Here is a 57671-nt window from a genome sequence, read left to right as displayed (position 1 = left end):
ATTTTTACTAGCAAAGGTAAAATATTTTTACTAGCAGGGTAAAAACTTTTAACTAGTAAAGATTTTTTACTAGTAAAATTAATTAACCACCCATCCTTAAAATCACGTGGGATATTGGTAGCAAAATTAGTACGATTTTTAGGCAAATCCTTAGAGTTTTTAACCTGTTTTTTACCATTTAATGGGTAGTTAAAATTTTTAACTAGCAGTATCTGTAAGTCTTTATTTACAGGGTGAAAATTACGAACTAGTAAAGATTTTTTACTAGCAAAGCTTATTCTTTCACCAATGTTGTAATTTTCTGTCAATGAATAAACATTGCCATACACTGACGGCGGATGCTTCTTGACTAGCCCTACTTTGACAAGCTCATTCAGACACTTAACAACTGTAGGTCTACTCTTCCCTGATAAGCTTTCTAATTGTGATAGAGACAACGAATCGAAGTCTTTACCCCAGCCACGTGTTTTGCGCACTATCAGCAAATAGATTTTAACTGACGCATCACTAATCTTATCCATTGCTTCATCAACAAATGCATTCGTGATCTGGAATGAATTAGGCGTAAATTTGCTCATACACCCCCTCCTTGTATTATCTTGAACTCAACAACCCAAACCCAAGGGTTTCTACTCCAAGATCCACCACCATTAATTGATTCCCATAACTGCATAAATTTAGGCTTTTTGCAGTCACGCAATATTGGTGATCCAACACCTTCCTTTAGACAATCTGATTCAGAAATATCATTTAATCGTTCCACTCGAATATTTGTTATTTCAAGCTGAATTCGCGATGCCCAGCGTGGCATGTGGATTGAGGGTTTAAATTTCACTTCTGAAATATCTGGAATTGTGTCGTAACGCTTATCAACACAATTTGGATAGTCGGCTCTATAAATTAGGTTATGAAGTTGACATGGAAGTGTTGCTGGATCACCAATGATTTGCCATGTTTCACGAACCCAAAGCTGATCGCCAACATTAAACTCATGAAATGGTGTTTTATATCTCGCATCAGCAGACCAACCACTAGCACACTTTTTAAATCCATTTGGATTGTTGTAACAGCGCAAAATTGCATATTTTGCATTGGTATCAGTGGTTTCCTCACCACACTTGAAATACTCAACCGCATCAGGCTGACGACGCATAATACGTCGAGTCTGTGTTTTACAACCTTCTAAGATTGCTTTAACCATCTCAGTGCTAAATAATATCGGACGTTCCTTCATACTTCACCAACCAATGGCATACGCACATCAATAAAATTCTTATTTACCAATCCAACGTATGGACACCATTTTTTAAAATTCTCGTTCCAGTGCGACCACACATTTTTTTCACACTTCCAGAACGTGCCGTCATTTTCTAAATGCGTTGTACCTGCTGGGAAATTCGTCATGAAACCTCCCGTTGTGCATTCATTGCACGGTTATAAAAAATGCTTTCGTCATTTGAGACAATTTTGCAGTTTGGTGAAATATGATTTTCGATGTATTGATCATCACCCATGATTAAACAATGTGGGCATGGCTCTTCTTTGAAATTGCTGCACTTGTTACTGCATGGGTGTTTTGATATATTGGTCATGTTCGTTGGTATCCTTAATGAATGAACACTTAAAGCCTGATGTCAGATATCAGGCTTTTTTAATGTCTTGAGTTTCTGTGCGTTCGCATAAATCTACTTGTAGCTCAGCGTTCTTATCGTTCTCTGTTAAACCGAATATCTTTTGCTTAATCTTTGTCTCAGCTTTCAATTTGAGGAGATGAGGTTTGATTAAGTTCTCATACACGTATTCACTTGCACCCTGCCCAGCTCTCAACATTTCAGCCAAAGACGACAATTGCTCTTTGTGGTCTGCTGGCATGTGGATGGTGATAGATGCATCTTTCTTTGGTTTTCGTTTTGTCATGATAGTTAGATCCAAAATTAAAAATGGAAAATTATGTGGTAGATGCTTTTTTGATCACATGTGGGATGTCAGGATTAAGAATCAAAAGCCCACGAGCCGAAACCTCAGGAACGCACTCCCCCCATTGACTAATTGCTGCCCTAGACACCCCAAGACATCGAGCGAGATTTGCAGCATCCGCGTAAAATGCTATGGCATCTGCCGTCTTGATAATAACTTCCATAAGAAATCCAATAGTGGGAAAATGTTAAGTACAGTTAATCACAATTTATTTCCATTATCAAGCACACTTAATTTAATCATTGTTAAGCTAGCTTTACTTTGTAAGGTGGAAAGACGATGAGCACACTTCAAGAGAGATTCGGATTAGCTATAAAGCACTACGAACAAACAACTGGAAAGCGGTTTGTTAAGGCTCATTTGGCAGATTTTTGTAGTGTAAGCAGACCTGCTGTATCTGATTGGATTGATAAAAACGTACAAACACTTGAACAAAGCAATGCTGAAAAAGCCGCTAAATTTTTAGGCGTAAACCACAGGTGGTTGAATGGCCTAGACTCTCAAATGCTGGATGAAGTTGATTCGGAAAACAAAAACAACTCAACTTACAGACCAGTTATGGCTTGGGAAGCACCAGATGATTTAGATCCAGACTCTTTTATGATAATTCCACACGTAGATGTTAAATTTTCCGCAGGAAATGGTCGGTTGGTAGAGTTTGAACCTACACCCAACATGACCGGGTGTGCGCAACGCTTAGAGTGGTTTCATAAGAAAAAAGTTTCACCTAAAAATCTTGTAGAAGTTGATGTTGATGGTGACAGTATGGAACCAAGAATACCGAATGGTAGTGTTGTGATTATCGACAAGTCCATCAATAATCTAGAGCAAGTTCAGAACAGAAAGGTATACGCGATCAGATATGGTGATGAACTAAAAATTAAAAGATTATCTCGTAGATATGATGGTAGTTTGATCATAGATAGCGACAACCCAAGCTACGAAAGAGAAATCGTAGAGCCGCAAGATCTAGAGCACATCGGTATTATTGGAAAATATGTTTCCCACTCATACGATGGTGAAATTTAAAATTGTTAATGTGTTCCAAAAAATATAAATACGAGATTAATCAAGATACTTAATATGAAGTAAACCTTTAAATAAGGAATATGTGATGATCGCAACACTCAACAAATCCAAAACCAATTTATCCATTAACAAGCAAGAATTTAAGGCTGCATTATCTAAAATAGGTGATGGTATCGATAAGCAAATAGCATCACTTAAAAAGGCTAAGCAAAGCTATGACGCTGAGGAAATGGCGCGAGAGGTCATTAATGAGGCAAATATCTTTGAGGCTATAATCGAAGGGTTTAATGAAGCTGAAGGTACTGGTTTAAAACTGTCAGATATAAGCAATTTGGATCAAACACAAGGCTGGATTAATGAATTTTTAGAAAAGTATAGCGCTTAAAGGAATCAAGTTTAATAAATATAAAATCAAAAAACTGCAAACCAGACCAACTTTAGTTAAACCAAACATATTAATTAAACCCATCTAACCGCCACCATGGCGGTTTTTTTGTCTCTCAAGCTAAAATTAAGTTTAATTTACAAATTATTTGTTAACCTCACTTTACATAATTATTTTTGTTAAGTATGCTTTAAGCATCAAGACAGCAAAAAGCCCCGACACTTTCCACGGCGATCAGGGCTTTCCACTCACATGAGGTAAATTATGGAACAAACTCCAATTATAAGCAATCCAGCTTTCCGTTTCACTGTTGGTGCAGTGTGCGTATGGTTTGCAGCAACAATAGCAATCGTATTTGCTCTGGTTGTTTACAACAATAAGGCCACAGCAAATCCAGCACCTATCCCAACAAACGATTTCGTTTTTGCCAGCGAATTTGAAGTTGTTGGCGCACACATCTTACCCACTTCTAGTAATGCCCTTCTCAAGCTTGGCGGTTTCTATATACCCGTTAAATTCTCATTTGATACGGATCCAGATGTGTCGATCTCAAGCTTGGAGATTGGTGAAATCACAGATGTGAATGGTAAAAGCTACAACGACTTTACAAATCGCCAAGATCACCAGGCAATCAACTCAGCCCTAGTTGCATATATCAAAGAAGGACAATAAAAATGCATACATTACTTTCGGTACAAGAAGCCTTTGCAGCAAAACAAGCTGGTAAAAATGTTGTATGTCGTCATGCAGAGTCAGAGTTCTTTGAAGATCTTGGCAATGTATCGGCTGAAACTTGGTTCGATCCTCATTATGTTTTTGCTATTCAGATCGACACTATAACGCTCGGTGATTTTGAATTTGCAAAACCATTCACCCTAGAAGAGCTTTCACCAGGACAAGACATTTTTTATATCGGTGCAAGTGGGACAATTTTAAAAGGGACATTTAATCCTGCAAATGAAATGTTGATTTCAGGTGTCAACAACGGATCTGTTCAACGTGATGAAGAAAACGCCGTTATTCAGATTAAAGCGTTTAGATCTTTGTTGGGTATTACTTCAGATGAGCCAACCGTGGTGGACTACGATTTTTTCGTGGTTGATGGCGAATCACCAAAACCTGAAACCAAAAAACGTGGTGGACGTAAGAAAAAAGATACTGAGACCACAGTTGTTGAATCCGAACAACAAGTACCCGAACATGAACCACTGGATAAGCAACAAACCTTGGAAAATACAACAGCCATAGTCCAAGATTATATTTCTCAGCTTGATAAATGTATGACTGTAGATGATGTAATGCAGGTTCGCTATACATTAAGTGCAGATAATCGCTTGGATCGTGAGCAAGTCCAGTCTTTGAATGAGCGCGGTGAACAACGTTTAGAATCGATTTATAGCAACAGCGAAACTAAAGATACAAATGCTCAGCCTAAGTTTAAAAAAGCCCCACTTACATCTGAGTTCTTAGAACAGATTTTAGCTGCTAAGACCGTGGATGAATTAACTGTTATCTCAGAAGAAATTAAGCAAACCCAAACTGAATATCCTGCTTCCGCTGGAGCTTATGATTTCTTGATAGTAGAGATTGAAGCCCAAAAAGAAGAGCTAAACCAGTTAGATCTTATTGACTGCAATCAAAATTCATCGATCAATATTGTGGATCGAATTGATTTAACAAACACCCTAATAGATTTAGATGTTCTAGAAGAAACCCTCACGCTTGAACAAAAAGATCAATATCAATTTTCACTCCAAAATAAGCGTCAAGCTTTAGTGAAATTATCATCAATACCAACGTCTGATGAAATGAAAAGTTTATCCATTGATACGCATAATCGGTATAGAACTAGAATTGCAGAGGCAAATAGCCTTGTAACTATCGCAGGTATAGATAGGGATATTGGTGATGATCGTCATTTGAATTCTACTCAGAAGGCGGAATTATTAAGCGAACTTGGTGCCAAAAGGTCTGAACTTCATTTTAATTTTTTGTATGAGAAAAAACTCACCAACCTTATTGGCATTGTTCAGCAAGCTCAATCCGTTGATGAAGCTAATGAACCTGCATCACAAACACTAGATTGGACAGTAGAACAACGATTGCCATTGATCACCGCGATTAGTAAACGGCTGGTGGAGTTGGGAAAGCCTCTGGTAACACAAATCAGGGAAGCTTCGGATCTAAATACTCTTGATGCATATCTTGCACAGATCAAAGAGATGGTTGCAGTTGACGGCACATTAGCCCACCAACTTATGATTACTCATGTTGCTAAAAAAGCCGAACTTGAGAAGCAGGTGGCCACATGAGAAAAGCATCGCGTCCACCAACAAACGTACAAATAGCATTTCGTGAATGGTTAAAGAAAAATGGCTACATGCCCAAGCGAAATGCACTAACAGTTGAGTTCATTAAACCTAAATCAGCCCGATTAGAACTGAACTACAAAGGTCAGATGAACAAAGCAATGCAGCATCAATATTTATCATTTTTAAACCAATGGTTAAAGAATGGCAAAGAATTTATTAGCGGATTAATCGCCGCTCAAGGAGTACCTAATGTCTGAATCGATTGGTGATGTAGTTCTTCCGGGAATGAAAGTTGAAGGTACAACAGAAGAAGTGGCTGTAAAAATATTTGAAAAAATTATCAGCCCCAATACAGAGATGCTTTTAAAAAAAGATCCGCAAGCAGCAGCAACATTTGCTTTGCATATTATGGGTCTGGGTATTTCTCAATTTGCATCTTGTGTAAGTACAAAACAGTTCAAACAACAACTTGAGATAATCACCCATAATATGGTGCTGAGCCTTAAGAAAGAACGTGGCGAATTAGGTAGCTGAGGAATTTGAAAATGAATATTCAGTCTAAGGCTATCAATGATGTTGTTGCTGAGCGTCAACGACAAATTCAAAAAAAAGGTTATACACCTGATCACGACGATTTGTATGAGCAAAATGAACTAGTCCGCGCAGCATCAGAATACACCAATCAAGTAATTGGTCGTGGGTGGTTTTTTGAAAGACATCCTGCTCTGTATCAATCAGAAGTCGCATCAGATTTCTGGCCTTGGGACAAGTCTTATTGGAAACCAAAAAGCCCAAGAGAAGATTTGGTTAGAGCTACAGCTATGTTAATTGCGGAAATTGAACGGTTGGATCGTAAATCTGAAAAAACCGATAGCGAGGTACAACAGCATGAATGAAGAACTTTTTGACCTACTTGTTCGTCTTGGCCTTGTTCCAATTGATTGGGTAAGTGCCTGTCAGTTTTCAGCACTTACTGGCATTGATGAAGAGAAGCTAACTCACCGCCGTAAACGATGGCAAGAAGATCTTGTTTGGACTAAACAGGATGGAAATATTTATTATTCGATTAAAGGTTTCAATCAATGGCTGACTCAAAAAGCACAAAGTCGATGCCAACAGGCGTTCGGATCAGAAACGGCGCAATCCAAATCTACTTCGAGCGAAGAAAGAAACAATACAACATCACGCTACCGCACCCCCCAAGTGCAGAGGGTATCACGGCAGCCGCTAAAATTAGAAATCAGTTAGCGACTAAAGCTGAATGGGGTATTTTAACTGATAGTGATATTGCAGAAGCTCGCGGCCAATTCGTTGATGATGACTCAGTCATTGTCAACGAAGGGATTCTTTTTCAGGAAGTAGCCCAGAAATACCTTAAATTTTGTGAAAGTAATGCGGACACCAAAAAAGGTTATTTAAATATTCTTGAATATCACTGGATGCGCTATTTTGCTTTAGAGCCAATCAACTCAATTACAACAGAGGACATAAAAGAAGCAATTATTGATCGTGACTTTCAAACTGCGAAAACCCTAAATAATTGCCTCATTCCATTACGTGGTGTTTTTGATTCTGCAATGGAGAATAAATACATTTCTGAAAATCCACTGGAAAGTATTAGGAATAAGAAAGTACAAGTTGATATTCCAGATCCATTCAGCAGAAAAGAAATGAATGCCCTCCTCGACTGGTTAAAAGTGAATTTAAAAGGAGATGAGATTTTATATTACTGGTACTACGAACTTGCTTTTTGGAGTGGCTGCCGCCCTTCAGAGCTGATTGCATTAAAAGAATCGGATTTTGATTTTTTTAGCGGTATGTTCAAAGTCAATAAAAGTCGAGTACGCGGTGTTGAGAAGAACGTGACAAAAACTCATACGGCGCGTGATGTATATTTGAATACACGATCTGAGAAAGCTGCAAATGAATTAATCAAATATAAAATTGATAGAAATATTCGAAGTAAATATTTGATGATTTGCCCTGAAACTGGCGAACCATTTTTTAATGAGAAGCCACCACGTAATAGACTTGTGGCTGCAATGAGAGGTTGCGGTATTCGTCATCGCCCTGCTTACAATGCTCGACACACGTATGCGACTATGATGCTTATGGATGGAATTAACCCAGTGTTTGTTTCTAACCAGATGGGCCATAGTCTGCAAATGATGATGAAACGCTATGCGAAGTGGATGCACGGCGATAAAAACAAAATAGAGATGGGGAAACTAAAGACAGACTAAACCTGTCAAAAACCTGTCAATAAAAAAGCCACTTATGATAAGTGGCTTTTTTATATAGAGAATTTTGGTGGAGATGGCGGGAGTTGAACCCGCGTCCGCCAGCACTACACTCGAGAATACTACATGCTTAGATATCGTCTACTATTTTAACTCTTTGTGACCCGACGAACAGGGTACAAATCGCGATCCTCTTAGTTTGGTATAAAGCCCCGAGGCTTGGCTCTATACGGACTTGTGTGCGTGCGCTACAGTCGGGTTCACTAACCACAAGTATTCAGTGAAGCGGACAAGCTGCCCTTAGGCAGCTAGAGCGTAAGTTTCGTCGTTTGCGACTAAAAAATGCAAATTTGATTTACGAGAGAAAATGCGCTCTCGGCATGCATCTATAAGTTTCATCACCAGCGTCGAAGCCAGAAACATCCCCATAGTTGAACGCACATCATAGCATAACTAAAATAAAATACTGCGCATTTTATCAACAGTCCGCCATTGATGGGCATATTTATATAATTGAGTAGCTTTTGTTTTTTTCAAGGCCTGCATAAAAAAAGCTGCCAAAAATGACAGCTTTTTAAGTTTAGTCTACAAAGCGCCATTGCCTAAAATAATGCCTTCACGGCGTGGATCTGCCCCACCAGCATATTTGCTTTGCTTATCAATTTTGACTTTCATAATCGTTGAAATACCACTCGTTTGCGCAGTATTAGCAACACTATGCCCTTTTGCTTTTAAACCTTCGACCAGTTCAATCAAAGAGAGCTGGTCATTAGAGCTGTCAATATTGGTATTTGGGCTATTGGTTGCACCAAAGTTCAGCAAAGAAGTTGCTTGCTGAGCATTTAAGTTCCAGTCCAGCGCAGCAACCAAAGTTTTAACCACATATTGAATGATGGTTCCGCCCCCAGGTGAGCCCGTTGCCATATAAAACTCATCTGGCGTGGTACCCTTAAAGACTAGAGTAGGTGCCATCGTACTACGAGGACGTTTACCACCTTCCACACGATTGGCAACCAGTGCCCCTGTACTGTCATAAGGATTAGCACTAAAGTCAGTCAACTGATTCGACAGTAAGAAACCATCCACCATGTGAAAAGACCCCATACTCGATTCAACAGTCGATGTCATTGAAACCACATTGCCATAAGCATCTACGATAGTGAACTGAGTTGTACCATGCTCAACAGTGTTATCGACACCAAAAGCTGAATTGAAATCACCTGCCTGTGCCACTCCCATACTCTGGCTTGGATTGATCAATGCGGCACGTTGTTTTAAGTAGTTTTTATCAAGCAAACTTGCAATACCACGTGCAGGTAAAGGCACAAAGTCAGTGTCTGCTACATATTTGTCACGGTCGGCATAAGCCAAACGCTCTGCCTCAGACACCAAATGTACGCCCATTACATCTGGTATTCCACCTTCATTTTCTGGGTTTTTAGGTGGGTATTGGGACATATCAAAGCTTTCTAAAATACCCAGCGTTTGGGCAACAGCTATACCACCCGAAGATGGAGGTGGCATCGTACAAATGTAGTAACGGTCACGATAGGTCGTACAAACGGGATTGCGTTTTTTAACTTGATAATCGGATAAATCCTGCAAAGTCATCAAGCTTGGTGTCATTGGTGTACGCGCTGGATCATCTCCCACCATCTGCCCAGCCTTTTCAACAATATTTCTAGCAATCGGACCACTATACATTGCCCCAGCCCCTTGCTTTGCAAGTGCTTCTAGCGTTTTTGCATAGTCCTGATTGGTCATGCTTTCACCTACTTTTCTAGGTGTACCATCAGGATAAAAATAGGTCTTCATCGCATTTGCATCTAGCGCTAAATTGCTGGCATTACTTTCAATAGCACTGGCCAAACGCCCCGGAATACGAAAGCCATGGTCAGCCAAATGAATCGCTTCATCAAAAAGTTGGTTCCATTTAAGTTTGCCATGTTCTTGCTGAGCCTGCTCCAACAAACGCATGACGCCCGGCACGCCTATAGAGCGTCCACTACGACGAGCACTTGGTACAGGTGCAGGTGAGTTTGGATCATCTATATTTTGGCGAATTAAATAATATTCATTGGCTGCGGCAGGTGCTGCTTCCCGACCATCATAGGCAGTTACGGTTTTAGTCTTGGCATCGTAGTACATCATAAAACCACTACCAGCAATGGTACTTGATTGTGGCTCAACTAAACCCAGTACAGCTTGTACGGCAACAGCAGCATCAACTGCACTGCCACCAGCTTTTAAAATATCACAGCCTGCTTTTACCGCGAGTGGGGTATTTGCCACCACCATATATTTATCTGCATATTTTACGGTATGACCTAACTTATAACCCGATGCAGCTTCAGGAGCTGATGGATCACCATTTTGATTAGATCCGACCACGACACTTGAACCATCTTGCGCCAATTTGCTACAACTGGTCGGGTCATTATCTACAATTAAATTCGACTGCGGTGGCTGACCAATATTTGAATCATCTTTGGACTGATCTGATGAGGAATCACTTCCACACCCTTGTAATAAACCGACTGCTAATAAGCTAATGAAAAGAAATGTATATCTTTTATTCACGTGATCACTCCACTATTTATGCCTACCTATCCATGCAATTGCTATGCAAGCTTCTTTATTCTCAGGTATTGAGATTTTTTAATATTTGATAAAATTAAAGTTTTAATAATATTGAATGAGTTAGGTTTATTCCCAGTACCTAATAATATTCCTCCTTGTTTTCTCTAGCTTAATTTTTAACTGATCTGCCCGATTCTAGCATGCCGTATTTTGATAAATACAAACATAATCTGCCATTTCCAAACTCAACCAGTACTTAAAAAACAAGCCGAAAACCATCATCTAAAAGTGTTTTTTATGATTAGTGAGAAGGCATACCACCCACGCTACCTTTCGGTTTAGGGCTCATCCAAATCAGGATACTGGCAAATACAAACACCATCGCCATAATCATAAAGACATGATTGGCAGAAATCGTAATGGCTTCTTTGTCCACTAAATTCGCGATCAAACCTAAGGTCGCATCCGAAGAAAATCCATTTTGGATTAACGCATTCTGTACTTCTTGTGGGTGTAAGCCATTGACCATTTCACTCCGTGCCACTTTGGCGTGATCATCCCAAATCGTGACCGCAATAGAGGCACCTATTGCTCCAGCCATCGTTCTCAAGAAATTCATTAACCCTGCGGCAGACGCCATTTCTTGTGGCAATACTGAACCCATCGCAATATTGGACAGTGGAATAAAGAAGAAAGGGACTGCAAAACCTTGCAAAATTTGTGGCCAAGCCAATGCCATAAAATCAGCATCCGTGACCCAAAATGCCCGCATCATCGTCACCACGCCAAGTAAAGCCAAACCAAAACTGGCTAATGCTCGCGGGTCGTATTTAGTGGAAAGTTTTGCCACAATCGGTGACATGGTCAAACTACCAAAACCCATGGTTGCCGTGAGATACCCAGCCCATGTTGCGGTATAACCCAAGTTGATTTGCAGCCATTGCGGGATTAAAACAATACTGCCAAAGAATGATCCGAAACCAAAAGCCAAAGCAAGTACTGAAACGCTAAAACCACGATGTCGGAACACGTATAAATTCACCACAGGATACTTTTCCGTAAGCTCCCAAATCATAAATACAATAAAGCCGATGATAGCGACCAAAGCGAGCATAATTATACTGCTGCTATTAAACCAATCTCTTTCGTGACCCAAATCGAGCATCAATTGTAGCGCACCAATCCATAGCACCAGCAAACCAAGACCAATCGCATCTATACGCAATTTTTCAGTTTTGGTTTCAGCCACAGATAACAACCGCACCGCAGCTAAAGCACAAAAAATTCCCACGGGAATATTGATAAAGAAAATCCAGTGCCACGACAAATTATCACTAATCAAACCACCCAAAATGGGTCCAAGGATCGGTCCAATGACAGTGGTCATTGCCCATAGTCCCATGGCTTGTGCGTGTTTTTCAGGTGGGAAAATGCGCATTAATAAGGTTTGGCTCAATGGCATGAGTGGTCCACCACACAATCCTTGACCAATACGAAAAAACACCAGCATTTCCAATGAAGTCGCTAAACCACACAGGAATGAAAAAATCGTAAAACCAATCAGCCCAAACACAAACACTCGAACTGTTCCAAAACGTCCAGCCAGCCAACCTGTGAGTGGTACACAAATCGCTTCAGCAACGGCGTAGGAGGTAATAACCCATGTGCCTTGTGAACTGGAAACGGCTAAGTTCCCCGTAATATGTGGCACTGAAACATTGGCAATGGTGGTATCGAGCACCACCATAAAATTTGAGAGTGCGATGACAAAAGCAGCAAGCAGTAATCGCCCACCACTCAGTTCAGCGAAAGGATTCTGAGTTTTCATAGCAATTACTTCGATGCGAGATCAATATTCACTTGCATCGACAGCCCAACCCGCAATGGATGCTCTGCAAGTTCTTTAGGATCAAGCGTAATTCGCACAGGTAAACGCTGTACGACCTTGATCCAATTCCCTGTCGCATTTTGTGCGGGAATCAAAGCAAATGCTGAACCTGTACCTCCAGAGAAACCTTGTACTACACCGTGATAAACTACGTCATCACCATATAGATCAGCGCTTAAAGTGACTTTTTGCCCTGTTTTTACTTTAGCGAGTTGGCTTTCTTTAAAATTGGCGTCGACATATAACGCAGAAATTGGAACAACCGACATCATCACTGTGCCTGGTGCAACACGTTGTCCAATTTGAATATTACGGCGCGCCACCACACCATCAACAGGTGCACGAATCACGGTACGCTCCAAATCCAGTATTGCTTGATCGAGGTGTGCTTTAGCCACTAAAACGTCAGGCGTTGAAGCTTCGTTGACACCCTGAATCAATGCTTCATTGGCCGCGAGCGTACTTTCAGCAGCTTTACGGCTTGAGGTTGCTTGAGCTAAACCCGCCTGAGCTAAATCCAAACTGGCTTTAGCCGTCGAAACTGCACTTTGTGCTTTGCTGAGTTCTTCTTTGGATATCGCCCCTGAAACAGCAAGCTCATTACGTCGTTTCAGTTCCAATACAGCACGATCAAAATCCGCTTGAGCTTTATTGACTTGGGCTTGGGCACTGATAATTTCATCATTGTGTACCCCAACTTGAGAGTTCAAAGAACTACTGTTGGCTTGGCTTTGTTTATATTGACGTTGTGCTTTTGCAAGCTCGGCTTGCGCCTGAGCCAATTGAATCTTGGCGTCACGTTCATCAATCCGAACCAACACATCACCCTGTTTCACTTGTTGGGTATCTTTCACCAATACTTCAGCCACTTGCCCACTAACCATTGAAGTAATCTGAGCAGTTTCTGCGCCGACATAAGCATTATCTGTGCTGACGGAATGATTGAAAAATAGCGCCCAAATCGCATACAAAATTGCGGCAAGAATCAGAATGAGCGCAAAAAATCCAAGAAACTTTTTACGTTTTGCTTTCATCGCATCATCTGATGCCGAGTCTGAAACCATATTCTGTGAATTTGCTGGGGCGTCAGTCATAGGTTATTCCTGAAAATTAAAACGACTTTTTAACTTTTGGTTTAATCAGTCGACCAGCTTAATTTTGAAAACTTAACTGAATATTAAAATTTAAAAGCTAAAGACAAACAAAGGGCTATAATTATTCTGACCATCAGAATTGCTATACCTAAAAGACAAGATTCATCAGGCTTATGTTTATGATTATTTTTTGATATTGATTATAAAAATAAAAAAAGCGTCCAAAGACGCTTTAGTATTCAGGAGATGACTAAAATGCATAAGATGCAATTGCGGTTGCAATCGGTTTCTCTTCATCATTGACCATGGTCATGCGCATGGTACAGCCCTTGCGCCCTAAACGTAATGTTTCTGCACGTGCGATGAAGAATTTCCCCCGCCCCGGTGCTAAATAATCAACACGCATATCGACCGTCGCTAAGCGAGAGACTTTTTTAATGGTATCGGGTAAATCTTCAGGGTTTGCACGACGATAAAGTTGTTCCATCGCCACCACGCCACCAATACTATCCAGCATTGTTGCAGCAACACCACCATGCAAAATTTGGAAAGCGACATTACCAATCAGTTCAGATTGCATGTCGATATAACCCTCGATTTGATCATCCACCACTCGCATGACCATGCCACAGTGCTTAAAAAATGGTGAAGAATTAAATGCTTTACAAAGCTGTTTTAATACCACGCCATGATCGGCTTTAGCACCTAACTGAATATTACCTGTCCAGTTTTTCTTTACATCATTCATACGCTGTCTAAATCCAAAGGAACGATAAACATCCCATTATTTTGTACAAATCTAAAATTATGGGGCTACAATAGCGAGGATATTTAATTGACTTAAGCCGCTAAGTTCTCCCCTAGCGTGACTTAAAAAGATTCAATTACTCCTATAGTGTAATACTGAACATCGAGATTGTTATGACTTATACGTTCAATCGTCCAGCTTTTCCTGCGACTCGCATGCGCCGTATCCGTAAAAATGACCAACTTCGTGCTATGGTCAGTGAAACACAACTCACAGCTAATCATTTGATTTATCCAGTATTTGTATTACCTGGACAGCAACAAACTCAAGACATCCCAAGTATGCCAAATGTGCAACGCTTATCTGCTGATTTATTACTCAAAAAAGCTGAAAGCTTGTTGGAACTGGGTGTATCAAAACTTGCATTATTTCCAGTTACCCCACAACAAGATAAAAGTCTGACGGCTGAAGCCGCTTGGGATGAAAATGGTTTAGTACAAACCACGTGTCGTTTATTAAAAAAAGAATTACCAGAAATGGTTTTAATTACAGACGGCGCACTTGATCCATATACTACGCATGGTCAAGACGGGATTATTGATGAGACAGGTTATGTCTTGAATGATGAAACAGTTGAATGCTTGGTTAAACAAGCCTTAAGCCATGCTGCGGCAGGTGCTGATGTAGTTGCCCCAAGTGACATGATGGATGGTCGTATTGGTGCGATTCGCCAAGCGCTTGAACAAAATGGTTTTATTTATACCAACATCATGGCTTATTCAGCGAAATACGCATCTAGCTTCTATGGTCCATTCCGTGATGCAGTTGGCTCAGCAAGCAACTTAAAAGGCGGCAATAAATATAATTACCAAATGGACATCGGCAACCGTGCCGAAGCGTTGCATGAAATCGCATTGGATCTTCAAGAAGGCGCAGACATGGTGATAGTCAAACCGGGTATGCCTTATCTCGACATCGTCCGTGAGGTAAAAGACACCTTTGGCGTTCCGACCTTCATCTATCAGGTGAGTGGTGAATACGCCATGCTTGCAGGCGCGATTCAAAATGGTTGGTTATCTGACAGTGTGATTTTAGAATCATTGATGTGCTGTCGCCGTGCAGGTGCAGATGGTATCTGGACTTATTTTGCAGAAGAAGCAGCGCGTAAACTGAAAGAGATGAAATAGAACTCCACTTATGCATATTGCCATCATTGGTGCAGGGATTAGCGGCTTAATGACTGCACTTGAGCTTGCTGAACAAGGCTGCTCAGTCGATATTTTTGATCAACAACAAGCTGGTCAAGCCGCTTCGTGGGCGGGTGGTGGTATCCTCTCCCCGATGTACCCTTGGCGATATGCACCTGAAGTGAATCAACTCGCCAAATATGGCAAATCCCTCTATCAAAGGTGGAATGAGAAACTATACCCCTTCACAGGCATTGATTTTCAAATTCACGATACAGGTATGCTGATTTTTGATAAGGGTGACTTCCAAATAGGCTTGGAATATGCTGAAAAATATCATGAGCCGATGCAACGTTGTGAATACTTAACAGGCGATGACATCCAACAGGTAAATCAGCATATCTCTGCGGACTTCGAACAAGCAATCTATTTCCCAGAGCTTTCAAATGTCCGTAATCCTCGTTTACTCCAATCACTGATCAGCTATTTAAAACAACACCCTTCAGTCCGTTTTTTTGAATACTGCCCGATTGAAAAACTCATTATTAAAAATAAAAAAGTGCATGGCTTACAGGCGGAAGATGGACAACAATATTTTGCCGATCAAGTGGTACTCGCGTCTGGAGCATGGAGTCAACACTGGGTTGAACAAATACAACGAAACATCCCTGTTCATCCCGTTCAAGGTCAGATGCTACTGTTTAAAACCCCTAAAAACTGGCTTCCCACCATGTGTATGAATCGTGTGATGTATCTGATTCCACGTCAAGATGGTCATATCGTATGTGGTTCGAGTATGTCAGAGTGTGGATTTAGCACTGCAATTGATCAACAAACACAACATGACATTTTAACGGCTTGTTTGGAGATGATTCCTGAGTTAGAACAGTTCCCAATTGTAAAACGTTGGGCAGGCTTACGCCCTAGTTCGCCACACGGTATTCCTTATATTGGTGCGATGTCTGAAATAGAAAATCTATGGGCAAACTTTGGACATTTCCGTAATGGGCTATGTATGGGTGCTGGATCGGCTCAACTTCTACGCCAGTTGATATTAGGACAAGAAACTTTTGTCAATCCAACAGCTTATTCACCTCAACGATTGCAGCGCTTGGCCTTAGTCACGCCTTAGAATTTGTTGTAATGCAGACTCAAGATCGGGATAACTAAATTCAAACCCATGCGCTAATAAGGCACTTGGTTGTACATATTGTCCATTTAAAATCAATTGCGACTGTTCACCTAAGCCCCATTCAAAGATACATTTTGGCATCCGCATAAATGGTTTACGCTTTAAAACGTTGGCTGCAATACGGGCAAAACGCTGTTGATTAGATTGTTCAGGAGCAACAAGATTATAAACCTTTTGCGAGCTTTCCAAGGTCAACAAAAACAGCATGGCGCGCAGCACATCCTGAATATGAATCCATACTACGGGTTGTAATCCTGTACCAATTTTACTGACCATATTCAATTTAATAGGTAAGAGCATCTGCGGCAAGATTCCACCATCATCCGCAAAAACCACACCTAAACGAATGATCTTGGTATTTTGATTAGAAAATTTTAATGCTGCCTGTTCCCATGCTTGGCATAGTTCTGACATAAAAATATCGTGTGGAGGCGAATTTTCATCGCACACTGTCGCCCATTGTTCAGTCGGATCAATCCCGTAATAACCAATCGCTGAACCTGAAATAATACATTTAGGATAAATCTGTTTACGCTCTAACCATTCATAGAGCTTTTCTGTCGTACTGACACGGCTTTCTATGAGTTGCCTTTTTCGTTGTTCGCTCCAGCGTTTCTGCCCAATATTTTCACCAGCGAGATTAATCACATAGTCTATTTCAGCGTACTGAACCTGTTCTAAATCAGTCACCCAAGTTAAATGAGGATATTGAGAACGCTTTTGTTTTTGTCGAGTTAAGGCAATGACTTGATATTGTTGTTCTAACAGAAACGGTAAAAGATGAGAGCCGATGAAACCACTCGCACCAGTTACCAGTACAGTCAATTTTTGCATGATGCTACCTATCAAAAATGATATGTATAAGTAGCTATAACAGAATAAAAATGAATTACAAGATGACTTTGAAACTATCCAAACATCTTATGTGCCATTCGCTGTGCCTGCTTCCCATAAAACCAATAAGTAATTAAGAATAATGGAATCGCCAGCATCAACCACATCGCGAGTACAGTCAGCAAGAATTTAGGTTGTTGCAAATATAAGAGGAAGTTCTGCCAAACTTCAGGATCTTTGCGAGCAAAGATAAATAGCCCCAACAATAAGCCCAATACATTATATCCCCAAAAAATCAGAGTAAAGGCGAGTGTTAAACGTTTTTTCTCTTGGATACTAGGTGCACGTTGTTGTTGTTTTAAAAATTTGAATAATACAAAGATGATCGCAATCAGATAAGGAAGTGCGGTGAGGATACCGCCGATACTATTTGGTAAAATCGCAGCCAGCACACCAGCCAATAAAGTCGAAATGAGACAAATGATAAAAAACCATAAATAATACAAACGCAATGAAATCATAAACATATACCAAATTAGATCGACCTTAATCAATGATTATAGATTTTTTTCACTTTTTTTTCATTTTTATGTCAACCAATCTACATCTAGTCACGTTATATAGAGTACAAGGTCGCAGCAACCGAAGGTACATTGCACGGCATCCGCAACGTTTTCGGTGACCTTTCATTATGACTTTTTCTCTTCGGAATTGGTTTTGTTAGCAGCCAAAACTTATGATGAAGATTTGACCGACGATTTACCATCACTCGAATCGTCGGTTTTTATTTGCCTAAAATTTATATGCTTTAACCGACAATTGATCATTATTCGAATTGTCGGATTGTTTTTTATCGACCTGTAAATTGTGGTGGACGTTTTTCTAGCATGGCACGTATACCCTCTTGTGCGTCCTGCGATACAAAGAGTGGCATGAGATAGCTATTCATTTTTTCAAATGCAAATGTCTGTCCTTGAGTTACTGCATCGGTTGCCGAGGCTAATAATGCTTGTACCGCAAGCGGTGCTGAAGTACAAATTTCTTTGGCAATTTCGATTGCCCGTTCAAGCTGTTTACCTTGTTCAACGATTTCAGAAATAAGATTGAGTTCATTTGCTGTTGTGCTATTAAAAGTCTTGCCTGTTAACAAATATGGCATGGCTTTTTGCCAACCCGCTACCTGCACAAAGCGTACGGTTGCACCACCAAAAGGCATGATACCTCGCTGTACTTCGAGCTGACCAAATACAGTATCATCACTGGCAATCACCACATCAGCATTAAGCATCAACTCCACCCCTGCGGTATAGCAGATTCCTTGTACCGCAACGATCAAGGGTTTGGTTCTGTGCCGACCGCCAACGCCCCAAGGATTAATTTGATTTTCATCAAAATTGAAAATTCCCTCTGAAATTTTGGACTGCAATTCAACAAGATCCAAACCTGCGGTAAAGTGATCACCATGGGCAAAAATCACGGCGCAACGTAATTCAGGATCATCTTCATATTCAGTTAAAGCATGAGATAAATCTGAAATCATATGACTATCAAATGCATTACGTTTAGGAACTCGGTCTAACCCAATCAACATGATATGGCCAATCTTTTCGCGGCTCACTTTACCTAAGCTCATTTTATAATTCCTCTTTTATTAAATAGACATCTTTCATACATCCCTTGCGGAACTTCAATCGTTTCTCATTCTCTCGGTGAGGGAAATACAAAGAAGGTACGAATAATGAAAGTGTCGAATCATCATCTAAATACCAAACTAGAGGATCGGTTAAAGATGATCAATGATCATCTTGTACAGTATTTTTTCCTCAATATTTGGTGATTGCAGATGATATTTTTACAGTGATCCATCCAAGTGCATAAGCACGAAACCACTGTAAAAATTCTTTTAGCTTTGTGTTTTGTATTTTTTGTTGATTTGTACTATCTGGTTTTTGACGATAGTATGTTCAATATGAACAAAATTATGTCGACCCAAGCACATTCCTATTCATACCGATTCAAACGAAATATCATTTATCAATGATGTTATATAAACCCTCGATCGACTTAGAAATTAAAGAAAAATATCGAATTAGCAAGGTTTTATATGACATTTACTGAAACGAAAGGTTTTTTTAGAACCGCAATTTTATTTCCTGTATTTATCCCAACCATCATCGTCATTGTGTTGGTTCTTCTCGGTACCATCAGCAATCCAGAATTAGCAGGGCAGTTTTTCTCTCAAGTTCTCAATTATGTGACCAACACCTTTGGTTGGTTTTACATGCTCGCAGTCGCCGCATTTCTCATTTTTATTGTCGGGATTGCGATGAGTAACTGGGGAAATATCAAGTTAGGCCCAGATCATGCTGAACCTGAGTATAGTTTCTTGTCGTGGTTTGCCATGCTCTTTTCAGCTGGTTACGGCATCGCATTGCTCTTTTTTGGCGTTGCTGAGCCCGTTTTACATTTTAGTGCCCCGCCTCAAGGTGCTCCCGGAACGATTGAAGCTGCAAAACAAGCGATGCAGATTTCATATTTCCACTGGGGATTTCATATCTGGGCCATCTATGGTGTGGTCGGGTTGTCACTTGCTTATTTTACTTTTCGACATGGGCTACCACTTGCCATGCGCTCCACACTGTTCCCATTTATTGGAAATAGAATAAATGGCTGGATGGGACATACTGTTGATACCTTTGCAGTTTTAGGGACCTTATTTGGTATTGCAACCACGCTAGGGTTATCTGTCACTCAGATCAATACAGGTGTAAATTACTTATTCCCCTCTATTCCCGTCAGTATTCCTGTACAAATTGCGACCATTTTAATTATTACCTTATTAGCCACATTTTCAGTCGTCGCAGGCATGGATAAAGGTATTAAACGGCTATCGGTCATCAATATTGGGCTCGCAGTGGCACTGATGCTTTTTGTGTTTATCGTCGGACCAACCTTATTTATTTTACAAACCTTTGTAGAAAATACAGGAAGTTATCTCAGCAACCTCGTCGAAAGAACTTTTAGTTTACAAGCCTATACAGCAAATGACTGGATTGGTAACTGGACTTTATTCATCTTTGGGTGGACGATTTCTTGGGCACCATTTGTGGGGATCTTTATTGCGAAAATTAGTCGCGGGCGAACCATTCGACAGTTCATCGTGGGTATCATGCTCATTCCGACCATTTTTACTTTTTTATGGTTCTCTGTGTTCGGGGATACAGCACTACATTTAATTTTAGTCGAAGGTTACCAATCTCTCGTTCAAGATGTGCAGCAAGACAAAGCCATTGCATTGTTTAAGTTATATGAGCACTTACCACTCACCTCATTGTTGTCCTTTTTGAGTGTAATCCTCATTATTACTTTTTTCGTCACATCTGCGGATTCTGGATCATTGGTTATTGACTCATTGACTTCAGGTGGCGTCACAGATACCCCGATATGGCAGCGTGTATTTTGGACCACAACACAAGGTCTCATTGCTTCAGCCTTATTACTTGCAGGTGGACTTTCAGCCCTACAAACTGCATCCATCGTGAGTGCATTACCTTTCACCATTATTATGTTAATCGCCATCATTGGGTTGTGCAAAGCACTGGCGATCGAACAACATCGAAATGCCAGCTTGACCCATCATCAACCCTCACAACATAACGCACAAAAAAATGATGACACTCAAACATTAATAGAAAGGCGTCTCAACTATCTAGTAGCCTTTCCTACCCAAGAACAAGTCAGAACGTTTATTGCATCTACCGCGTATCAAAGTATTGAGGCAGTTAAACAAGGCTTTCAAGAAAAAGATTGGCCATTTGAAGTGACCTATGATGAGGTAAATTCTCGGGTACAGCTTAAATTATCAGAACCTAATAATGTCGAGTTTATCTACGAAATACGAATGTGTGAATACAGCACGCCAAGCTATATGAAAGAGTTGAAGCGTAAGGAATATGCTGACCAAGAAAAATATTATAGAGCAGAAGTTTTCTTACTTCGTGGAGGTCGAGCTTATGATGTATACGGCTTCGATCAAAGCTCACTCATCAATGATATTTTAAATCAGTTTGAAAAATACCTTCACTTCTTACATATTTCGCCTAAAACATTACCGTGGAAAATGGAGAATGACTTTCATCATTAATTCATAACGCCATAGAGAGATTATAAGTTCAGCAAAGCATTTCGATGCTTTGCTGAACGATCTTCAATCAATTTAAGCGTACTTGTTGCATTCAAATAACGCCATTCCATTTTCTAGCTGTAAATTATGCTACCTTATTCCTATTCAAAACTGGGACTTTCCATTTCATGACTGTGCGTTTTTTTCATACTTCCGATTGGCATTTGGGGCAGTTTTTTTATAACCATTCCCGCCATTACGAACATGAACAGTTTTTGACATGGTTACTCGAACAAATCAAGGTAAAACAACCACATGCTTTGCTGATCGCAGGTGACATTTTTGATGTGATCAATCCAAGCTCACAAGCACAAAAACAACTCTATCAATTCCTAGCCGATGCTCATGACATTGCTCCACACATGCAAACCTTGATGATCGCAGGTAATCACGATTCAGGTTATCGCATCGAACAAGTAGAACCCCTTTTAGAAAAATACAATGCCAAAACAGTCGGTGTGATTCGTTGGAATGATGACCGAACACTTGATCTAGAACGCTTAATATTACCGATCTATGATGAACAGAAACAGATTGTGGCATGGTGCATTGCCCTGCCATTTTTACGATCAGCCGAAATTACAGGTTTTAATGAACACACCACGGAAAGCCAAAGTGCGATTGCCTATTTACATCAACAATTGATCGCTGAGGCAAAACGCAGAAAAACCGATGATCAAGCCCTCATCCTGATGTCCCATGCACATATGCAAGGCGGCGAAACTTCAGATTCAGAACGACCAATTATCATTGGTAATGAAGAAGCACTTTCCACCACGCTATTTGATGATGTGATTGATTATGTGGCTTTGGGCCATCTACATAAACCACAAAAAGTACAACATCCGCATATTCGTTACAGTGGCTCACCTATTCCTCTGTCATTTAGTGAAATCAACTATAAACACCAAGTGGTTGAAGTCACCATTGATCCAGAAAAAGACCAAAATAAATTTGAATTTGAAGCCATCGCTATCCCACGATCCATTCAACTTCATAAAATTAAAGGTGAACTCACTGAAGTGATGCAACGCCTAAAAAGTTTAGCGAACGAAGTGATTGAGAATATTGATCATCGAGAATATGTCGATATTGAATATCATACGGCAACCCCTCCTCAACCCAATCTTAGACAACAGTTTGAAGATGCCTTACCCAAAGATCGCTATCGTTTAGTGCGGATTTCAAGACAATACTTATCCAATGAAAATAATGCTGAGATGAAGCAAAGTATTAGCCTTGAACCACCAACGCCTGAAAAACTATTTCAGCAAATTTGGCAAAAAAAAGGTTATAGCGTTGATGATGACGTCAGCAAAGACTTCCTAAGCTTGGTTGCCGAAGCACAAAAACAACTTGAAGATGATCACCGTAACTAAAGAGCTGCCATGAAAATTTTATCGATCCGACTTAAAAATTTGGCATCTCTAGCAGGTGAACATTTTATTGATTTTGAAACTGAGCCTTTAGCCAATGCTGGGTTGATTGCGATTATTGGAAAAACTGGCGCAGGTAAATCCACTATTTTAGATGCCATGTGTCTTGCGCTATTTAATAAAATTCCAAGACTTAAAGACAGTGATGGCAAACTCTTGGATGTGGACGGTTCAGAATTACTCACTAATTCTCCTCTCACAGTGTTACGGCGTGGTACTGGTCATGGATTTGCTGAACTGTGTTTTGTGGCACAAGATCAAAAACATTATTTAGCCCGTTGGGAAATTAAACGCGCGCGTGAAAATGCCAATGGTAAATTACAAAGCGTACAGCGCTCGCTGAAATGCTTAACCGATGGTGTGGTCATTGCCGATAAAACCAAAGCCGTAGAAAATCATATTCAACAAATCACGCAACTCAGTTTTGAGCAATTTACACGTGCAGTTTTGCTGGCACAGTCCGAAGTGACCGCTTTTCTCAAAGCCCGTGATAATGAACGTGGTGAATTATTAGAATATCTGACCAATTCCAGTATCTTTGCGAAGATTGGTCAATTGGCATTTGAAAAAACGAAAGAAATTAGCAATCAACGTAAACAACTGGAAAATGTGTTAGGTCATATTGAAATCCGTTCGGATGAGGAAATTGCTGAGCTAAAAAATAAATTTCAACAGCTACAACAACAAGTTCAACAATTTGAAAATGAAAAAAATCAACTTAAACAACAACAGCAATGGTTTGAACAAAAACATAAGCTGGAAAGTGAGATTGTCTTAAAACAGCAGTACCACGACACTCAACTCAAAACCCATGAAAATTTAGCGGCTGACCGTCAACGCCTGCTACAACTTGATACTTTCTCTGCTATACGACCAGTGGTCTTTCAACAACAGCAAATTCAAAAAAATCAACAGCAGCTCGAACCTCAGATTCAGCAAAAACAAAATAGTTTCGCTGCTTTAACCACACAATTCGAGCAAGAGAAAACGCTTTATACCCAAGCAGAAACGGCATTAAATCAATTTCTAAATTTTGAACAAAAGCACCACAAAGAACTTGCCGATTTAAGAACATATTTGCAAAAACGCGAACACATTAAAGACGACTATAACAAAACCAAAAATCGATTAACCCAAATTGAAAATCAGCAACAGCCTTTACAAACCCAGCGGCAGCAGTTCGAGCTAAACATTCAAAAGCTCGTGGAACAACAAAAAATATGCGCTGAGCAACGCCAACAAAGCATTCAATTTTCTCCTTTAGATAAAGGTTTAAATGCGCATATCCAACAACTCAAACAATTTATCCAACAATACCAAAAAGCTGAAAATGCTTTAGGTAATATTCAACACGCCCAAGCCAAACTCGATCAAAATCAAATGAGGCTAAATGATTTAGTTCAACAATTTGGAACGGCGCAGCAGATCGATATTCAGCTTGAGCAAAAACAGAAATTAAGAGAACAACAACAGAATCGACTAAATCAACTCGATATTATTCAGCAAAAACTTCAGCACTATTTTGAATTAAAAAATGAAGTCTTGTCTTTGCAAAGCAAATTCGAGACTGTACAGCAGCAATCTCAACAGCTTGAACAGAATAAGAAAAAAACTGAGCAAGATTATCAATCTGCAAAAAATGAACGTGAAAAATTACAAGATATCTTGCAGCAACAACGTTTATTACATGCAGAAAATATTGAACATTTACGCGCTCAACTGAAACAAGGTGAAGCCTGTGTAGTTTGCGGTAGTACCGAACACCCCTACCGTGATGATGCCAGTCAGATTTCTAAAGCGTTGTATGAGCTTCAACAGCAGCAAGAACAACAAGCAATTCAGCAGGAACAGCAGTGTTTCCAACTTTGGCAAACCACACAGCAACAATTGACTCAGATTCAGACTGAACAAGTACAATTACAAAACGCTTTGCAACAGATCAGTGAAAAATTAAAATTTCAGGATCATCAATTACAGCAGCTTATAGTGCAATCCGAAATTCAACTGGATTTCAATTTGGCTCAGCATGAAATCATAGCATCGCTGCAACTTTTAGTTACTAAATCAACGCAATCTAAACAACAGATTGAAATAGATCTACAACGACTCAGCCAAGCCCATAAAGATCAATACAACCTAACGCAGATCATTCAAAATACACGTCATCAACTTGAAACAGTACAACAGTTACAACAACACATTCAGCATATCGTTGACTGCCTGAATCCCGATGAGAAAATATCATGGTCTGCGCAAACCTTGTCATTTTCACAGCAAATTTTGCAGTGTTTGCAGCAGCGTAATCAGCAACTTGATCAAGCTGAAAGTCTCATCAAGCAAAAGGAGCATGCGGATCAACAATTGAGCTTATTAAAATCGAATTTGGCTGGATTAACCGCACAACACACCGATTTAAAACAACAATTAAAAGATATCGAAGCCAACGGTAAACAAAATACTGAAGCAGCCAATCAACTGATCGTTATCATGACGGGTTCAACTGAGTTCAAAGCCAATGAATGGTTAACTCAACATGATCAACAACGTCAGCAATTGCAGCGCCAATATCAGCAAATGAAGCAAAGTTTTGAGCAATCCCGTCAAAATTTTGAACAGCAAAAAAATGAATTGGAACAACTTAAAGCGCAACAGCAGCAGAATCATCATTCACTTGAGCAATGTAAAGCTGAAGTAGCGACATGGCTGACTCAACACGAACATTTTACTGAAAGCCAACTTAGCGAGTTACTTGCAATTTCATCCATCCAAGAACAGCAGATTCGCTTAGCCATACAAAATGCAGATCGTCTCTTGAGTGAAGCAGACTACGCACTTAAAACAATTCAAGAACAACGAAATGCACATCTACAACAGCAGCCGAATATTCAAGCCGAACAACTGATTGAATTAATGGATGGCAATCAAAAAAATTTACAGCAAGTGACAGATCAACGAGATCAAATCAGAGTTCAACTAGAATTACATCAACAAAACCTCGCCAAACAAAAACAGTTTGCTGATCAAATTCAACAAATCCAGCAGCAAGAACACCGCTGGAGTAAGATTTCCAGTCTCATCGGAGATTCAAAAGGCAAAGATTTCCGTGATTTAGCACAGCGATATAATCTCGATATTTTATTGGAATATGCCAATCAACAGCTGGCGATGTTATCGCAACGCTATACCCTCAAACGTTTGGATAATTCACTCAGTCTTGCCATTATTGATCATGATATGGATGGCGAAACCCGCTCTGTTGCTTCACTTTCTGGTGGTGAATCATTCCTCACTGCCCTTGCGATTTCATTGGCAATTGCTAGTATGGCTTCTGGTTCGATGAAAATCGAATCGCTGTTTATTGATGAAGGCTTCGGGACTCTGGATGCATCTTCGTTGCATATGGTCATGAATGCACTCGATCAACTGCAAAGCCAAGGGCGTAAAGTCATTTTAATTTCACACATTCAAGAAATGCATGAACGTATCCCTGTACAGATTCAGGTACAACCAATTGGTTCAGGATCAAGTCGGATTGAAGTGGTGGGGTGAAAATGAATATTCAATTACTACACCATGAAATGTTAAATAAAGGAATCTGCTTTGAAGTCGGCCTCACAAATGTAGAACTTGAAGCAATAGAACAACTTTTTGCATTCCACTTTCCTCCTGATCTGAAGCATTTTTTAAAGCATGGACTGCCTGTCTCGGAAAATGAATGGGAATTTCCTCATTGGAGAGAAGCACTTTATAAAGATAAAGCAAAACATATTCTTATTGAAAAGCTCAGCTGGCCTAAGGAAGGAATTGCATTCGATATTCAAAATGGCTTCTGGTTAGATCGATGGGGAGCAGCACCAGAGGAAATCGCAGACCGTCTGGCAATATTTGAGGATAATTTTAAGGCTTATCCGCAAATGATCCCTATTTATGCTCATCGTTATATTCCCACCACACCACTTGAAAGCGGAAATCCTGTATTTTCAATAATGCAAACAGATATTATTTATTATGGAACAAACCTAATAAATTACTTTTGTAATGAATTTAATCTTGATAAAAAGCTCTATGACCAATCACAGGAAACTCCAAAACATATTAAATTCTGGAGTTATCTTGCCGAATTAGATGATAATCAAGACTAAACTGAATAATCCCTCGCACCAAACAACGCTGTCCCAACTCTGACCATCGTTGAACCCGCCGCAATAGCAGCGTCTAAATCACCGGACATCCCCATACTTAAAGTATCCCAATCTTGAGGCTGTGCGTGTTGAGACTTTACTTGCTCAAATAAAGCTTGAGCATCAGCAAACGCAGCATGATTTTCAGGTGCAGGAATCACCATCAAACCACGTAAGCGCAGATTGGGCAGTTGGCTGATTTGCTGAACCAACTCCGCCACTTCATCAGGCTGACAACCATCCTTAGAGTCTTGTCCGTCAATATTCACTTGAAGACAAATATTCAATGGCATTTGGGTCTCTAAACGTTGATTGGATAGTCGCTCAGCAATAATCAACCGATCTACCCCATGCACCCAATCAAATTTTTCCGCTAACTGTTTGGTTTTATTGCGTTGTACATGACCAATAAAATGCCATTCGATCTCTAAATCTTTTAGCTCATCTATTTTTTCTAAAGCTTCCTGCAAATAATTTTCGCCAAAACAACGTTGTCCAGCCGCGTACATTTCTTGGAGACTGCTACTCGGATGCGTTTTGGAGACAGCCAATAATTGTACAGATGCTGCCGTTCGATTAACTCGCTGACCAGCCTGTTCGATTTGGCTTAATACTTGTTGGCGCTGCTGTTGGAGTAAATTCATTGACACAGTTCTCATTCACGACATCTTTTTTTGCATAACCACAATCAGAAGTCTTGGTAAGCTTCGGGGAAAGTCTTATATTATTCTACAAAATAATGAATTACTTTTTTAATTGTTTCGGGGAAATTATGGATATCACAGAATTACTCGCCTTTTCAGTAAAAAATGGTGCATCGGATTTGCACCTTTCGGCGGGCATGCCACCGATGATTCGTGTAGATGGTGAGGTTCGCCGAATTAATCTACCCGCTCTAGAGCACAAAGATGTCCATCGTCTCGTTTATGACATCATGAATGACAAACAACGTCGTGATTTTGAAGAAGACCTTGAAACCGACTTTTCATTTGAAGTCCCAAACATTGCCCGTTTCCGTGTGAACGCATTTAACCAAAACCGTGGTGCTGGTGCTGTCTTCCGTACCATCCCATCTAAAGTTTTGACGATGGAAGACTTAGGTTTAGGTACAATTTTTAAGCAAATCTGCGATTATCCACGTGGTATTGTATTGGTTACAGGGCCAACAGGTTCGGGTAAATCGACCACCCTTGCGGCGATGATTGACTATATCAATGAAAATCGTTATGACCATATCTTAACGGTTGAAGACCCAATCGAATTTGTACATCAGTCTAAAAAATGTCTGATCAACCAACGTGAAGTGCATCGTGACACCCATGGTTTTAATGCGGCACTTCGTTCAGCATTGCGTGAAGACCCTGATATTATTCTAGTCGGTGAGATGCGTGACTTAGAAACCATTCGTCTTGCGTTAACCGCAGCGGAAACAGGTCACTTGGTCTTTGGTACACTGCATACCACTTCAGCAGCCAAAACCATTGACCGTGTGATCGACGTCTTCCCTGCTGAAGAAAAAGACATGGTTCGTGCGATGTTATCAGAATCATTACAAGCGGTAATTTCCCAAACCTTATTGAAAAAGAATGGTGGTGGTCGTGTGGCAGCACATGAAATCATGATCGGGATTCCTGCGATTCGTAACCTTGTTCGTGAAAACAAAGTCGCGCAAATGTACTCAGCGATTCAAACAGGCGCCAACTACGGCATGACCACACTCGATCAGAGTCTTAAAGCACTGGTTTCTAAAGGTCTGATTAGCCCTCAAACGGCACGTACAGCCGCCAAACAACCCGAATCATTCCTATAAAAATTATAAAAGGATTAGAGAAATCTCATGGACTTTAATGACTTGCTCAATTTGATGATTCAACAAAATGCATCTGACTTATTTGTCACTGATGACGTTGAACCATCGATGAAAATTAACGGACAGATTATCCCTGTAGCCAAAACAAAATTATCAGGTGAAATCGTCGGTCAGTTACTGCACTCAATTATGAGTGATAAACAACGTAAAGAATTTGCGGAAACACGTGAATGCAACTTTGCGATTATGAATCGTGAAAAAACCGCACGTTTCCGTGTCAGTGCATTTCAACAACGTGATATGCCAGGTATGGTATTACGTCGAATTGAAACCGTCATTCCAACGATGGATGAGTTGAAACTTCCAACCGTACTCAAAGATCTTGCCATGACCAAGCGCGGCATTATTATCTTTGTTGGTGCAACAGGAACAGGTAAATCTACCTCTTTGGCTTCGATGATTGGTTTCCGTAACCACAACTCCAAAGGTCATATTATTACCATCGAGGACCCTATTGAATTTGTACATCAACATGCAGGTTGTATCGTCACGCAACGCGAAGTCGGTATTGATACTGACTCATTTGAAGTTGCTTTAAAAAATACACTACGTCAGGCACCAGATGTTATTTTGATTGGTGAGATTCGTTCTCGTGAGACCATGGACTATGCAATTGCTTTTGCAGAAACTGGTCACTTGGTATTGGCAACCCTACACGCCAACAATGCCAACCAAGCACTTGACCGTATTATTCACTTTTTTGAAGCAGATCGTCATACGCAACTATATATGGATTTGTCACTGAATTTAAAAGCAATGGTTGCTCAGCAATTGATTCCAACACCAGATGGCAATTCACGACGTGCGGCAATTGAAATTTTAATCAATACACCATTATTAGCTGATTATATCCGTAAAGGTGAGATTCATGAGATCAAAGATCTGATGAAACGTTCGCGTGAACTTGGCATGCAAACCTTTGACCAAGCCTTATTCGACCTCTATAAATCAGGTGAAATCACTTATAAAGATGCACTTAAACATGCGGACTCACCAAATGATTTACGTCTCACCATTAAACTTTCAGAAGAAGGGGCTGATCAACTCTTAAATGCGAGTCGCAATATTACCTTTGATGGTCAATAGCCTTCTGAAGCCCATGAAAAAAGGAAGGTTTTTGTAACCTTCCTTTTTTTAATTGTTCATTTTTAGTGAACTAATCAGTTTTAACCGAATTAAACTTATTTTTTACGATAAGTCTCTTGGCATTCAGTATCTTTGCAATATCCATAAAGGTTCAAAGAGTGCCCAGTTAAAGTAAAGCCATGCTTTTCTGCAACTGAATGCTGCTCACTTTCAATAATATCATTTGTAAATTCAATCACTTTATTACAATTTAAGCAAACCAAATGATCGTGATGATCTTCTTGCATGATTTCAAAAACTGAATGATTATTTTCAAAATGATGACGCTGAATAATACCTGCAGCTTCAAATTGTGTTAACACACGGTAAACTGTCGCCAAACCGACATCTTCACCTTGTTCAAGCAAAGTTTTATAAATATCTTCTGCGCTTAAATGGTGTTGTTTTGAATTTTCTAATAATTCCAAAATCTTAATACGAGGAAGGGTAACTTTAAGTCCAGCTTTGCGTAAGTCTTGATTGGAAATAGGCATGAAAAAAGGTCTCTCAACAAATCTTAAGTTGGAATAGGAAATAGAGTTTAGATGCAGTATGATCTATCCTCGGATCAAATGCATCATCATTTATCAGGATAGTGTAGCAAAATGCAAAAAATCATGCTGGCGTTATTCGTCACTTCAGTACTAAGCGGTTGTTCTGTCTTTGGTGTTTATAAAGTCGACATTCCACAAGGAACGCCCTTAACCAAGGCACAAGCATCTCAGGTACAAGTCGGCATGAGTTTCCAGCAAGTCCGTTTCTTGCTAGGAAGCCCGACTGTTTCAGATCCACTGAATCCTCAACGTTGGGACTATATCTACAACTATATCCCAGGCACTTATGCAAAAAAAGCAAAAATACCTGCAGCACATGGCCAACATCTAAAAATTTACTTTGATGCAGGTGGAAATGTAGAGCGTATCGAAGGTTTAGATACGATTCCAGAATCACAACCTGGCTTACCCGCATCAAAAGAAGCGATTTTGACTGCACCACCACTATAGTCGCTTTGCTATAAAATAAAACCCCTCATCGAATCATTCGTGAGGGGTTTTATTTATCAAGCTCATAGTTTGAAACGATTACCTTTGGCGAAACGCCCTACTGGGTTTTTAGCAGCTCGTTTACGCCGAATATCGTTTGGGTTAATCGTCAACGCACGGTAAATTTCAACCCGATCGCCTGCTTGAAGAATGGTTTCAGCTTCAATCTTTGTACCAAAGACACCGAGTTGTAAAGGTTCAGGTAAATTGACTTGATCGGCTAAACCACTGTTCTGAATGGCTTGTAATGCCGTCATCCCTTCAACAAATGCAACTGTAATATGAAACTGTTGCTCAGGGTTGCTATAAGCAACCCAAACTTGCTTCATTTGTTCCATTAAAGACTCTGTCCGATCACAGCAATAGCCGCTAAGACTATTGAAAGTGGTAAGACCACACGTACAGCAATACGCCATAAGTTATAAAACAACTCATTGCTAAAACCCATCGCTTTACGTAAATGACTGATCTTCATAATCCAGCCAGCAAAAACAGCATAGATTAAGCAAATCGCCAAGCCCCATAACATTAGCAACGTATTAAAAATTTGTTCAACTTGTGGAATAGCCCACACTGCGATCGCAGCAACAATAATCGCCCATTGGATGACAGGAGCGAGTTGACGCTGTGCTAATTGTTCTCTCGTCAATTGAATCAACAATGCTGCCGTCATGATTGCAGCGAACACCCATGCCAATGCTGGAAACTGAGCCTGAACAGAGAAGAAACCAAAAGCAATCACTGCAAGTAACTGAGCAACCCAAATCGGTAATACAGCTGTAGTCGCTGCTGGCTGCTGCTTCACAGTTGATAAGCTACTTTGCCAATATAAACCAAGCCCTAAACCACTTGCGACTAACGCAAGCACAGTGGCATTGCCCCACTCTTTAAATTCAATACTGGTCCAATGCCATGCAGATAGCTCAGTACCCATAACATTTGCAAGGATAAAAGCTGCAACCACACCCAAGGTTGTCAACGCAAGTAAAAACTGGCGTGGAATAAAGGATAGACCGAGTGCAATAACGGCAAAAATAGCAAAAAAGACTTGATCAGAAAGATCGAATGCAATTTGTGGACTCACCACACTGCTTGCTGTTGTTAAAACACTACCCGCAAAAAACGGGATAAAAACAACTGCTAACCAGCCAACAATACGCCATCTTGGTGACGCATCAGCATCACGTGTGAGTATGGATAATGCTTGCAATGCTGTTGTCTGTGATCGCTTTGCTAAAGCAATTTCAAGATAAGCAATGGGCAACGCCAATAAAAACATTGTGCCTAACCATAACAACCAGAAATCCAATTGACGATCAATTTGGACGCCAACCGTAGGGGCTAAAGTGGTAATCATGACAAAAGATAAGCAAAACGCCATCACTGGAGCTAACCAGCGTGACAGAGTTGTGTCCTGCATAATGCATTCCTTGAAAAATCTTTGAACTCATTGCACTTTATGGTGCTTACAATGAAATATTCAATCTATTTTGCCTTTCTCAAGCCTGAAAATCAAAATAAAAGATAGAGAAAGAAAAAGGCAAACCACCATCTAGATGATTTGCCGCGCATGAATTATTATTTTACTCATTAGACCCCTTATTTACACTGATACTCACCTTTTTATTTTTCTATGATAAAGGGTCTTTTCTTATTATCTTGTTATTATGAAAAAAACCGAGAAAACCAATTTTTACCTTTTTTCTTTTCATTTTCCTTAATGATACCTATCATATTCTCTTTGACTGCACCAACATAATCAGCATCATCATGACGAATATGATTAATCAGCCATTTAGACAGTGCTTCATGTAACTCTTTATCGATTTCCTGTCCCAATTCAAAACGCTCTCGATAAACTTCTATCTTCTTGATAAATAAGTCATGGACACGTTTATGAGGTACACGATATTTATAGTTCGCTTCTTCTTGTAAACTTTCTTCAAACGTGAAATGGGATTGGGTATAGTCAATAATATTATCCAATACACCTTTCATTTTTACCCGATCATTGCTGTGTTTTAATTCATCTATTTCATTAATATAATCTAGAATACGACGATGTTGATCATCAATAACTTCAATACCTGTATTATAATCAACAGACCATTTCATCCCCAGAATCCCCCAAGATCAATATTATTTATTGAATAAAAGAATAATATCGATAAAGGAGACAAATAAAAACAAAGCATTTTTGTCAGATTTTACATATTTTTCAAATAAATAAATTAACCTATTGTTTTATATTTATTTTAAATTTTTCACCCACTAAAACACTCAAGTATTTTTTAACCAGTTAGAAAAATTATCTATCTAATTTTATTGAAATATATAAGATATATACATCTTTAAATTAAGAAAACACCTACATTTGAGCAATGCTACTTCATTTTTATAAATGGATAGATTTGTTTTATAAATCCATTTTTCTCGAGATGGGAATAATACAAAGAGTCTAATATTGATCGGCTTTAGTGACCCGTTTTAGTGATGGATTTTCTGCTTCACGAATAAGTCGTTCAACGCGCGTTAATGCATGTTTAATCGATTTTCCATCTTGGAATAAAATCATTTCACCCGCTTGAAAAGCCGTCCACTCCTCATTATGAGTTAAAGGCTCAGTGGTAATCACAGCGACCCGATCTTCTGCTGTTGTCACTTCACTAAAATCGACTTCCACATCCAAATCAATCAAATGTGCATGTTGAAATGGATACTCTCGCACAAGCCAATGCAGTTTGGTGGTGGCATAACTAAATAGTGCTTGACCATTGGATAAGCAGAAATTAAATGTGCCATGTTCAGCGATTTGAGGGGCGATACGTTCTAACAGAGAAAAGAGATCTTCAAGGCTAGGCTCAGTATAGCCAAACGCCTCAACCATTTGATCTAATAAGTAACAAAACGCATACTCACTATCGGTATTGCCTACAGGTTCAAAGCGTCCACTTAATACTGGGTTAAAATCGTGTAAATCACCATTGTGTGCAAATATCCAATGTCTACCCCATAACTCACGTAAAAAAGGATGCGAGTTTTCTAAGGTAATTTTACCTTGAGTGGCTTTTCGAATATGCGCGATGACATTACGTGATTTGATTGGATAGTTACGCACCAAATCTGCAATTGGTGACTCAACTGCGGATTGATTATCCACAAATAAACGGCAGGCTTTATCTTCAAAAAAAGCGATACCAAAGCCATCGCAATGATCAGACGTGACACCTGCTCGTTGGGAAAAACCACGAAAGGAAAAAGTAATATCTGTCGGCGTAGCGCAGTTCATTCCTAATAGTTGGCACATATCTTTTAACTTTATGACATCTTTGTCTATTGTGCATGAGCCCTAGATGCCTTGTAAATCTCAATATGTGCACAGAATGAGATTAAATATGACAAAGCACTAGCGTTGTACCATTTTATTCATCACAAATGAGGTTGCAATTTTATTCACTTCTAAGAATACGAAATAGTCTAAGCATTTAAAATCTTCATCATAGAATGCTTGTTTTGATAACTTTGACTGCATCCCTAAATACGTTTGAAATAATTTAGGCATGCGCTCATCTTGCGGAAAACTATAATCAGGGCGTTCTGGCTCAAAAGCACGTTTTGAGCGGATATCAATGCTCTGATGTGCAGCAAGTTGTTGAATTTGACGGTGTGTGTAGTAGGCACGAGCTAAATTATCTTCAAGATGAATACTGACACAGCCCATTAAATACTTAGCACGCATTGACCAAAGAACTTTCGGGGCTAAATTCAGCCATAACATGGATAAAGCTTTACCTGAACGGAATTGCGGATGAACACAGGTTCGTCCGATTTCCAATACATTCGGCAAATGTGAAAAATGTGGGACCACATCAAACTCTTGTGCACTGTAGCTTTGTCCAATTTCATGTCCTTGGAACAATTTAAGCCGTGTATACGCCACGATCTCCCCTGTCCATTTCTCACGTAACACAGCATGTTCACAACCAAAATCATAAAGATCTTGATCAATTCCATCTTCAAAAGTCATTCCAAATTGATGGCTAAATTGCGTCGCTCTAAAACGTTGTACTTGTTGTAATTCTTTTAAATTATCTACCCATTCAAAACGGAATTGGGTTTGTGAAGGTTTTTGACGTAAAGGTAAAGTTAAGTTCTGGCGATATTGATTTAATTTTTCTAGCATAATGAAAGCTCCTTATGACTAGACTTACCTTAAATTGCTTAAATGACATTGCCATGACTAATATATGAAGAGCTAATGACAAAAAAGAGACCTATATGAGGTCTCTTTCATCTTTGTTTGAATATTTAATGCTTCATACGATTAGTAATCAACGTACCAACACCATGATCGGTAAAAATTTCTAATAAAGTCGCATGTGGAACACGACCATCGACAATATGTGCACTTACCACACCACCTTTGACCGCATCCAGTGCACAGCCAACTTTAGGAATCATCCCACCATAAATTACACCTGTCTCAATTAAACGATCTACTTCTTGGGTACTTAATCCAGTCAGCAGGTTTTTGTTTTCATCAAGTACACCAGTAATATTGGTGAGTAAAATCAGTTTCTCTGCACCTAACGCTTCTGCAACTTTTCCAGCCACTAAGTCAGCATTGATATTATAGGTATTGCCTTCGTCATCAACACCCAACGGGGCAATCACGGGAATAAAATCACCTTGGGTAAACATCTCAAGCACATCCGTTTTAACGCCTGTGACTTCACCAACCATGCCCAAATCAATTTGAGAGATTGAACCATCTGCTTCTTGCTTTTCCATCAACAATTTACGCGCGCGAAGCAAATTTCCATCTTTACCCGTTAAACCAATGGCACGACCACCATGTTGATTAATCAAGTTCACGATGGACTTATTGACACTACCGCCCAAGACCATTTCGACAACTTCCATCGTCGCCTGATCGGTGACACGCATACCATCAATACGGTCTGATTCCTGTCCTAAACGCTTTAATAATGAGTCAACTTGAGGGCCACCACCATGCACCACAATTGGATTTAAACCCACTGTTTTTAATAACACGATGTCTCGAGCAAATGAACTTTCCAACTCTGGATCAGTCATGGCATTGCCACCGTATTTCACCACCAAAGTTTTGCCTGCAAAACGTTGGATGTACGGCAAAGCTTCAATCAAAATTTTAGCTTTATCAATGCCGATATGCTCGTGAGGTGGCATGTATCTCTCCTTATTAAGCCTGTGCGAGTTCTTGTGCAATTAGAGGATATTGATCTTGCAACATAGAAACAAATTCTTGGCGAATCTCAATTAATCGATCTGGGTTATCTGCATCAAAACGAACGGTAAAATACTCACCCGTATTAGATGCTCGAATAATGCCAAAACCATCGTCAAAATCAAGTCTTACGCCATCAATTTTACTTAAACGAGCACCTAAACGATGACTTAAAATCTCAATATCATTTAAAACTTGTTTAGGATTCGCCTCGTGCGTACTGATATAGGTATCTTCGGTGCAATATCGTTCAGGATAAATCGCGAATAATTCAGAAAAACTGCCTGCATTGGATTGGGTAAAATACTCCATTACACGCAATGCGGCGTATAAACCATCGTCATAGCCAAAACCACGCCCATCATTAAAGACATAATGACCAGCATATTCCCCGCCAAACACGGCTTCGCCTTGCGACTGTGATAAATAAGCACGTAAGAAACTACTACCTGTACGAATCATTTTCGCTTGTCCATCGAGTTGCTGCACTGTATCTGCAACCATCCGAGAACACTTCACATCAAATACAATTTCTTTATGTGGATGTTGTAACAAACACATCTGTGCGAACAAAGACAATAAACGATCAGGGCTAATAATATGTGCCTGTTCGTCCAGTAGAACCACCCGATCCCCGTCTCCATCTAAAGCAATGCCTAAATCTGCTTTTTCAGAAATAATTGCAGCTTGTAATTGTCTTAAATGTGCTGCATGCGATGGATCTGGAGCATGATCTGGAAAATCCCCATTTGCCTCACAGCGTAAAGCAATCACCTCGCAGCCTAACTTTTCTAAAACCTGTTTTGCACAACGACCAGCCGAACCATGTAAACCATCTAAAACAACTTTCAAAGGACGTGATAGATCAATATCGCTGAGTAATGATTGCTGATACTGCAAACAGTACTGAGGAATAATCTTATGCAAGACATTTTCCAAATCATGTACTTGATTTAAATCAGACAAAGAGATTTGAGCCAATTGACCGATTTTTTGAATCGCTTCAGGATTCGGTGGTTCACCGCTCAAAATCCACTTAATCCCATTATCCGATTTTGGGTTATGACTTGCAGTGACCATGATGCCATTACCACCATAATCTCTTGCAATATAATACATCATTGGTGATGAACAACACCCAATGTTGGTGACTTTAAAACCCTGTTGTTCAAATATTTGCTGAATAATATTGGCATAAGTTGGACTGGTTAAACGCGCATCGTACCCTATTACGATTTGGTTTTGTTCAGCTTTTTTATACTGTAGTACTAAAGCGTAAGCAATTGAACGAATAACATGAGGTGTTAAATTACTTAGCTTTCCCCGGATATCATAAGCACGAAAAATATTCAGAGGAAATGTATGTTTTATATTCACAGTAAGCCCCTATTTTTTATAATCGAAAGACTATTCAAAAAATATTACTATTAAGAAATTAACGTACCCTTGTTGAGAAAAATTAAAATAAATAAATCGTCAGCTGCTTTTTAATATAGTTTTAAGTAACAATCAATATGAGAAATGCAACGTTCCACGCGAGAACATTGCATTTTTAAAGATCTGTTGAAACGTTATTGTTGGCCTGTATGTCCAAAACCACCTGCACCACGCTCAGTCGCAACAAATTCATTCACTTGTTCAAATTGTGCTTGTACAACAGGTACGAGCACATATTGTGCTAAACGCTCGCCAGGTTCTAAACGGAAGGTGTTTTGTCCACGATTCCAAACAGACACCATCAACTCACCTTGATAGTCTGAATCAATCAAACCAACCAAGTTACCCAACACGATACCGTGCTTATGACCTAAACCAGAACGCGGTAAAATCAAACCCGCAAAATTTGGATCTTCAATGTAAATCGACAAGCCAGTTTTGACTAAAACCGTTTCACCTGCAGCAATCTCAATCGCTTCATCCAAGCAAGCACGTAAATCTAAACCTGCTGAACCTGTCGTCGCATAAGAAGGCAATGCCCACTCTTGACCTAAACGTGCATCTAATACTTTAACTTGGACTTTCATTTCGACTTCCTACTTACACTTTCTTAACGTTTCAATAAAGCTTTTAAATTTGCGAGATAATGTTGCGCCTGCTCTTTCGGGTCAACATTTGGCGCAAGTTTCTTCTTACGACCATGCCATTCCAACTCATCTTGCGGTAACTCATCCAAGAAGCGACTTGGCGTCATCTGACGCATTTGTCCACCGTTTTTACGCTGCTCTGCGAGTGTCAGTGTTAAGCCCTGACGCGCACGGGTAATCCCCACATACATCAAACGACGTTCTTCTTCGATAGTCTCCGCTGCAATCGAGTTTTTATGTGGCAGTAACTCTTCTTCCAAACCAATCATATAGACATAAGGAAACTCCAAACCTTTGGCTGCATGCAGCGTCAATAGGTTCACCTTATCAGTGTCCTCTTCCTCTTGTTGCTGTTCGAGCATATCCAACAACACTAGTTTACGAATCACGCTTTCAATATTTTTCTCATCGACATCGTCAGCACGATTGATCAGGTTTTGGATACTGGTATATAGCGTCTCAATATTATCTATCTTGGTTTTTTCTTGTGCTGGTGTCGCCGCTTGTTCACGCACATAATCAATATAGCCAGCTTCATTGATCATCTGACGAACTTTAGGTACAGGTTCATCATCATCTAAAAGTTCACGGGTGAATGTTGCAATAAAATCAGCGAACTCATGCAATTGTGTTGTCGCTTTCTTTGGCAACACCATCGACAAACGTTGATCTGATGATGCTGTTAGCAATGACAAGGTATTCTCTTGTGCAAATAACCCGAGCTTTTCTAAAGTGACCGGACCAATGGCACGTTTTGGGGTATTAATAATTCGTAAGAAAGCACTGTCATCTTCAGGATTGATGATTAAACGTAAATAGCTCATCACATCTTTGATTTCAGCACGCGCAAAGAATGATTGGCCACCCGATAATTTATAAGGAATCTGTAGTTGACGCAGTTGGGTTTCTAAGACACGTGCTTGGAAATTACCACGATAGAGCACAGCATAATCTTTCCAACTTTTACCATTCATGAGCTTATGTGTGATTAAGTCTTTAACCACACGTTCAGCTTCATCATCATCATTTAAACAGGTGATAATACGAATGGTTTCACCATGCCCTTTATCACTCCACAACTTCTTGTCAAAAATGTGTGGATTATTTTCAATTACGGCATTGGCAGCTTTTAAGATACGGCTAGTCGAGCGATAGTTTTGCTCAAGCTTAATCACTTTCAGATTATGAAAATCCTCTTTGAGTAAAGCCATGTTTTCAGGCTTTGCTCCACGCCATGCATAGATGGATTGGTCATCATCTCCAACCGCAGTGAACTGTCCCATCACCCCGACTAAGAGCTTAACTAAGGTATATTGGGCGGTGTTGGTATCTTGATATTCATCCACCAGCAAATAACGGACTCGGTTTTGCCATTTATCACGCACTTCCGCATTTTCCTGAAGTAAACGCGTTGGCATCACAATCAAATCATCAAAATCAACTGCGTTATAAGCACGTAAGTTCCGCTCATAAAGTTGATAGAGGTGCGCAAGCTGAACATCATCGACCGTTTCGCAGGTTGAATGCGCATGTTCAGGCAAAACCAGATCGTTTTTCCAATCTGAAATTTTTCGCATCGCCTTCGCAATCAAATCTTTGCTTTCAGCACCTGATAAATTGTCACGCTGCATCAAATCCATCAAAATTCGTTTACAGTCATCTGCATCTAAGATTGAGAAGTTGGCTTTCAGCGGCAAGTTTTTTAATTCTAAACGTAATAAATTTAAGCCGAAGGTATGGAAGGTCGAAACAGAAAGCCCTTTTGCCTCTTCACGAGAAAGGAGCTTACTGACACGCTCTTTCATTTCACGTGCTGCTTTATTGGTAAAAGTCATTGCAGTGATGCGATGAGCAGGAATACCACACTGCTGCACCAAAAAAGCAACTTTTCTCGTAATTACCGAAGTTTTACCTGAACCTGCACCTGCAAGCACCAACAAAGGCCCTTGAACATATTTCATGGCTTCAAGTTGCTTGTCATTCAATTGACTGGCAGATGACATCGTTGTAATACCTCTCACGTTTCCGAGCATGATTATAGACATCTCTGTTTTAGAATCCCAATAATAAATCTTGGGATATGTATAAATTATGATGTCTTCTGCAAATAACACGCCACAGCTTGTCGCAAGAAATTTAAGCAATAAAAAAACCACCCGAAGGTGGTTCTTTAAAAATCAGTAAAAATTACTGTTTTGCATAAATGCTGATTTCGACACGACGGTTTTGTTCACGGCCAGAAGCAGTACTGTTGTCTGCAATCGGATTTGATGAACCATAACCTTGTGCATCAATACGACCACCCGAAACACCTTTACCAGCTAAATAGTTTTTAACTGATTGAGCACGTGCTTGAGATAATGGAATATTGATTGAATCATTACCTGTGTTATCTGTATAACCTGTTACCAAGATCGCACTTTGGTTATCTTCAGCCAATACTTGTGCAACTTTATTTAAAGTCGTATAGAAGTTTGGTTTGATATTTGATTTATTGGTATCAAAAGTAATGCTACCAGGCATAATCAATTGAACAGAACCATCTGGATTACGACCAACATCTACACCAGTACCCTGCATTTGTTGACGAAGTTTTTTCTCTTTGTTGTCGAGATATAAACCACCAGCACCACCTAAAACTGCACCAATCGCTGCAGCACGGTTATTTTGCTTACTTGTATTTGCATTACCTTTAGAAACGCCATATCCCGCAGCAGCACCAATCAATGCGCCTAGAGCAGCTTTATCATATTCTACGCCGCCAATATTATTACCAGTAGTTTGGCAACCAGAAAGTACCAATCCAGCCCCTACGAGTGTTGAAATCATTAATGCACGCATTGCGTAGCTCCTGTCTATGTATTTTGTTGTCTTGGTGAATAATGGATGAGAAAACGATGCCATACCATTGATATTTTGTTAATAATAAACAGTTTATTTATATTTTTGTAATACTTTGATGCACTTTACTTGAATAAAGCAACACATTTCCTTCATCGTTATACGTTGACTGCTCTTTTCAAAAATAATATCACCATTTTCATTGTTGAGTTTACTGCATATTCATGTTTCATTCCTCAGTAAAAGCATTAATATTTTGTAGAAATGCGCTCTAACCCATCTAAATATATAAAAATTGTCAAGATCCTCAAATATACGGTTGTATTTCAATTTCTGTTGTTTATAGTTGGACCATCTATTTTTTAAACATTTGCACTCAAGGTTTGATTTATGTCTACCTCAAATAAAAAAGCATCTTTATTGCAAAAAATTAGTAAAGGATTGACCGTTGGTTCTGTCATTACAGGAAGCACCTTCTTGCATGGCCCTCCTGTGCTGGCTTTAGGTTTGACAAAATTATTCAAAAAATCTGCGAAAGTCGATGAAACGAATATCCAACTCGCAAATAGCTGGATTGGGATAAATAACCAACTCATTGAGCATGTACTGCCCAACCTAAAATGGGATATCAGCATCGATGAAAAACTCGATCTAAGCTTACAAGGTCGATATTTGATGATTTGTAATCATCAAAGTTGGGTCGACACCACGGTTAATCAATATTTTGGTTTAACCCGTATGCCGCTTACCCGCTTTTTTACCAAGTGGGAGCTGATTTTTATTCCTTTTGTTGGCCAAGCCTTTAAGATTTTGGGCTTCCCAATGATGAAACGTCATACGAAAGAGCAGATTGCAAAAAACCCTGAACTGAAATCACGCGATATGCAAGAAGCACGCAAAGCCTGTGAACAATTGCTGAGTCAGCCTTTTACTTTATTAAACTATTTAGAAGGCACACGCTTTACGCCTGAAAAACATGCCAAACAGCAGTCACCATATAAAAACCTGCTTAAGCCTAAAGCGGGTGGTTTAGCATTGGCGTTAAATATTCTGGGTGATAAAGTAGATGCCTTTGTTGATATGACCATTGTTTATCCAGATGGCCCGCCTGAATATAGCGATTTTTGGTTGGGTGATGTTTCCCGCATAGCTGTCGATTTACGTAAAATTGAGATTCCTGCTTGGGTGCTTGGGGGCAACTACGAGGATGATCTAGAGTTTCGTGAACGTTTCCAAAAATGGGTCGATCAAATCTGGACTGAAAAAGATCAGCTCATTCAGCAAATGAAAGAAAAATATACAACCACATCGGACATTAAGTAAATTTATGACTCAGCAGAATAAGAAGCCAAAATCTAAATACCACAGTGTCGATCGAAACAGTTGGCCTTTCCGACTGTTTTTGCTCTATGACATCTTTATGGTGTTTATTATTGTATTTAACTTATTCTGCTTGGGGATGAACCTTTTCCTAATGAGTTCACTTGGGGAATGGTTATTTCAACAGATTCACCTACTCAGCGTTCTTGATTTCTATCGAACACACTTAAACCCTTGGGTCATCATCACTGAAGCTTGGTTTATTATATTTCTAATTGCAGAACTGGTTGTACGTTGGATTTTTGCGATCATCAATAAACACCATGCGCGTTGGTGGTGGTTCCCGTTTGTTCATTTTTATGAAATTCTAGCCATTATTCCTTATTTACGTTTTTTACGTTTATTTCGGGCTGGGATTATCGCCTACCGCTTATATGAAATGGGATATCAGGTGATCCCAGACAAGATACAACGCACACTTTTGTTTTACTATCGCGTGGTCATGGAAGAGCTATCCGATCGAGTGGTACTGACTGTTCTTGACGGTTTAAAACATGAGTTAAAAACCAATAGTAGTCATCAACAAACCATTCATAATTTGGTTGATCATCACCGCCAATTATTTGTGACTACGCTCTCCTCGCTACTCCAAGAATCTTTGGCGACTGCTTTACAACAGCAACAACCTGCGATTACCCAAAAAGTAGGAATTATTGTCAATCAAGCCATCGAAGATACGCCTGAGTTGACTCAGCTATTACGCCTTATTCCGATCGTCGGTGGACGGATTGAACAACAGATTCAGAGCATTGGACAACGCTTAGGAGAAAATATTAGCGCGGGTTTAATCGAACCTTTTACAGCAGGCTCACCTCAGCAGCCCAATGAAAATTTTCAATTGATTGCACAAAAAGTCAGTGAGCTAAATATTGATAATCAATATTTGGAAGAACTGGTTAAATCTGTCGTATTTGAAAGCATTGAAGCAATAAGTAAACAAGTCAAAGTCAAGCAATGGCAAGAAATGCTGGATGAAAATGCTCAATTGAACAAAAAAGCAGAATGAATACAAGAAAATTTACTATTCGAGCTAGAGAATTGATGTAATTTGTTCTAGCATTTGCTTTTATTTATAACACACTAGAGTGCTTAAAAGCCCTGAAGGATACATTATGGCTGATATACGGATTACGGGCAGAATGGTGAATTTTAGTCGATTAACTTTCGACACAAATGACCATAATGCAATCCGACAGCAATTGACGAGCACACTCAATGAAGGTTCTTATTTAGGAACTTTGGTAATTATAGACAGTACCGTTGAACAAGAACTCATCGCTTTAATTCAAGTGTTAATCGATCTAGGCCTGCAACCTATGGCTGTGATTGATGGCCTTTTGGGTGATGAAGCCCGAGCGATTCAATTCCCTGTTTTACCTGCAGATCAACCCTTACAGCGAATTAAAGCATCTAAAGAACAAGTGATTGCTCACGAAGTCAAAGACCAACCCCAAAGTACTGCAATACAAACACCACAAAAAAACACATCGCATACGCATATCACCTCTTATCATGATGAGATTTTGCGTACTGGGCAATGTTTGGTACAAGATCAAGGCGATATTATCTTAAATGCAGGTATGAACAGCGGCTCAGAAGTGATTGCATCTGGAAATATTCACATTTATGGTAATGCACGTGGTAGAGTCATTGCAGGTGCAGGTGGACATACTTCAGCGCGCATTTTTTGCAATTCTCTCGAAGCAGAACTGGTCTCTATTGCAGGGACCTATTGTGTTGCAGATGATATCCCTAAAGATCTGATCAAAAAACCTGTACATATTTATTTAAACGCCAAGCAAGAGCTTGAATTTGAAACTTTGCAGTTTTAATTTATAAACACCAAAAAAGCCCTTTTAGGGGCGTATGACCATAAATAGGAGTGGATTCGGTGGCCAAAATTGTTGTCGTAACGTCAGGCAAAGGTGGTGTAGGTAAAACTACGACCAGCGCATCTTTTGCAACAGGATTAGCCCAACGTGGTCATAAAACTGTTGTGATCGATTTCGATGTAGGTTTACGTAATCTTGACTTAATCATGGGCTGCGAACGCCGCGTCGTCTATGACTTTGTTAATGTCATCAATAACGAAGCTCGCTTACAACAAGCACTTATCCGTGATAAAGAGATTGAGAACTTATACATATTACCTGCGTCACAAACCCGTGATAAAGATGCCTTAAGTGATGAAGGTGTTGCACGTGTGATTGATGAATTGTCACAAGAGTTTGATTACATTATTTGTGACTCACCAGCAGGGATCGAGCGTGGTGCAATTTTAGCGATGTATCATGCTGATGAAGCAATCATTGTCACAAACCCTGAAATTTCTTCTGTTCGTGACTCAGATCGTATCATTGGTATGTTGGATAGCAAAACTAAAAAAGTTGAGCAAAACGAAGGCCGTATCCGTAAGCACTTGTGTATCACACGTTTCAATCCAGAACGTGCAGATAGACAAGAAATGCTGACGATTGATGACATTTCTAAAGATATTTTACGTGTTCCGACTTTGGGTGTTATTCCTGAGTGTCCGAGCGTACTTCAAGCATCGAACGAAGGTAAGCCGGTTATTCTTTATACAGAAGAAAAAGCTGGTCAAGCCTATGATGATTTAGTGGCTCGTTTTCTTGGTGAAGAACGTCCTTATCGACACATTGTGGTACAGCCAAGAGGTTGGTTAGCTAGACTATTTGGAGCGTAATGATGGCAGGATTCTGGAGTAAACTATTTAGCAGTGATGAAAAGTCATCAAGTGCACAAACTGCCAAAGATCGTCTAAAGGTAATTGTTGCATCTGAACAAGGCTTAGGTCGTCGTTTAAGCCAAGACAAGATTGACCAAATGAAAAAAGAAATCATGCAGGTCGTCAGTCGTTACGTTCGAGGTGTGGATGAACAGCATATTCAAATGCAAGTTCGTTCAGAAGCAAATATTGAAATGTTAGAAATGAATATCAATTTACCTGAAGATCGATAGTAGTTTTTTCATTAGCGATTTTTTGCAAATAAAGGCAAAATACCTTGCTGCTGAGCAAAGCGTTGCTTTGCAAATCCAGCCTCGTATTTTGCCTTTATTATTTTAAGACTGAGGAGACTGTCATGGCATTATCACAGCCAGCAACTTTCAATGAAGAATGGTCAGATGAGCGTGTGTTTGCCTACCTCAACCAACTTCCACCAACAGGCGTAAATGCTGACTTTCATGTCCTCTATCACGCATTTAAACATATGCGTCCAAATGATTATGAGCGATTGATTACTCAGTTTTTGGCGGATGGTCGTGACTTGAATGCAACCAATCCTGAAGGACAACGTATTCATGACGTGATTGCACAATTTCCACGCCAAAAAGATGGTTTCTTAGAAGTCTTAGCGAAATTTGCATAAAAAAAAGCCTGCATCATGCAGGCGTTTTTTTGACTATCGACTGCCAATCAAATACACACCCAACAAAGTAAAAATCCCACCTGAAACACCATCGATCCATTTTGCAAAGTTTTGATACGCTGTGCGAAATGTAGGTAGAGAAAATACAAATGCGACCAAAGTAAACCATAACGCGGTTTCAACCGAAACAATAATAAAAAGCAATGAATGATGCTGATCAAATAAAGGATTGGTTAAAAACAGAGAAAATACACTACCAAAATAGATGATTGCTTTTGGATTAGACAGATTTGTTAGCAATCCTTTCATAAAAAATAAATAAGGTGATTGAGGCAAGACAATCGGATTTACCGTCTGATCCCCTTTAGAGAAAGCAGAGCGAAGCATCTGGAAGCCAAGCCAACACAAATATAAGCCGCCCGCAATTAACAGCCCTTGTTTAAGCCAAGCCATTTTCTCAAAAATGATATTGAGTCCCATCAAAGCCAATAGTGACCAAAGCATTGCACCGATGCAAATACCCAAAACGACCAATACAGCCTCTTTACGCGAACGACTGATCGCCGTTTGTGAGACCAAAAAGAAATCTGGTCCGGGCGTAATTAATGCACAAAAATGAATGAAAATTAGTGTACTCAATGCAACTAACATAGCTCACCCTAGCAATGGGACTCCAAAGCGTAAGCTTAAATAAAAAATGTGATTATTACTATATAAAAATAAGCAAATATAAAAAGAAAGCCCCTAAATAGAGGCTTTATTATTGGATTTTTCTCGTTAAACGAGAATATCTCGTTTGCCATTTGCACCCATCGCACTGACGATACCATTTTCTTCCATTTGGTCAATAATACGGGCAGCTCGGTTATAACCTAAACTAAATTTGCGCTGTAATGAGGAGGTTGAGGCTTTGCGTGTTTCCAAAACAAAAGCAACACACTGATCATAAAGCGCATCACGGTTTGGATCACCATCACCATCTTCAAAACCACGTGAAGATGGTTCCTCATCAAAAGGCGTCAAGATTTCATCAACATAGTTAGGTTCACCACGCTCACGCCATGCATCACAAATGCGATTGACTTCGTCATCACTAATAAATGCACCATGAACACGCTCAGGCTCAATTTTACCTGGCCCTAAGAACAACATATCACCATGACCAAGCAAGTCCTCTGCCCCGCCCGCATCCAAGATCGTACGCGAGTCAATCTTACTGTTAACACGTAATGCCACACGGGTTGGAATATTGGCTTTAATCAAACCAGTGATCACATCTACAGATGGACGTTGCGTTGCAAGCAGCAAATGGATACCTGCCGCACGAGATTTTTGCGCTAACCGCGTAATCATTTCTTCCGCTTTTTTACCGACCTGCATAATCATGTCAGCAAACTCATCCGCAACAATGACGATCGAAGGTAACGGCGTCAAACGTGCTGCACGTTCTTGTGTTGCTGAGTCACTTGGTTTCCACGTTGGATCGATTAAATCCTCACCATTTGCAATCGCTTCTTCAACTTTACGATTGTAGTCACTGAGTTTACGAATTTTAAGAAATGACATCAGTTTATAACGACGTTCCATTTCATTTACACACCAATTTAATGCACTTACCGCATCTTTCATGTCGGTTACAACAGGCGTTAATAAGTGAGGAATATCATTATAATTGGCTAATTCAAGCTGTTTTGGATCAATTAAAATAAAACGCAATTGATCAGGCGTATATTTCAGCAACATCGACAAAATCATCGAGTTGACCGCAACTGATTTACCTGAACCTGTCGTTCCCGCGACCAACATGTGTGGTGCTTTCCCCAAATCTGCAATAACAGGATTACCTGAAATATCTTTACCCATCGCCATAGAAAGAATGCTATTTGGATCGGTAAAAGCAGGAATGGTCAATAATTCAATCAGACGCACCATTTCACGCGTGCTGTTTGGAACTTCAATACCAATATAAGGTTTGCCCGGAATGACTTCTACAACCCGCACAGATGCCATCGACATTGAACGCGCTAAGTCACGCGAAATATTGGTCACTTTAGATGCTTTAACGCCCGGTGCAAGATCGAGTTCAAAACGCGTGACCACAGGTCCTGGTTGAGCTTCAACCACCTGTGCTTTTACATTGAATTCCTGTAGCTTAATTTCTAATAATTCAGAAAGTCGTGCCAATTGCTCCGCTGTAAAATTCACCTTTTTGTTTGGATCAACCTTATCCAACAACTCTAAGCCTGGCAAAGTTGGTAAGTCACGACGTTTCTGTGCAACCTGCATCGCACGTGACATTGGACGCCCAAATGTATCCGTTAATGGCGCATCCAAATCAAAATCTTCTTCTAAATCTAAATCAGTTTCAGCTTTTCCAGCCGTTTCTTGCCATGCTTCAATAAATGCTTCTTTGGAGAGCTTTTCTTTTTGCAACTCGCTAGAGGCGCTCACAGTAGCAGCTTGTAAATGAGAGTTACTGCTCGTTGGAGTTATTATCTTGTCTTGCTCACTTTCAACTAAAAGATCATTAAAATGATCGAAATCATCTTGTGCATCTAGATGTGTATTTTTGGTAGGTGATGGATGCGAATAAAGGTTTTTGGTCGATGTCGATTCACTGGCATCTGAACCAAAGTCAGTATTCACTTCCAGCGCATTATGATGAGAAGTTTGTTCAACTTCATTTCTAAATGGTGTGTGTAAATCGGTTGCTGTCTTTGTGTTTGGAACTGCAGCCAATAACTCATCAAAAATTTGGTCGTCATTCCAATCTAAATGGTGATCATTGCTTTTCTGCGTCACAAATTCTGATTGCGAATGCTGTGATGCTGTAGAAGAGTTTACATCATCCGCAGCTCTGAGAAGCGCATCAATCTCCTGCTTATGATTGGCATCATCGCTTTGTAGTGCGCGCCACACTTCACCAGTTTGAACTAAACGCTGGCTTTCTGTCTCAAATTGATGAGCTCGTTGTAAAGTTTGCTCGAAATCGTCTTCGGTTTGCGGCGTTTGTTGTGGTTGATTACCTTGTTGCTCTCGCGCAACTACATCAGCAAACAACTTTTCCGCTAAAATCTGATGATGTGAATCATCCATTTTTGTTGCTTTGATCTGAACATTATCTACCATTTCGCTAGTTAGCGTGGCTTGCTGAACATCCGATTCAGTCTGTACTGATACTTTATTTTTTATTGCAGGTATTTCTGATGCCGCCAATTGCTCAGTACGGTCATAAGCAGACTCATTCTGCGGCACATTTCTATAGAATAAATCCTGTAAATAAGCTGGCGTCTTTTTCAACATCAACCATGTTTTATTCCATTGAATACCGAAAGCTAAAGTAATCAATAAAATACTAAATGCCAGTAAAAAAAATGTCGCTCCATAAATGGTTAATAGGTGAGACAAACTTTGCCCTAACTCATAACCAATGATGCCACCTGCAGCATTATCCAGCGTATCCGCAGGCGTGTTCCAGTGTAAATACAATAAACTAGAGATCGATAAGATCAAAAAGAACTGTGCTGCATAACGAAAAGGTAAATTTAGAAAGCTTCTTGGCCACCAAACCTGCACTGCCTCTATAAATAGAAATAAAGGAATAAGTAAGCTCGCCCAGCCCAAGAAACCAAATAATAAATCTGCGATCCAAGCGCCTGCGACCCCACTGGCATTTGAAACATGTTGGGTATCACTGGAGATATGCATCCAACCCGGATCAAAAGGTGTGTAGGTCACTGTGGCAAGAAATAAATAAATGCCAAAAGAAATTAAAAATAATGTCATTAAAAAGCGTTGTGCATAAACACTTGACACCGCAGCCATATACAATCCTGTAACCCAATTCGTTATTTGTTGGTATCTTTTAAGGTCTAACTTACCTTAATCAATAAGTTTTATATTATGCACTCGTTCTAACAAAAAAGATGCACGATTGTTTACTGTTGTTGTTAACATCGAAGGCCGATTCACACTTCAGACACGTAATTTTGAAATAATCCACCCATCAAACATGGTATAGCCTATTTCGATTGAACTTATCAATATTATCCACATGGTTTTGCCCCAAAACGCTTGTGGATTCACGTATAATTTTAGCATTTTCAATATAAGAAGGATGTTCTTTAATGAACGCTCGTCACTCACGATTAATTATTCTGGGTTCTGGTCCTGCAGGTTACAGCGCGGCAGTTTATGCTGCACGTGCCAATCTCAAACCGACACTCATCGCCGGTATACAACTAGGTGGTCAATTGACCACGACCACTGAAGTCGATAACTGGCCGGGTGACCCTGAAGGATTGACTGGTCCAGTACTGATGGATCGTATGCAAGCTCATGCAGAACGTTTTGGTACTGAACTCGTCTACGATCACATTAATGAAGTTGACCTTAAAACTCGCCCATTCGTATTAAAGGGTGACATGGCTGAATACACATGTGATGCGCTTATCATTGCAACAGGTGCGACTGCACAGTACTTAGGTCTTGAATCTGAAGCTGCATTTATGGGACAAGGCGTCAGTGCTTGCGCAACATGTGACGGTTTCTTCTACAAGAACCAAAATGTCATGGTCGTTGGTGGTGGTAACACTGCGGTAGAAGAAGCGCTTTATCTTTCAAATATTGCTGCACATGTCACTTTGGTCCATCGTCGTGACAGCTTACGTTCAGAAAAGATTTTACAAGATCATCTTTTTGCTAAAGAAAAAGAAGGCAAAATTAGTATCATTTGGAATCATCAAGTCGATGAAGTACTGGGTGATAAAACTGGTGTGACTTCTGTTCGTATCAAATCAACGCAAGACTCAAGCACTCAAGACGTTCAAGTCCAAGGTCTATTTGTTGCGATTGGTCATAAACCGAATACCAGTATGTTTGACGGTCAACTTAACCTACGTGATGGCTACATCCAAGTGCAAAGTGGTACTTCTGGCAATGCAACAGCAGCTTCTATTGAAGGTGTTTTTGCTGCAGGTGATGTCGCGGATAGTATTTATCGCCAAGCGATTACTTCGGCTGGATCAGGCTGTATGGCTGCTTTAGATGCTGAGAAATATTTAGACAATTCGAACTAATTTACACTTTATGAAAAGACCACCAAATTTTTGGTGGTTTTTTTTATAAATCATTCATACAATCAAAAACATGAATACTTTTTAAACAAAATTTAATAATGGATGTATGAATGACAACAACATGGACTAACGGCTATCAAACAGAAGTAAATTATACCTATGGTTATTATCGTGACTTGAGCCCGAATTTTCAAAAATTCTGCTTACTGCTCAATGGCATCGAAAGTCCTGACTTTCAGGATAACCAAACCCATTGTGAACTTGGTTTTGGACAAGGCGTTAGTATTAACATTCACGCCACAAGTAATGAAGCTAAATTTTACGGTACCGACTTTAATCCTGCCCATGCAGCACATGCCAATCAATTAGCAGAACAAAGCCATATTGAGCATTTTTTTTATGATGATAGCTTTGAGGAACTTCTGAATCGCCATGATTTACCGATGTTTAACTCGATCAGTTTGCACGGTATATGGAGCTGGATTAGCTATGAAAATCAACATATTATATTAAAATTCATTCGAAAGTTTCTAAAACCAAATGGTATTGTATATATCAGCTATAACTGCGTCACTGGTTGGGCTGCAAACATGCCAATCCGTGAGCTATTTCATAGTCATTTCAAATTTAATAGTAAAAGTACCAACCCAATTCAAAAGGTGAATGAAGCACTAAACTTTAGTGATGAGTTACTCAAACAAAACCCCGTTTTTGCTCAGCGTAATCCAAACGCCACACAAAAAGTTGCAGACTTAAAACAACAAAATCCCAACTATTTGATTCATGAATATCTAAACCAAGATTGGCAATGTTTTTCATTTCAACAGATTGTCCGCATTCTTGATGAAATCAAACTGTCTTATGCTGGTTCTACTGATTTAGGTTCTCATCTTGATAATATTAACTTTTCTGAAGAACATCAAACGTTTTTAGATGCAATTGAACATCCGATCTTCAAAGAGCAATGCCGAGACTATTTTGCAAATACACAGTTTAGAAGAGACTTATTCATTCGTGGAAAGAACAATTTAACTCCACTACAAGTCCAAGAAAAATTACGCAAGACCGCTTTTGTGTTACTTACGGCTAAAGAACAATTACCAACAAGTATCAATGGTCTATTAGGTACATTCAATTTAATTGAAGAAATTTATCAACCTATTGCTAATCGATTTGCTGAGGATAATTATCAACCATTAACAATCGCGGAGTTTGAACAAAGTTTTCCAGAACTAAACTACGCAAAGATTTTAAATGCATTAGTAATTTTATGTCATCTCGGTTTGGCGCAACCTTGTCAAAATCTTAAACCACAAGAGAAAACGGTTAAACACTGCCATGATTTAAACCATCACATCCTGAAACAAGCCAGTTTTCATCAAAACTATAACGTCTTAGTCAGCCCACTTACTGGTATCGGCATTCCAACAGAACACTTCCATCAGCTATTCTATCGTGCACATTTTATTGATGGATTAGAAACAGCAAGTGATTTTGCGATTTATGTCCAAAATGTTATCAGTCAACTTGGATGGCTAGTTTTAGATAAAGATGGCAATACCGTGGCTGATAAAACCCAGAGCCTTGAGATCATAAAGGGCAAAGCGCAAATCTTTATTGATAGTAAAAAAATTGAAATCGCGAAACAACTTCGTTTATTTAATTAGCCTGTCAATGGAATGGTGATCTTTCAACGATTGCCATTCTGTTTCAGTTCAGTTAGTTTAGAATCATTCCTATTAACTTTTCCTGATATGCAACAACTCCCCTTATCTCAATACAATTTTCCAAATCCAATAGAAGCAGATCCTGACGGTCATGGATTTATCTGTATTGGCGCGGATCTATCCCCTTCCACTTTATTCGAAGCGTATACCCACGGCTTATTTCCTTGGTTCAATGAAGATGAACCGATATGCTGGTGGAGTCCCGAACCTCGCTGCATTATCGAACCGCGATCCTACAAGCCAAGCAAATCCTTAATCCGTAATATGAAAAAGCATGATTATCGGATTACCATTAACCATGCTTTTGAAGAGGTCATGCGCTCTTGTTCAATGCCACGTAGCTATACCAATGAAACATGGATTAGCGAAGATATTATTCAAGGCTATTGCGCTTTATTTGAAGCGGGCTATGCTTATAGTGTTGAGGTCTGGCATCACCAGCAACTTGTAGGTGGCTTGTATGGCGTCAGCATTGGTAAAGGCTGTTTTGGTGAGTCAATGTTCAGCACTGAAACCGATGTATCAAAAATGGCATTTTATACCCTAATGCTGATCGGACAAGAAAATCAGTTAGCTTGGGTGGATTGCCAATTGGTCAATGAACACCTCATCAGCTTAGGCGCACGTACACTTTCTCGCCAAATATATCTAAAATCGTTACAAGATGTAATTATTGCCCCCCCTATCAATTGGAAAAGCTATCAAGAACGTGTATTTTCAAGTAAAACAATAGCACTTAATGCAAAATTAGACGGTTAACGGACGAACACCTTGGAGGGACAGATTCATGAAATCATACCAACCCAAGTCCCTTTTAAATGACTTACAGTATTACATCACGCCACCGCATGATTGTAGCTACCTAGATAGCAAATCAGCTCGAATGGTGTTTTTAGATCCAATTCACCGTATAGATGTGGTGACATTGTCGGAACTTTCTCGCGTCGGTTTTCGACGCAGTGGGGATTTTGTTTATCGCCCTGAGTGCCATTTGTGTCGCCAATGTTTATCTTGTCGCGTACCTATTCAAGAATTTCAAATGAATAGTAGCCAGAAAAAGGCATGGAAGCGTAACCAAGATTTAAAAATGAATATTTTGCCCACTTCTCAAGCGACGCAACAACATTACGATTTATACGAACGCTATATCAATGAACGCCATGCAGATGGCGATATGTATCCAGCAAACCTTGACCAGTTTGAAAAATTCCTTGTGCATAGCTGTACCGATAGTTTCTTTCTGGAACTATGGAAAGATCAGAAACTGATTGGGGTTTCAACCTGTGATCTAATGGATGATGGGCTATCCGCCGTTTATACCTTCTTTGACCCAGACGAACAACGTCGTTCTTTGGGCGTCTTTGCGATTCTTAAGCAAATCGAATATGTCCGCAGTCTAAACCTTGAATACCTCTATCTGGGTTACTGGGTTCCCCACTCACAAAAAATGAATTATAAATCACAATATACGCCACTCGAATTATTGCTTGATGGACAATGGCGTAGGCTCAATCGTCCACTCTCCAATGATGAAATACAGCAACTTGGAGATTCATTAATGAGTACACTTCCATCCGAATGGAATAATTTAATTATTAAATAGCGTTTTATTGAAATAGCGCCGCAAAATCATCAGTGCATGTTCTGACCATGATCACAGCATGCTCTCTTGAACCATCACCATTTGGATAATAGTTTTTGCGTAAATCAATTTGATGGAATTGCGCTTTTTCATATAAACGAATCGCTGCGCGATTACTTTCTCGTACTTCTAAAAAAATCTGAATCGGATTATTTTTTAATTGCTCGATTGAATAGTCAAGTAATGTATAGCCTAATCCTTGCCCTTGCTGACTTGGATGAATAGCCATCAGTAATAAATTTGCTTCGTCCAACACAGGCTGTAAGATACAAAAGCCTACCACCTGATTGGCTTGTTCATAAACAGTACATTGGTGAGATACTAAAGATTCTTGGAACTGCTGTTTAGACCATGGATGTGTCTGAACTAAGCGCTCAATCGCAGCAACATGATCCACGTCACTTTCTTGCATCAATCGGATCAAAATCTACTACTCTATAAATATGATGATGCGATTATCAGCAATTTTAGCCAAAATTTGAATAAAAAAATGGACAGTTTTCACTGTCCGTTGAAGTTAACTTGGATTAAAACCTAATTCAGTACGCCATTTATTTAATAGCTCAGTTGTATCATCATCATTCGGATGAAAGCGAGGTCTTAGGAAATCGAGTAATGTCGGAATCTGACGTGACATAAAGCCTTTGTAGCCATACATAAATTTGATCATATACTTGGTATCACGCCAAGTAAGCTTGCCATCTGTTTTCAGTAACTTCGCTGTAAAATATGATTGCGTGATAAAGATCAAACCCATTGCAATTACAAGCGCCAACGAACGCATAAAATACGCTTTTGGACCTCGACCATACATAGCTTCATACACATCAAAAGCCACCGCTTTATGTTCATTTTCTTCTACTGCATGCCACATCCAAAGGTGATACATCGTTTCGTCTTGGAACATTGCTTGAATATCTGGATTACTTAATAATTCTTCAGCGATGGTTGATGTAAAATGCTCTAATGCACAAGTCGCAGTTAATCCAATCATCTCTTTGGTAAAACCAAATGGCTTCATAAGTTTTTCTACAACAGTGGTCCCCACTTGAATTACTTTTCCAGTCTGTGATTCCATGCGACGCACATCGTAACCATAGGCCTGTGCAGCTGCATTAAAAGCCAAATGTTCTTTAGAATGCATTGCCTCTTGACCAATGAAAGCACTAATTTCTTTTTGTAATTGGGGATCGGAGAGTTTCGGATCATTTCTCACAGCACGAGTACTATTGACGAAGAATTGCTCACCTTCTGGGAATAGTGCAGATAATGCAGTCATAAAATGTGTCAATGCCGCATCACCATGTGCCCAGTAGCGTGGTACTTCAGCAAACTCAAAATCCATTCGGCGTACAGGAAAACTCGCACCAGCACGGTTTGAAATATTGACTTTAGCATTCATCCCTTATTCTCCTATGATGTAACATATTCTTTTCAATCATTTCCTATCTATTAGTTATACGCGCTTTTATCTGCATTAAATAAGTGCAGATAAGGTCAGATAAGCATCATCTTGGGACATCTCGCCACGCTTTTGCCGACACATCGAAAAGAAACTTAAACAGAAAAAGGACAACCTTGGTTGTCCTTTTTCATAAAAACATTTAAGGATGATGCATAAAAATTACAAACCCAACTTGGCTTTCCAATCTTTGAGTAACTGCACAGTATCTAGATCATTTGGATGGAAGCCTGGTTTCAAGTATGCAAGCATTTCACCAACCATACCTGTAATAATCCCTTTTGATGGGCTATAACCATATTTATAAATCATACCCAATTCTTTTAGATTCAGTTTGCCATCTTGTTTAAGCAAGCGTAGTACGAATGATGATTGTGCTAAGAAAATAAAGACCATTGCCACCACTAATGCAGTATTACGCAATGTATAGGCTTTGATGCCACGACCAAAAATTTCTTCATAAACATCATAGGCAACTGCTTTGTGTTCATTTTCTTCGACTGCATGCCAAAACCACATATATGACATGGTGTCATCTGTCATCAGCTCTTGAATGTGCGGATTACGTAATAGTTCAGACGCAATCGTCGCAGTAAAGTGTTCCAACGCTGTCGTTGCAGTTAAATCAACCATTTCTTGTGTCATGCCAAATGGCTTAACGACTCTCGCAAAATTCTTCCGCGTAAATTGAATCAGTTTCGCTGTACGTTTTTCCAAAGTTGTAACATCATGACCATATTTCAGTGCAGACTGATTAAAACCGACATGCTCTTGCGTATGCATGGCTTCTTGACCAATAAAAGCACTGATTTCTTTTTGTAGTGCTTCATTATCTTTGATTGCAGGATGATGGCGAACTGCACGAACAGAATCAATGAACAGCTTTTCACCATCTGGAAATAACGCAGATAGAGCTGTCATAAAATGAGTTAAACCTGCTGAACCACTCATCCAATATTCAGGAACTTGGTCAAAATCAAAGTTCATGCGACGTACAGGAAAACTTGCACCTGCACGATTAGAAATATTTACTTTAGCATTCATACAGCCGACTCCTTTTAAGTGAAATATCTCACTGAGTACTTTTGTTTATTTTCTTGAGTTTTATCTTACTGTTTTATTGGTATCAATTAAGTGCAGTTTAGGACAGCTAAGTATCAGTTTGGGACATGAGGAGAAATAAAGCATCGCTTTATTTCGACGCAAGAGGAAAAATTAATTAAGTATTAATTTTTCCGACGCAAGAAAATAAAGAGCAAACACTAGGCATAAAAAAACACCCCAGAGGGGGTGTTTTTTATTACTCTAAATGATTAGAGAGTTACTTTCGCAACAACACCAGCACCTACAGTACGACCACCTTCACGGATCGCAAAACGTAGACCTGGGTCCATTGCGATTGGGTGAATTAATTCTACTGACATTTCAACGTTGTCACCTGGCATAACCATTTCAACGCCGTCTTGTAATTGGATTGCGCCAGTTACGTCAGTTG

General features: G+C 39.7%; 56 protein-coding genes, 1 other RNA gene and 1 pseudogene (1 of these 58 running past the window's edge). 27 read left to right on the top strand and 31 right to left on the bottom strand.

Features of this window, described 5'->3' with window-relative positions; all coding sequences use genetic code 11:
* The 5 genes from EAH57_RS15035 to EAH57_RS15015 form a co-directional block, all read right to left on the bottom strand.
* A protein-coding gene (locus EAH57_RS15035; RefSeq protein WP_121930754.1) for a replication protein crosses the window boundary here: on the bottom strand, positions 1–578 show its 5' portion. 397 nt of this gene lie to the left of the window's left edge; the window shows 578 of its 975 coding nt (coding positions 1–578); the start codon lies at positions 576–578; its stop codon lies off the left edge, out of view.
* Positions 575–1234: a hypothetical protein gene (locus tag EAH57_RS15030; protein ID WP_121930753.1), complete on the bottom strand. Its 660-nt coding sequence runs from the start codon at positions 1232–1234 to the stop codon at positions 575–577. Before EAH57_RS15030 ends, EAH57_RS15035 begins: the two co-directional genes overlap by 4 nt.
* Positions 1231–1404 carry a hypothetical protein gene (locus EAH57_RS15990; protein ID WP_171407484.1) on the bottom strand — a complete coding sequence of 58 codons (174 nt, stop codon included), beginning with the start codon at positions 1402–1404 and terminating at the stop codon, positions 1231–1233. Before EAH57_RS15990 ends, EAH57_RS15030 begins: the two co-directional genes overlap by 4 nt.
* A 237-nt stretch (positions 1405–1641) precedes the next feature.
* On the bottom strand, positions 1642–1917 hold the full coding sequence (locus EAH57_RS15020; RefSeq protein WP_121930751.1) for a hypothetical protein: 276 nt from the start codon (positions 1915–1917) through the stop codon (positions 1642–1644).
* A 31-nt stretch (positions 1918–1948) separates the two neighbouring features.
* Positions 1949–2140 carry a Cro/CI family transcriptional regulator gene (locus EAH57_RS15015; RefSeq protein WP_121930750.1) on the bottom strand — a complete coding sequence of 64 codons (192 nt, stop codon included), beginning with the start codon at positions 2138–2140 and terminating at the stop codon, positions 1949–1951.
* Positions 2141–2256: 116 nt separating this feature from the next.
* On the opposite strand from EAH57_RS15015, the gene EAH57_RS15010 reads away from it, so the two are divergent.
* The 8 genes from EAH57_RS15010 (at position 2257) to EAH57_RS14975 (ending at position 7946) form a co-directional block, all read left to right on the top strand.
* Positions 2257–3006, top strand: a complete 750-nt coding sequence (locus EAH57_RS15010; protein ID WP_121930749.1) for a S24 family peptidase — start codon at positions 2257–2259, stop codon at positions 3004–3006.
* 85 nt (positions 3007–3091) lie between these two features.
* Positions 3092–3391 carry a hypothetical protein gene (locus EAH57_RS15005; protein WP_121930748.1) on the top strand — a complete coding sequence of 100 codons (300 nt, stop codon included), beginning with the start codon at positions 3092–3094 and terminating at the stop codon, positions 3389–3391.
* A gap of 264 nt (positions 3392–3655) precedes the next feature.
* Entirely contained in the window at positions 3656–4063 is a 408-nt protein-coding gene (locus EAH57_RS15000) for a hypothetical protein (protein WP_121930747.1), read from the top strand.
* 2 nt (positions 4064–4065) lie between these two features.
* Entirely contained in the window at positions 4066–5703 is a 1638-nt protein-coding gene (locus EAH57_RS14995; protein ID WP_121930746.1) for a hypothetical protein, read from the top strand.
* Entirely contained in the window at positions 5700–5960 is a 261-nt protein-coding gene (locus EAH57_RS14990) for a hypothetical protein (RefSeq protein WP_121930745.1), read from the top strand. Before EAH57_RS14995 ends, EAH57_RS14990 begins: the two co-directional genes overlap by 4 nt.
* Positions 5953–6237 carry a hypothetical protein gene (locus EAH57_RS14985; RefSeq protein ID WP_121930744.1) on the top strand — a complete coding sequence of 95 codons (285 nt, stop codon included), beginning with the start codon at positions 5953–5955 and terminating at the stop codon, positions 6235–6237. Before EAH57_RS14990 ends, EAH57_RS14985 begins: the two co-directional genes overlap by 8 nt.
* Before the next feature lie 11 nt (positions 6238–6248).
* Positions 6249–6599, top strand: coding sequence for a hypothetical protein (locus EAH57_RS14980; RefSeq protein ID WP_121930743.1), 351 nt, complete (start codon positions 6249–6251; stop codon positions 6597–6599).
* A gap of 186 nt (positions 6600–6785) precedes the next feature.
* Positions 6786–7946, top strand: coding sequence for a tyrosine-type recombinase/integrase (locus EAH57_RS14975; RefSeq protein WP_121930742.1), 1161 nt, complete (start codon positions 6786–6788; stop codon positions 7944–7946).
* Between the two features lie 65 nt (positions 7947–8011).
* On the opposite strand, the gene ssrA is transcribed toward EAH57_RS14975, so the two are convergent.
* From ssrA to EAH57_RS14950, 5 genes are all read right to left on the bottom strand, one after another.
* Positions 8012–8370: a transfer-messenger RNA gene (gene ssrA / locus EAH57_RS14970) on the bottom strand.
* Positions 8371–8528: 158 nt separating this feature from the next.
* Positions 8529–10523, bottom strand: a complete 1995-nt coding sequence (gene ggt, locus EAH57_RS14965; RefSeq protein ID WP_121930741.1) for a gamma-glutamyltransferase — start codon at positions 10521–10523, stop codon at positions 8529–8531.
* Positions 10524–10824: 301 nt separating this feature from the next.
* A complete protein-coding gene (locus EAH57_RS14960; RefSeq protein ID WP_121930740.1) occupies positions 10825–12351 on the bottom strand; it encodes a DHA2 family efflux MFS transporter permease subunit in 1527 nt (508 codons plus the stop codon).
* A gap of 5 nt (positions 12352–12356) precedes the next feature.
* Positions 12357–13505 (bottom strand): HlyD family efflux transporter periplasmic adaptor subunit, encoded by a 1149-nt coding sequence (locus EAH57_RS14955; protein WP_121930739.1) that lies wholly within the window; start codon positions 13503–13505, stop codon positions 12357–12359.
* 250 nt (positions 13506–13755) lie between these two features.
* Positions 13756–14253, bottom strand: coding sequence for a thioesterase family protein (locus EAH57_RS14950; protein WP_004670177.1), 498 nt, complete (start codon positions 14251–14253; stop codon positions 13756–13758).
* Between the two features lie 173 nt (positions 14254–14426).
* Between EAH57_RS14950 and hemB the strand changes: the two genes are divergently transcribed.
* The gene (gene hemB, locus EAH57_RS14945) at positions 14427–15440 is read left to right on the top strand and encodes a porphobilinogen synthase (protein WP_004670174.1); all 1014 of its coding nucleotides are present in this window, start codon (positions 14427–14429) and stop codon (positions 15438–15440) included.
* A gap of 10 nt (positions 15441–15450) precedes the next feature.
* Positions 15451–16572 carry a glycine oxidase ThiO gene (gene thiO / locus EAH57_RS14940; RefSeq protein ID WP_121930738.1) on the top strand — a complete coding sequence of 374 codons (1122 nt, stop codon included), beginning with the start codon at positions 15451–15453 and terminating at the stop codon, positions 16570–16572.
* On the opposite strand, the gene EAH57_RS14935 is transcribed toward thiO, so the two are convergent.
* The 3 genes from EAH57_RS14935 to EAH57_RS14925 form a co-directional block, all read right to left on the bottom strand.
* Positions 16558–17466 (bottom strand): TIGR01777 family oxidoreductase, encoded by a 909-nt coding sequence (locus tag EAH57_RS14935; RefSeq protein ID WP_121930737.1) that lies wholly within the window; start codon positions 17464–17466, stop codon positions 16558–16560. The genes thiO and EAH57_RS14935 overlap by 15 nt on opposite strands.
* Before the next feature lie 74 nt (positions 17467–17540).
* Positions 17541–17987: an ABZJ_00895 family protein gene (locus EAH57_RS14930; RefSeq protein WP_121930736.1), complete on the bottom strand. Its 447-nt coding sequence runs from the start codon at positions 17985–17987 to the stop codon at positions 17541–17543.
* 329 nt (positions 17988–18316) lie between these two features.
* Entirely contained in the window at positions 18317–19099 is a 783-nt protein-coding gene (locus EAH57_RS14925) for a crotonase/enoyl-CoA hydratase family protein (RefSeq protein ID WP_121930735.1), read from the bottom strand.
* Between the two features lie 471 nt (positions 19100–19570).
* Between EAH57_RS14925 and EAH57_RS14920 the strand changes: the two genes are divergently transcribed.
* The 4 genes from EAH57_RS14920 (at position 19571) to EAH57_RS14905 (ending at position 27227) form a co-directional block, all read left to right on the top strand.
* Positions 19571–21610 (top strand): BCCT family transporter, encoded by a 2040-nt coding sequence (locus EAH57_RS14920; RefSeq protein WP_121930734.1) that lies wholly within the window; start codon positions 19571–19573, stop codon positions 21608–21610.
* Between the two features lie 167 nt (positions 21611–21777).
* Positions 21778–23028 (top strand): exonuclease SbcCD subunit D, encoded by a 1251-nt coding sequence (locus EAH57_RS14915; RefSeq protein ID WP_121930733.1) that lies wholly within the window; start codon positions 21778–21780, stop codon positions 23026–23028.
* Between the two features lie 9 nt (positions 23029–23037).
* The gene (locus tag EAH57_RS14910) at positions 23038–26634 is read left to right on the top strand and encodes an AAA family ATPase (protein WP_121930732.1); all 3597 of its coding nucleotides are present in this window, start codon (positions 23038–23040) and stop codon (positions 26632–26634) included.
* A gap of 2 nt (positions 26635–26636) precedes the next feature.
* Positions 26637–27227, top strand: coding sequence for a hypothetical protein (locus EAH57_RS14905; protein ID WP_121930731.1), 591 nt, complete (start codon positions 26637–26639; stop codon positions 27225–27227).
* On the opposite strand, the gene EAH57_RS14900 is transcribed toward EAH57_RS14905, so the two are convergent.
* On the bottom strand, positions 27224–27910 hold the full coding sequence (locus EAH57_RS14900; RefSeq protein WP_121930730.1) for a YggS family pyridoxal phosphate-dependent enzyme: 687 nt from the start codon (positions 27908–27910) through the stop codon (positions 27224–27226). The genes EAH57_RS14905 and EAH57_RS14900 overlap by 4 nt on opposite strands.
* Positions 27911–28038: 128 nt before the next feature.
* Between EAH57_RS14900 and EAH57_RS14895 the strand changes: the two genes are divergently transcribed.
* Together EAH57_RS14895 and EAH57_RS14890 are read left to right on the top strand one after the other, a co-directional pair.
* Entirely contained in the window at positions 28039–29076 is a 1038-nt protein-coding gene (locus EAH57_RS14895) for a type IV pilus twitching motility protein PilT (protein ID WP_121930729.1), read from the top strand.
* Positions 29077–29103: 27 nt separating this feature from the next.
* Complete coding sequence (locus tag EAH57_RS14890) at positions 29104–30222, top strand: PilT/PilU family type 4a pilus ATPase (RefSeq protein WP_121930728.1); 1119 nt, start codon at positions 29104–29106, stop codon at positions 30220–30222.
* A gap of 95 nt (positions 30223–30317) precedes the next feature.
* Here the strand turns inward: EAH57_RS14890 and fur are convergent, their stop codons facing one another.
* Positions 30318–30755: a ferric iron uptake transcriptional regulator gene (gene fur, locus EAH57_RS14885; RefSeq protein ID WP_121930727.1), complete on the bottom strand. Its 438-nt coding sequence runs from the start codon at positions 30753–30755 to the stop codon at positions 30318–30320.
* 111 nt (positions 30756–30866) lie between these two features.
* Between fur and EAH57_RS14880 the strand changes: the two genes are divergently transcribed.
* A complete protein-coding gene (locus tag EAH57_RS14880; RefSeq protein ID WP_121930726.1) occupies positions 30867–31265 on the top strand; it encodes an outer membrane protein assembly factor BamE in 399 nt (132 codons plus the stop codon).
* 62 nt (positions 31266–31327) lie between these two features.
* Here EAH57_RS14880 and EAH57_RS14875 read toward each other — a convergent pair whose 3' ends face one another.
* The 10 genes from EAH57_RS14875 to EAH57_RS14830 all read right to left on the bottom strand — a co-directional run bounded on the left by EAH57_RS14875 (position 31328) and on the right by EAH57_RS14830 (position 41498).
* The gene (locus EAH57_RS14875; protein ID WP_121930725.1) at positions 31328–31642 is read right to left on the bottom strand and encodes an RnfH family protein; all 315 of its coding nucleotides are present in this window, start codon (positions 31640–31642) and stop codon (positions 31328–31330) included.
* A complete protein-coding gene (locus EAH57_RS14870) occupies positions 31642–32724 on the bottom strand; it encodes a hypothetical protein (RefSeq protein ID WP_121930724.1) in 1083 nt (360 codons plus the stop codon). Before EAH57_RS14870 ends, EAH57_RS14875 begins: the two co-directional genes overlap by 1 nt.
* Positions 32725–32969: 245 nt before the next feature.
* On the bottom strand, positions 32970–33425 hold the full coding sequence (locus EAH57_RS14865; protein WP_034595086.1) for a bacteriohemerythrin: 456 nt from the start codon (positions 33423–33425) through the stop codon (positions 32970–32972).
* A 337-nt stretch (positions 33426–33762) separates the two neighbouring features.
* A complete protein-coding gene (locus tag EAH57_RS14860) occupies positions 33763–34611 on the bottom strand; it encodes a class II glutamine amidotransferase (protein ID WP_121930723.1) in 849 nt (282 codons plus the stop codon).
* 99 nt (positions 34612–34710) lie between these two features.
* The gene (locus EAH57_RS14855; RefSeq protein ID WP_121930722.1) at positions 34711–35487 is read right to left on the bottom strand and encodes a GNAT family N-acetyltransferase; all 777 of its coding nucleotides are present in this window, start codon (positions 35485–35487) and stop codon (positions 34711–34713) included.
* Positions 35488–35612: 125 nt separating this feature from the next.
* The gene (gene argB, locus EAH57_RS14850; RefSeq protein ID WP_005198048.1) at positions 35613–36515 is read right to left on the bottom strand and encodes an acetylglutamate kinase; all 903 of its coding nucleotides are present in this window, start codon (positions 36513–36515) and stop codon (positions 35613–35615) included.
* A 13-nt stretch (positions 36516–36528) separates the two neighbouring features.
* On the bottom strand, positions 36529–37950 hold the full coding sequence (locus EAH57_RS14845) for a phosphomannomutase/phosphoglucomutase (RefSeq protein WP_121930721.1): 1422 nt from the start codon (positions 37948–37950) through the stop codon (positions 36529–36531).
* Between the two features lie 194 nt (positions 37951–38144).
* Entirely contained in the window at positions 38145–38597 is a 453-nt protein-coding gene (gene dut, locus EAH57_RS14840; RefSeq protein WP_121930720.1) for a dUTP diphosphatase, read from the bottom strand.
* 23 nt (positions 38598–38620) lie between these two features.
* Complete coding sequence (locus tag EAH57_RS14835; protein WP_004670132.1) at positions 38621–40660, bottom strand: UvrD-helicase domain-containing protein; 2040 nt, start codon at positions 40658–40660, stop codon at positions 38621–38623.
* A 184-nt stretch (positions 40661–40844) separates the two neighbouring features.
* The gene (locus tag EAH57_RS14830; protein ID WP_121930719.1) at positions 40845–41498 is read right to left on the bottom strand and encodes an OmpA family protein; all 654 of its coding nucleotides are present in this window, start codon (positions 41496–41498) and stop codon (positions 40845–40847) included.
* A gap of 390 nt (positions 41499–41888) precedes the next feature.
* On the opposite strand from EAH57_RS14830, the gene EAH57_RS14825 reads away from it, so the two are divergent.
* The 6 genes from EAH57_RS14825 to EAH57_RS14800 all read left to right on the top strand — a co-directional run bounded on the left by EAH57_RS14825 (position 41889) and on the right by EAH57_RS14800 (position 46267).
* Positions 41889–42821: an acyltransferase gene (locus tag EAH57_RS14825; protein ID WP_121930718.1), complete on the top strand. Its 933-nt coding sequence runs from the start codon at positions 41889–41891 to the stop codon at positions 42819–42821.
* 4 nt (positions 42822–42825) lie between these two features.
* The gene (locus EAH57_RS14820; RefSeq protein ID WP_121930717.1) at positions 42826–43884 is read left to right on the top strand and encodes a preprotein translocase subunit SecA; all 1059 of its coding nucleotides are present in this window, start codon (positions 42826–42828) and stop codon (positions 43882–43884) included.
* A 106-nt stretch (positions 43885–43990) separates the two neighbouring features.
* Complete coding sequence (gene minC, locus EAH57_RS14815) at positions 43991–44710, top strand: septum site-determining protein MinC (RefSeq protein WP_121930716.1); 720 nt, start codon at positions 43991–43993, stop codon at positions 44708–44710.
* A 59-nt stretch (positions 44711–44769) separates the two neighbouring features.
* The gene (minD, locus tag EAH57_RS14810; RefSeq protein WP_004670121.1) at positions 44770–45582 is read left to right on the top strand and encodes a septum site-determining protein MinD; all 813 of its coding nucleotides are present in this window, start codon (positions 44770–44772) and stop codon (positions 45580–45582) included.
* A 2-nt stretch (positions 45583–45584) separates the two neighbouring features.
* The gene (minE, locus tag EAH57_RS14805; protein WP_004670120.1) at positions 45585–45857 is read left to right on the top strand and encodes a cell division topological specificity factor MinE; all 273 of its coding nucleotides are present in this window, start codon (positions 45585–45587) and stop codon (positions 45855–45857) included.
* A gap of 122 nt (positions 45858–45979) precedes the next feature.
* On the top strand, positions 45980–46267 hold the full coding sequence (locus tag EAH57_RS14800; protein WP_005150979.1) for a PA4642 family protein: 288 nt from the start codon (positions 45980–45982) through the stop codon (positions 46265–46267).
* A 33-nt stretch (positions 46268–46300) separates the two neighbouring features.
* Here the strand turns inward: EAH57_RS14800 and rhtC are convergent, their stop codons facing one another.
* Positions 46301–46918, bottom strand: a complete 618-nt coding sequence (gene rhtC / locus EAH57_RS14795) for a threonine export protein RhtC (RefSeq protein ID WP_004670116.1) — start codon at positions 46916–46918, stop codon at positions 46301–46303.
* Positions 46919–47044: 126 nt separating this feature from the next.
* Positions 47045–50092 carry a DNA translocase FtsK gene (locus EAH57_RS14790; RefSeq protein WP_121930715.1) on the bottom strand — a complete coding sequence of 1016 codons (3048 nt, stop codon included), beginning with the start codon at positions 50090–50092 and terminating at the stop codon, positions 47045–47047.
* 302 nt (positions 50093–50394) lie between these two features.
* Between EAH57_RS14790 and trxB the strand changes: the two genes are divergently transcribed.
* The 4 genes from trxB to EAH57_RS14770 all read left to right on the top strand — a co-directional run bounded on the left by trxB (position 50395) and on the right by EAH57_RS14770 (position 54675).
* Positions 50395–51345 carry a thioredoxin-disulfide reductase gene (trxB, locus tag EAH57_RS14785; protein WP_121930714.1) on the top strand — a complete coding sequence of 317 codons (951 nt, stop codon included), beginning with the start codon at positions 50395–50397 and terminating at the stop codon, positions 51343–51345.
* Positions 51346–51455: 110 nt separating this feature from the next.
* Positions 51456–53012 (top strand): class I SAM-dependent methyltransferase, encoded by a 1557-nt coding sequence (locus tag EAH57_RS14780; protein WP_121930713.1) that lies wholly within the window; start codon positions 51456–51458, stop codon positions 53010–53012.
* 87 nt (positions 53013–53099) lie between these two features.
* Entirely contained in the window at positions 53100–53831 is a 732-nt protein-coding gene (aat, locus tag EAH57_RS14775; protein ID WP_121930764.1) for a leucyl/phenylalanyl-tRNA--protein transferase, read from the top strand.
* 28 nt (positions 53832–53859) lie between these two features.
* Positions 53860–54675 carry an arginyltransferase gene (locus tag EAH57_RS14770; protein ID WP_121930712.1) on the top strand — a complete coding sequence of 272 codons (816 nt, stop codon included), beginning with the start codon at positions 53860–53862 and terminating at the stop codon, positions 54673–54675.
* 4 nt (positions 54676–54679) lie between these two features.
* On the opposite strand, the gene rimI is transcribed toward EAH57_RS14770, so the two are convergent.
* The 4 genes and pseudogenes from rimI to EAH57_RS14750 all read right to left on the bottom strand — a co-directional run.
* A complete protein-coding gene (gene rimI / locus EAH57_RS14765; RefSeq protein WP_213071152.1) occupies positions 54680–55138 on the bottom strand; it encodes a ribosomal protein S18-alanine N-acetyltransferase in 459 nt (152 codons plus the stop codon).
* 93 nt (positions 55139–55231) lie between these two features.
* Positions 55232–56116, bottom strand: coding sequence for a metal-dependent hydrolase (locus EAH57_RS14760; protein ID WP_121930710.1), 885 nt, complete (start codon positions 56114–56116; stop codon positions 55232–55234).
* A gap of 222 nt (positions 56117–56338) precedes the next feature.
* Positions 56339–57220, bottom strand: coding sequence for a metal-dependent hydrolase (locus EAH57_RS14755; RefSeq protein WP_121930709.1), 882 nt, complete (start codon positions 57218–57220; stop codon positions 56339–56341).
* Positions 57221–57489: 269 nt separating this feature from the next.
* Positions 57490–57671, bottom strand: a pseudogene (locus EAH57_RS14750) (elongation factor Tu); the annotation flags it as partial.

It is taken from the genome of Acinetobacter sp. 2JN-4, from assembly GCF_003687745.1.
Lineage (GTDB): Bacteria > Pseudomonadota > Gammaproteobacteria > Pseudomonadales > Moraxellaceae > Acinetobacter > Acinetobacter halotolerans.
Note: the sequence above shows the minus strand (reverse complement) of the source record. Positions and strands in the feature narration are given on the sequence as shown.

Bases quoted from the DNA above. Each gene is read 5' to 3' on its own strand.
- EAH57_RS14800 (WP_005150979.1), top strand. From the start codon at position 45,980: ATGGCATTATCACAGCCAGCAACTTTCAATGAAGAATGGTCAGATGAG.
- EAH57_RS14935 (WP_121930737.1), bottom strand. From the start codon at position 17,466: ATGCAAAAATTGACTGTACTGGTAACTGGTGCGAGTGGTTTCATCGGC.
- EAH57_RS14995 (WP_121930746.1), top strand. From the start codon at position 4,066: ATGCATACATTACTTTCGGTACAAGAAGCCTTTGCAGCAAAACAAGCT.
- EAH57_RS14830 (WP_121930719.1), bottom strand. From the start codon at position 41,498: ATGCGTGCATTAATGATTTCAACACTCGTAGGGGCTGGATTGGTACTT.
- EAH57_RS14955 (WP_121930739.1), bottom strand. From the start codon at position 13,505: ATGACTGACGCCCCAGCAAATTCACAGAATATGGTTTCAGACTCGGCA.
- EAH57_RS14755 (WP_121930709.1), bottom strand. From the start codon at position 57,220: ATGAATGCTAAAGTAAATATTTCTAATCGTGCAGGTGCAAGTTTTCCT.
- EAH57_RS14930 (WP_121930736.1), bottom strand. From the start codon at position 17,987: ATGATTTCATTGCGTTTGTATTATTTATGGTTTTTTATCATTTGTCTC.
- rhtC (WP_004670116.1), bottom strand. From the start codon at position 46,918: ATGTTAGTTGCATTGAGTACACTAATTTTCATTCATTTTTGTGCATTA.
- EAH57_RS14880 (WP_121930726.1), top strand. From the start codon at position 30,867: ATGCAAAAAATCATGCTGGCGTTATTCGTCACTTCAGTACTAAGCGGT.
- EAH57_RS15005 (WP_121930748.1), top strand. From the start codon at position 3,092: ATGATCGCAACACTCAACAAATCCAAAACCAATTTATCCATTAACAAG.
- EAH57_RS14960 (WP_121930740.1), bottom strand. From the start codon at position 12,351: ATGAAAACTCAGAATCCTTTCGCTGAACTGAGTGGTGGGCGATTACTG.
- EAH57_RS14790 (WP_121930715.1), bottom strand. From the start codon at position 50,092: ATGGCTGCGGTGTCAAGTGTTTATGCACAACGCTTTTTAATGACATTA.
- trxB (WP_121930714.1), top strand. From the start codon at position 50,395: ATGAACGCTCGTCACTCACGATTAATTATTCTGGGTTCTGGTCCTGCA.
- argB (WP_005198048.1), bottom strand. From the start codon at position 36,515: ATGCCACCTCACGAGCATATCGGCATTGATAAAGCTAAAATTTTGATT.
- fur (WP_121930727.1), bottom strand. From the start codon at position 30,755: ATGCCTATTTCCAATCAAGACTTACGCAAAGCTGGACTTAAAGTTACC.
- EAH57_RS15020 (WP_121930751.1), bottom strand. From the start codon at position 1,917: ATGACAAAACGAAAACCAAAGAAAGATGCATCTATCACCATCCACATG.
- EAH57_RS14860 (WP_121930723.1), bottom strand. From the start codon at position 34,611: ATGTGCCAACTATTAGGAATGAACTGCGCTACGCCGACAGATATTACT.
- EAH57_RS14825 (WP_121930718.1), top strand. From the start codon at position 41,889: ATGTCTACCTCAAATAAAAAAGCATCTTTATTGCAAAAAATTAGTAAA.
- EAH57_RS14975 (WP_121930742.1), top strand. From the start codon at position 6,786: ATGGCTGACTCAAAAAGCACAAAGTCGATGCCAACAGGCGTTCGGATC.
- EAH57_RS14875 (WP_121930725.1), bottom strand. From the start codon at position 31,642: ATGGAACAAATGAAGCAAGTTTGGGTTGCTTATAGCAACCCTGAGCAA.
- EAH57_RS14820 (WP_121930717.1), top strand. From the start codon at position 42,826: ATGACTCAGCAGAATAAGAAGCCAAAATCTAAATACCACAGTGTCGAT.
- EAH57_RS14900 (WP_121930730.1), bottom strand. From the start codon at position 27,910: ATGAATTTACTCCAACAGCAGCGCCAACAAGTATTAAGCCAAATCGAA.
- EAH57_RS14905 (WP_121930731.1), top strand. From the start codon at position 26,637: ATGAATATTCAATTACTACACCATGAAATGTTAAATAAAGGAATCTGC.
- minC (WP_121930716.1), top strand. From the start codon at position 43,991: ATGGCTGATATACGGATTACGGGCAGAATGGTGAATTTTAGTCGATTA.
- EAH57_RS14920 (WP_121930734.1), top strand. From the start codon at position 19,571: ATGACATTTACTGAAACGAAAGGTTTTTTTAGAACCGCAATTTTATTT.
- EAH57_RS14870 (WP_121930724.1), bottom strand. From the start codon at position 32,724: ATGCAGGACACAACTCTGTCACGCTGGTTAGCTCCAGTGATGGCGTTT.
- aat (WP_121930764.1), top strand. From the start codon at position 53,100: ATGCAACAACTCCCCTTATCTCAATACAATTTTCCAAATCCAATAGAA.
- dut (WP_121930720.1), bottom strand. From the start codon at position 38,597: ATGAAAGTCCAAGTTAAAGTATTAGATGCACGTTTAGGTCAAGAGTGG.
- EAH57_RS14950 (WP_004670177.1), bottom strand. From the start codon at position 14,253: ATGAATGATGTAAAGAAAAACTGGACAGGTAATATTCAGTTAGGTGCT.
- EAH57_RS15030 (WP_121930753.1), bottom strand. From the start codon at position 1,234: ATGAAGGAACGTCCGATATTATTTAGCACTGAGATGGTTAAAGCAATC.
- EAH57_RS14890 (WP_121930728.1), top strand. From the start codon at position 29,104: ATGGACTTTAATGACTTGCTCAATTTGATGATTCAACAAAATGCATCT.
- EAH57_RS15010 (WP_121930749.1), top strand. From the start codon at position 2,257: ATGAGCACACTTCAAGAGAGATTCGGATTAGCTATAAAGCACTACGAA.
- hemB (WP_004670174.1), top strand. From the start codon at position 14,427: ATGACTTATACGTTCAATCGTCCAGCTTTTCCTGCGACTCGCATGCGC.
- EAH57_RS14985 (WP_121930744.1), top strand. From the start codon at position 5,953: ATGTCTGAATCGATTGGTGATGTAGTTCTTCCGGGAATGAAAGTTGAA.
- EAH57_RS14855 (WP_121930722.1), bottom strand. From the start codon at position 35,487: ATGCTAGAAAAATTAAATCAATATCGCCAGAACTTAACTTTACCTTTA.
- EAH57_RS15990 (WP_171407484.1), bottom strand. From the start codon at position 1,404: ATGACGAATTTCCCAGCAGGTACAACGCATTTAGAAAATGACGGCACG.
- EAH57_RS14990 (WP_121930745.1), top strand. From the start codon at position 5,700: ATGAGAAAAGCATCGCGTCCACCAACAAACGTACAAATAGCATTTCGT.
- EAH57_RS14780 (WP_121930713.1), top strand. From the start codon at position 51,456: ATGACAACAACATGGACTAACGGCTATCAAACAGAAGTAAATTATACC.
- thiO (WP_121930738.1), top strand. From the start codon at position 15,451: ATGCATATTGCCATCATTGGTGCAGGGATTAGCGGCTTAATGACTGCA.
- EAH57_RS14835 (WP_004670132.1), bottom strand. From the start codon at position 40,660: ATGTCATCTGCCAGTCAATTGAATGACAAGCAACTTGAAGCCATGAAA.
- EAH57_RS14760 (WP_121930710.1), bottom strand. From the start codon at position 56,116: ATGAATGCTAAAGTCAATATTTCAAACCGTGCTGGTGCGAGTTTTCCT.
- EAH57_RS15015 (WP_121930750.1), bottom strand. From the start codon at position 2,140: ATGGAAGTTATTATCAAGACGGCAGATGCCATAGCATTTTACGCGGAT.
- EAH57_RS14910 (WP_121930732.1), top strand. From the start codon at position 23,038: ATGAAAATTTTATCGATCCGACTTAAAAATTTGGCATCTCTAGCAGGT.
- EAH57_RS14895 (WP_121930729.1), top strand. From the start codon at position 28,039: ATGGATATCACAGAATTACTCGCCTTTTCAGTAAAAAATGGTGCATCG.
- EAH57_RS14915 (WP_121930733.1), top strand. From the start codon at position 21,778: ATGACTGTGCGTTTTTTTCATACTTCCGATTGGCATTTGGGGCAGTTT.
- EAH57_RS14770 (WP_121930712.1), top strand. From the start codon at position 53,860: ATGAAATCATACCAACCCAAGTCCCTTTTAAATGACTTACAGTATTAC.
- EAH57_RS14925 (WP_121930735.1), bottom strand. From the start codon at position 19,099: ATGAGCTTAGGTAAAGTGAGCCGCGAAAAGATTGGCCATATCATGTTG.
- EAH57_RS14980 (WP_121930743.1), top strand. From the start codon at position 6,249: ATGAATATTCAGTCTAAGGCTATCAATGATGTTGTTGCTGAGCGTCAA.
- EAH57_RS15000 (WP_121930747.1), top strand. From the start codon at position 3,656: ATGGAACAAACTCCAATTATAAGCAATCCAGCTTTCCGTTTCACTGTT.
- minE (WP_004670120.1), top strand. From the start codon at position 45,585: ATGGCAGGATTCTGGAGTAAACTATTTAGCAGTGATGAAAAGTCATCA.